Raw genomic sequence first — 57671 nt, 5'->3', positions numbered from 1 at the left:
AGATTTTAAACGAAGGGGAAAGATATGGAATCTTCCCGATGGAATGGTATTATGATAGTTTTAGAGGCGAGGTTTCACAGGATCGTTTAGAGATTTTATTATCACTCACAGATGGTAAAATAGCAGAACTAGGACTTGAGAAAAACGAGGATTTTACGCCTGAATCCTATAATAGTGACGGCACGAGAGGCGATATCATAACAAGATTGTATAATATTGTTGCTCAATATGACCTTCCTGTAGGTGAATCTGCTGTAGATTACATGCAGGAACAAGGAATACTGAAAGGAACAACGAGAGGACTAGAATTAGATTCAGTCGCTACTACGGAGCAAGCTGTAATTTTTGCAGTAAGACTAGTACAAGATACATACTACCAAGTGCAAGCGGGCGCTAAAGGTGTAGCTTGGAAGGTAGAGAATGATGGGAATCTAGTGTATTTACTAGGATCAATCCATCTAGGAACAACAGACTTATATCCATTTAACGAAAAACTAGTGAATGCATTTCATGAATCAGATGCTTTAGTAGTGGAAGCTAACCTTTTTGACTTGGAAGGCTTACAATATTTTATGCAAAAATCTATGTTTGATGACGAAACTACCATTGAAGACGTACTTAGTGAAGAGACATATAATAAATTGGTGAAAGTATTAGAAGGGTACGGAATTCCAGTAGAATACGTTGCTTTTTATAAGCCATGGTCAATCGCAAGTGATTTATCGAACATATCCTTAAGTGAATCTTTAGGTACGCCAGCTGAGGAATTAGCATCGTTAGGTATTGATATGTACTTCCTTACAAATGCGATGTTAGGACAAAAACCGATACTAGAGCTAGAAGGTATTGCTGCGCAAGCTGATATGTTTGATGGTTTATCTGCGGAAGCACAGGAAGACTACCTTGCTGATGTACTTGATAGTATTTTAGAAGAACAGACATATGACGAATCAGAAGCTGAGCTTTTAAAAGAATGGTTTAAGTATTGGAGCGCTGGTGATATCGATGGCTTTACAGAGAGCTTACTACTTCTAGATGGTGAGCCTACTGAGTTCGATGAAATGTTATTAGGTGAAAGAGATAAGAATATGGCAGAAGGAATTAGTCAACTTCTAGAATCAGAAGAAAAAGGAACATACTTTGTCGTAGTTGGAGCAGCTCACTTCTTAACAGAGGGAACTATCCTTTACTACCTAGAAGAAAAAGGGTACACGATAGAAGCGTTTTACGAATAAAAAAGTAGCACCAAGCAAATCAGACCACCTCTGGCATCAGTAACGGGTTTACTTCAGAGGTGCAAAACGTCAAATCACAGACGAATTCACACGATAAATCACATATCTTTCTCTACTAGATTCACAGTATATTTCGCATATTACAATGGCACGAAGGTTCTTAGTGCCATTGTTTTATATTTGCTTATTTCATTAACCGTTTGTTGAAGTAAACGAGGTTTTCTTGGAAATTTATTAGATAAACTTAGCTTATCGCCAAGTCCATGTATTTCTATCCTTACCAGTGAAATAAAATAAGCGGAGAATTTCCGTTTATAATCAAAATTCACCTAATTTCGTGGCAAATAAGTGGAGTTTTTCCGACTATGCAAAGAAAATACCCCCTTTTTTAAATTGATTTGAGTCAATAAGCGGAATTTCTCCTTTTATTCAGACTATTTTTCATGCTATTTTTTAAATAAGGGAAAATTCTCCGTTTATTTAAAAGGTAGCACCTACCAAATCACTAAAAAGTAGCACCTACCAAAACGAGTTTTGGTAGGTGCTACTTTTGGGTGTGGTGTTTAGCATCAGCATATTTTGGATATAGGTGAAAGACACACTTTGTCGGACGAGGTACTCTTTGTAATAACAATATTTAACAAAAGATGATATGGAGGATTGATGATGAGGAAGGTATCTTTAGTATTCCTAACTCTTTTCATTTTTGCCGTTGTAGGGAATGTTTCAGCAGAATCAATTTATGACTCCACGGAGCTCAAAGATTTATTACCTAAGGATGAAAACTATAAGTGGAATTACTGGGGGTTTGTAGAATACGGACATGAAATGCAGGTTACGTCCATCTTGAAGGAAGAGAACGAAACCTACTACTCTATTAGTGGTGAAGTGTACGATGCATCTGGAGGAGAATCCGGTGGAGATTATTCTCTGTCGCTATCTTATATAGTAAACTCCGATGTATTGATTCAAGCTAAGAGGGAAGATATGATGCTAGATTCTAACTTTGACCGAATTGAATTAATTCGGACACCTTTAGAGCAAGGTACAGCTTGGACGCAAGAAGTGTTAGATGAGAACGAAAATGAAGTAACACTAGAAACTGAAATTACGAATGTTCACATGGATGATGGTCATAAGGTATTTACGGTGAGATACGAAGATCCAAACACGCCCTACTTTGAAGAACGTCAAATAAAAGAAAACGTTGGAGTTATCCATTTTGAAAAGCTAATGATGGATGAGGAAATAGGGAGTTATGAAGTAACGTATAGCCTAAATGAAGAGACTTCAGGCGTACAATTGGAAAAAAGTTATGAGGATGTTTCTTATGACGAATGGTACATGGAATATGTTCCATCACTTACTTCCATGAATATTATTCATGGGTATCCAGACGGAAGTTTTCGCCCGAATGATGAAGTGACAGTAGCGGAGTTTTTAAAACTAATTCTTCATTCAATTAGTTATAAATATGAAAATGCCTCTGATTTTTGGTATTCCTCCTATGTAAATGCGGCTAAAGCATTGGGGATTATAGACGAGAATGAATTTGAAGATTATAATCGACCAATTTCTAGAGAAGAAATGGTAAAAATATTGATCCTGGCTATTGGAGAAGAGCCTTCACATTCAGGTGAAGTTGCTTTTGAAGATGCAGCCTCCATTAGTGCTGAGTACCGTAACTATATTGAGTCTGCTGTGGAACTGGGGATTATAGCTGGATATGCAGATAACACTTTCCGTCCAGATACGCCTTCTACTAGGGGGGAAGTAGCAAAATTATCTTATTATACTCTCATGCTTTTAGATCTTAAAGACTTTACTCCTGCTGATGCCCTAAAGAGGGAAGACGATTTTAGGGCTCACCTATTCCCTGAGACAGATGGAAATAAAGTGGTAGAATACGATACGAAGACAGAGTTTATTGAGCATGCTATGAAAGTAATGAGCAGGGATTTAGCAGTAAGTTTTGTAGATAGATATTATAAAGAACAAGGTGATGGTCTCTATGTTATTCCAAAGGATGGACCGATAAGGATCTTAGAGGATCATACTTTTCAATTATATAGGAAAAATGAACACGAGTTTTATATGACTCAAGTGTTGAATCAAGATTTATTTGGACCCACTCACTTAATGGTTTCTTATGAGTTTGTTGAGGGTGATTGGATCATAAAGGCTAGAGAGGTAGATAGCTATACTGGAGATGATATATCAGGGTTAGACGCGATTCACTATGAAACAGTTGATAATAGCGAACTTTCAGAGGAACAACGGAGTACCATTGAAAATGAGAAAGACCAGCGAGGATATATCATATTGGAGGGTGAAAATGACAATGAAGCTATTGTATACGTGGGATCTGGTGAAAAACCAACTGGCGGGTACGACTTGGCTATTAAAGGAGTTGTAAACCAAGGGAATACATTCAAGATTTATGTGGAAGAAACAGATCCTAATCCTGGCGAATCGCATACGCAAGTTATCACCTATCCGAGTGTAACTATAAAGATTACAAATATCGAAGAAACGATCGAAGTTGTCACAACAAACACTGAACAAATGAAAGAAAGATAAAAAAGTAGCACCTACCAAAACGGGTTTTGGTAGGTGCTACCTTCTTTTCCAACGAAAATGCAAGGTCTTAATAATTTGACTTTGATATAATATCTCTGATTATGTAGGTGCTACTTTTTTGCATTTTGGTAGGTGCTACTTTTTGGGAAAAGGAGATGAGTTCCACGAATGATAGGAAACAGATTCAGCATTCAACTTAGAAAATTCACAGCAGCGTTCCTTATATTCCTTCTTGTATTTGCCGATGCAACATTGATGATTGCAGCGGCAAATACAGGAGATGGACAACCACCAACGGTTGATAGTGTAGAAGTTAGCCCAAAGGAAGTTCGTGTGGGTGATGTCATTACGATCGATGCAAAGGTATTCGATGATTTATCGGGAGTAAAAGAAGTTTTCATCAATTTTACTAGTCCATCTGGACAGCAATCATTCGGAGTTTATTTACATTATAATTCCGAAAAGGAAACTTGGAGCAATACGTACCGGACGAAGGAATATGAAGAAGAAGGACAGTGGAAATTTAGATCGATTAAAGCTACGGATCATGCGGGAAATTCGAAAATATATGAAGCACGTGATTATGCCGAAGTTGGGTTTTACCTAGAAAATCCTAACTATGATGCTACTCCTCCAAACGTGGAATGGATGAATGTGACTCCTGCCAATGCGAAGCCTGGTGAGGAAGTTATGATTGAAATGAAGGTAACAGATGATAGATCGGGTGTGGATACAGTAACAGCCTATTTTTACACACCATCTCGTAATCGCTCCGTTAGTTCTCATTTGAAGCTTGAAGAAGACGGAATTTGGAGGGGAGTTTATCATGTAAAGCAATTTGATGGAGAAGGGGAATGGCAATTAAATTTTGTTCACGCAGTGGATAAAGCACGGAATCAAAAATACTTTTACAAGGATCATTTTGCTACAGGAAACTCTACTACAAGCTTCTTTGTTACCAACGAATATGCAGATATCTCTCATCCTATAGTGGAAGCAATAACAATTGCTCCACAAGAAGTTCCAGTTGGACAGCGTGTTTCTGTTATGGCGCACGTTACCGATGATGTTTCTGGAGTGAAAACAGCTCAAGCTGTGTTTGAATCCCCTTCCAAAAATAGAACACAACACTTCCATTTAGAATGGAACGAAGCAACGAATTTATGGGAAGGTAACTATACAGCCAAGGAATTAGATGAGCATGGAGAATGGAATTTATGGTACATCCATGTGAATGATTATGCAGGTAATTCAAGAAATATAATATACCGTGGCCAGGAAGGGTATAGCTACACCATTGTACCGAAAGATACCAACAGTATTGAACCACTTCCACATGCGTTTACAACAGTTAATGAAACATGGAGTCAAAGATATATTGACGGAGATCTTTATATAGGCCCTAATTCAGTTTTAACAATCAATGGAGATGTAAGGATAAACGGAAATGTGTACGTTTATGGAGCGATCCAAAATTACGGAAACCTTACGATTACAGGCACGTTACATGCTAGAAATATTCATTACGGTACTCAGTCTACCTTGTACAACGGAACCGTTCTGATATTAGGTGGAACGAATAATATTGGTTCTATGAGAGTAACAAACACCATGTGGGATGTACCAGTTACTTTCACAGAAGAACTAGTTTTAAAAAATGGAAATTTGACAATAAAAGGAGCAACAATTCCAGGTATTGATTTATATATTGAAGGACGCAAAGTAGACATACAAGAAAACGGTACATTTCAGCTGGAACTAACTAATTTTTCAAGAGAACAAATAGCATACCGAGTAGTGGATGTGTTCGGTCATCAAAAGATAAGGCACGAATCAATCAGGCATTATGGTGCACCCGTGTGGCCAGAAGGAAGTGAGATTACTCTTGATTATTTAGACGAAACGAGTATTACTTTCCGTTGGCCAGAGGCACATGAAGAGAATGGGGTTGTTTCCTACTATATCTATAGAAATGATGGATTCTTTGAATATTTGGATAGTAACCAAACAACTCACCATTCAACTGAGCTTGATTCTGATATGCTTTATCAATATTCTGTCTATGCTATAGGGTACAATCATCAGCAATCAGAAGAATTATTTTTCGAGGCTAGGACCGAGCGATCTTTGGAGCAAAAATATAGAGATATTGCTATAAGAGATGCCATAACCTCTATTAGCGAACTTCCTCCTGTTCATCAAATAACGTTAAATGATAAAGAAGCGGTTGAGTCAGCACGACAATTAGTAACAGAGGCAATGGAATATGGAATAGACCGATGGGCAATTCATAACATCAACGTTTTAATTACTATTGAAACAAAAATAGAGGATCTCGAACGAATAGAATATTGGAAGCAAACCGCAATTCATTCTGCTATTCAATCGATTTATGACTTACCTTCTATAGAGGAAGTAACGTTTGCTGATAAGCAACAAATTGTTAGCTCGCGTTTCATTGTGTATGATGCGCTAGATGCGGGTGCGAAACAATCCGACATAACGAACCTAGGCAATTTAGAATTATTAGAAGCGAAAATAATAGAGCTTGAAAAAGCAATGGAAGCCATGATAGCTATCGATGCTTTGCCTTACAAGGAAGATGTAGCACTAGGAGATAAAGTAGCTGTAGAAGCAACAAGGGTGCTAGTTTGGGAAGCACTCGAACTAGGTGCTACAGAAGAGGACATTTCTAACTTAGGAAAACTGATGGATGTAGAGGTAAGGATTACAGAATTGGAAGAAGCAAGAACAGCAAAGCTTCTTGCTATAGAACAAGCAAACAACGCAATCAATAACCTGTTTATGATACAGGTTTTAGCCTTAACTGATAAGGAATTGTTAGAAACAGCCAGAGCCTTCGTAACGGAAGCATTCTATTTAGGCGCAACCGACGACGAGATACCTTATCTAGAAGTGTTAGAAGACTATGAGTTGATAATGAGAGAATTGGAAGAAGCGGAAATTGCAAAACTTGCAGCGATCGAGTCTGCAATTATGGCAATAGATAACTTACCTGCTCTTGACGAACTTATCATGGGAGATCACGTAGATATAGAAGCTACTAGAGGTTTGGTTTTGCAAGCCATTGAGTTAGGAGCATCAGAGGAGCAAATTACCAATCTAGGCAAGTTAGAAGATGTAGAGTGGAGAATGGAAGAACTAAAAAGAATTGCGACTGTTACTCAATTGGCAACGGAGGAAATCGCTAACTTACCAGAAATTGAAGATATTACTCTAAATGATAAGGCAAAAATAGAAGCGGCAAGGAAATTAGTAGTTCAAGCGTTTGCTATAGGTGCTACCGAAATTTTGAATCTACCCTATCTAGTTGCTGCTGAGCAAAGAATTTTGGACCTTGAAGAAAAACGCACAGCAGTAGAACGAGCAATAGTAGCTATCGATAGTCTGCCACAATTACAACATATCAGTTTAGAGCATCGGACAGTTTTAGAGGACGCTAGAAAGTTAGTAACGAGAGCACTGCAAGTAGGAGCTTCCAAGGATGCAATTATTAACCTGGGAAAATTAGAGTTGGCTGAGTTGAAATTGGCTGATCTTGAATTAGCAGAAGCAGCAAAGCATGCAGCAATAAATGAAATCAGTTCTTTACCACTATTAGAAGATCTAACGTTGGAAGATATAGAAAAAGTAGTAGCGGTAAGGCACTTAGTAGAAGAAGCGTATTATCTCGGAGTAGTAGAAGAAGAGATCAGTAATTTAACTGTTTTAGATGTTCTGGAGAAAAAAATAGTGGAACTAGAAAGAGCAGAAAAAGAAAGATTAGCAAAACAAGTAGCAATGGAGGAAGCAATAGCAGCCATTGATATCTTGACGCCGTTTTTAGAGGAAACTATAACTCCTAGTTACGTTGAAGCAGCTAGAGAGTTAGTGACGAAAGCATACGATTTAGGTGTAACAAAAGAGGAGATTACTAACTTAGTATTATTAGAAGCTGTTGAACAAAGAATCATTGAACTGCGAGAAAGAGAAATAGCTAAATTTGAGGCAATTCAAAAAGCAATAGATGCAATATCATCTTTGCCTATTGCAGATGAGTTAACGTTGGAATACAGAGATTTACTAGAAGTTGCGAAAAAATTAGTCCAACAAGCATTTGATTTAGGAGCAACCTATGTAGATATAATGAATGCCGACCATTTAGAGAAAGTAGAGTTAAGAATGGCGGAGTTGGAAGAAGAAGAGTTAAAAAGACTTGAAAAAGCAAAAACTGCTGAAGCTGCTATTGCCAATTTGCCTTCTATCGAAGTGATAACCGTAGAGGATAAAGAATTGGTGGAGGCTGTGAGAAATGTTGTAAAGGAAGCTTTACAGGTAGGTGCTACCATCACCAACCTCTTCGAACTGGAAGCACTCGAGTCACGGATCAAAGAACTTGAAGAAGCAAAACAAGCAAGAGAAAATGCGGTAAGAAATGCAATGACAATGATTGATGGGATAGCGACAATAGAGAAGGTAACCTTACAAGATAAAGCTACTGTTGTAGTTGCACGTGAGGCGGTTAGCCGAGCACTTGAGGTAGGTGCTACCGAAATGGAAATTTTAAATCTCGACAAGTTACTCACGTGGGAAGCTCAAATAAAAGCTATGGAGGATTCGATAGTTACACTAGTAACTCTTAAGGACTTACCAATTATCAATACGACTGTATTAACTGATATAAATACTCATTGGGCGAAAACAAATGTGGAAGGTCTTGCACGAAAAGGGATTCTCCGTGGATATCCTGATGCTACGTTTAAACCTGATCAAAATATTAGCAGAGCAGAAGTAATGACGGTAATTTCTCGTATATTAACCAACTTCCCGAAAACGGATGATGTAGAATGGACATTTCATGATGACGCACAAGTTTGGGCAAAAGATGTCATTCTAGGCGGTGTATCTCTCGGACTTATCCAAGGAAATACAAGGAATGAATTCCGAGCAAATGATCCAATTACAAGAACGGAGTTAGCGATAATCTTAAATAGATTAGATAAAATAGTGAACTTTAGAGAAAATAGAGACAGAGTTAATGACGTAGGATTTAACGACACAATTCCAGTCTGGGCAAGAGAATCAATCGTTAATATGTCCGAAAGCGGAATTATTAATGGCTATAAAGACGGTACGTTTAGACCAAACGCCAATGCAACACGAGCAGAGGTAGTAACTGTGATAAGTAGAATACTAGAGTAGCAAAATAACAAAAAAGTAGCACCTACCAAATTGCGAAAAGGTAGGTGCTACTTTTTCTATTCGATCTCTAAGTGACTACGCAGGATATTCGAAACGCGAAGGCGTTCCTCTTCAGGAACGAATAAATACCAAACGCCGCCTTGCATTCCTCCACTACCAGATATTTCAATTGTTTCCGAGTTGCGTCTTGCTGGGTGGTAATTTTGTGATATTTTCATCATATCGGAAAAGAGGATGTCTGTTGCCATGTTGTTTCCTAATGAGTCAAGAATGTCTCCTGCCTTCGTTACATTTGATATGTCTGCACCTTCTTGTATAATTGCGGTCATTATCTGCCGCTGGCGATCATTTCTCCCTAGATCTCCACGAGGATCTTCATATCTCATTCTAGAGTATGCTAATGCTGCAGAACCATCTAAGAAGAGTTCTCCCTTATTGAAATCATAACCACCATATTCAAAAGCCATATCGTTGTTTACTGTCACACCACCAATGGCGTCGACGATTTCAGTAAAGCCTTCCATATTTACAGTGATAAAGTGGTCGATAGGTATATCAAGGAAGTTTTCAACTGTACTTATTGCCATTTCAGGCCCACCAAAAGCATAAGCGTGGTTTATTTTGTCGTTTGTTCCTCGACCAACAATTTCAGTATACGTATCACGAGGAATGCTAAGCATTTTCATAGATTCATCTTTTGGATTTACCGTTACTACCATTAAGGTATCCGATCGGCCGCGATCCGCACCACGAGCATCCACACCTAACAATAAGAAAGAAAGCGGTTCTTTCTTGCTAATATCCACTTGTTCTAGACGCTTTTCCGATTTTTCACGATCAATAGTTTGATGCATCGCATCTACCGTCGTTTGAACACTTTTATACATATAAAAACCATATCCGCCAATAGCCAATACGAGTATGAATAGACTAATTCCAGTAATAATAAAAACTTTTTTCATAAGCATTTCCCCTAAAAATATAATAAAAATCATAACTATAGTATAGAGAGAACCCAGCGAACTAGCAATTGTATTTTTTGTAAAAAATTTAGAACGCCTAGCACCTACCAGTACAGAGACTAGGTCTTTTATACTGACTTACAAGGTAGCATCTTGCTTTAAGAAGTATTATCTATAATATATAAAGATATAAATCAAGTAATGAAAGAGAAGTTACTGTTCTACCATTTTTAGACAAATCATATTCTATTATTGCTAATCTCGTAGATTTTGATTATTATTATTATCATAGTATCTATGACCAATTACGCACATCCTTGGAAAATACATACATTTTTCATTGTAATTTATACAATAAAGGAGAGTAAAACATGAAAAAGTACCCATTTAGTAAAAAGGCAATAGCTCTTATGCTAGCAACAGCTATTGTAGCAACACCATTTGCACCATTAACTGGTTCTGTCTCTTCACAGGTGGTATCGGCACAGGAGTCAGAATATGTAGACGTAAGTAGTGTCGTTAATCGTTTGATTGAAATCTATGACTATATGAATAATCCTGATATGGAACCTCTTGTAAGTGAAATTATTGCAGATATTCGAGCGAGCCTTGAGGATGGTACAATTAATTGGAATCTAGTAATTGATAATAGTGCTTCCAACTTTAAAGCTAGCGCAGATGTCCTGGCTTATGAGGGCTTCACAGCAGAGTTGTTCGAAGCATTACTTGAATTATTCTTAGAAGCTAATTCATTAACATTAGAATCAAAAGTAAATACATTATTAGATAATGAAGAACTTAAAGATGGTTTTAAGAATCTTTTCCCAGATCAAGATATCAATCTTCAAGATGTTTTTTACTTCTTTACTAAAATGGAAGAATATCTAATAACTGAAAATATTGTTGTACCTAATACAAATCGAACTGAATTCATCCAAACAACAATTAACAATTTCGTAGATCGAGATGAAAAATTGTCTGCTATGAAAGCTCAATTAAAAGAACTAGGGTTAGACTGGGATGTTATAGCTAACCTTCGTGCAGAGTTAGAGCGCGAGTTAGATTTAACGGAAACGGACTTAAACCATCTTTTAACTGGATTTATAAATGGAACAAAATATAACCAGGTAGTAGCACCACCACCTGTGACTGGAACTCCAGTAGTACCAACACCTCCAAATACTGGTGATGAAGGAAATATATCAGTTGGTAACGACGGTGTAACTGTAGAAAGAGAAACTAGTCCAACGGGTCAGACGACTGTAAAAGTTAAATTGGATACAGCGAAGCTTCAAGAATCATTAGCTGCAGCTGAAAAAGTAGATCGTGTTGCTATTACAGTTGAAAAAACTGCTGGAGAGCGTGCAGAAGTATCTGTATCCACTCAAGCATTTGATGCAATCAAAGCGAAAAACCCAAGAGCCATTGTAGCAATCGAGTCAAGCGAAGGAACAATCAACGTTCCAGTTAGTCAAATTGACACAGCGAAGATCAAAGCAGATTTAGGTCTTGGAGCGAATGACGAGATTTCTATTAATATTAGTGTGAACGAAAGCACAGACACAGATAATGTTGTAACTTCAAACAACTTAACAACAGCTTCTCCTGTCGTAGAGTTCCACATTTCTGCACAAGCTGGAACTGCAACAGTAGGACTAAATCGTTTTACTAGACCAGTAGAGCGTTCTATCCAAGGAGCAAGCAACTTTAATGCAAATACTTCTGTTGTTGTTCGTCTTAATGCAGATGGTTCTTATACAGCGGTACCAACAAAAGTTGTTGGAAATAAAGCAAGCTTCAAGAGCTTCTCAAACAGTAAGTATGTTGTAATCACGAATGAAGTATCCTTCGGAGATGCAAAAACAAGCTGGGCAAATGATCACATTACAAAGCTTGGTTCGAAACTTATTTTCAAAGGTTACGATAATGGAACATTCCGTCCACAGCGTGAAACAACTCGTGCGGAATTAGCAGTACTTATTACAAGAAGTCTTGGTTTAACAGTGAATGTTCAATATAATGAACAATTTAAAGACGTACGTGGTTCAGAGTGGTTTGTAAATGAAGTTATGGCTGCTGTTGAGTACGGTATTGTGGAAGGACATAGTAATGGTAACTTTGCTCCAGACGAAGCTGTTACTCGTGAGCAAGCTGCAGCGATGATCAGACGTGCGATGACACTAATTGATAAAGATTATGATCTAAACAATACTGTAACTTATGCGAATTATGCAGATAGTAGCAATGTATCATCTTGGGCTAGAGAAGATGTAACATTCTTAACTCAAGCTGGATTAATGGAAGGACGCACAGGCAACAGATTTGTTCCTAAGGCTGGCGCTAATCGTGCAGAAATTTCTGCGTTACTTGATCGTTTCCTTGTGAAATCCGATTTTCTTAATTAAATGATGAATAAAAAGCCTGACGAACGTTAGGCTTTTTATTTTGGAACATCTATGAAATGAAAAGTAATTAATAATGAGGAGTCTACAACTATGAAAAAACTATTCTATCCTCCCTTGTCACTACTTGTCGTTTTTGTCATGTTGTTAGGAGGACTAACATCAACTATAGCTTTTGCTTCAAAAACATTTACAGACTATAAGCCTGGAGATATGGGTTATGAAGAGGTTCAATATCTGGTAGGGAAAGACATTGTTCGTGGACTACCTAATAATCGTTTTGCTCCCAATGTACCAGTTAGCCGAGAAGATTCTGCGGTTATGTTCCAACGCGCTTTAGATTTACAACCAACAACAAGAGTTTCTCCGTTTAAAGATATCACTAATAGAAGAGATTATTTTTACGATGCAGTCATAGCAACCTATGAAGCGGGTATTTTTGGTGGAGATACAAAGGGAAACTTCGGTGTAAAGGGAAATTTAACTCGTGAACAGATGGCATCTGTTATTGTACGCGCCTTTGATTTAAAACCCAATTCTGGAAAAATAACTCTTACTGACTTAGATATGTCACATTCTGTACATCGTAAGGACATTGAAATTCTAAATCAGCTTGGCATTGCAAAAGGAAGAACAGGTGGAATCTTTGATCCTAAAAGCCACGTGACTAGAGCTGAGTTTTCTTTATTTCTTCATCGTGCAATACATTTAGATCCTGACACGAATCCTGATCCTTCCAATGGTGGAGGTGCTGGTGGAATTGGCAGTGGTGGAGGAGAAGCAGACACAACTGCGCCATTAGCAACTGCAGCTACACTAACTCTATCGAATGGGAAAACAATCGTGGCAGATATTATTCCAGGAAGAATAAATCGATTAGAATTTGATCTTCGTGGTGAAGCCAACAACGTTAAATTTCAATCGGGTACTATTAATGTTACAGAAGATAGTGTGATTCAAATTACCAACATCCCAGCTTCTAACGTTCCGAATACAGATACACTTACAGAAGGGCCAAACTCATTATCGGTAGCGGAAGCACTTGCAGGCCAAGACGTATTAATAGGTTCTATTAGAACAGCGTATGGTAATTATATACTAGCTGGAACATTGAAAGATGAATCAGGGAATTCGACGGTAATCCATATTCTATTACGTACAGTAAACTAGAGCGAGATTGCCAATAATCTACCTATTGTGTCATCATACGACATAGGTTAGGATAAGTTTAGATGATATAAGAAGTGAGGTTGGCAATCAAATGAAAAAAAGATCTAAACCCTTTCTAAAAAAGTTAAAGGTATTAAAAAGAGGTTCTGTTCTCATTGTATTAGTAGCGATGATTTCCACTGGAGTCATTGTATACGGATCCTCTCACTGGAACGAGCAAGTAACTAAAGCAAATGCGGAAGCAGTTGAATACGCGTTACGTGATCATAACGGTAATCGCGCCATTGGCTCAAGTCAGGAACGTCCATTCTCCATGGAAGAAGCAGAGGAAAACGATTCTGTGGAAAACGTGGAGGGGGAAGAGGGGCAGCCAGGTAGCAACAACAGCAACTCAAATTCCAATTCTGGGGCATCAACAAATACGTCAGGAAATGGCACAAGCTCTAATACATCAACGAGTAACGGCAACAACGCTAACAACGATTCTAGTTCGTCCGTGCTCTCGATAGCAGAAATAAAAAATGTCTATCTACGTCAATTTGAATCTTTGCAGTCGGAAGAGCATACTCGTATAGAAAAATTAGCTGCGGAAGCAAGGGTAGATTACGAGCTTATGAGAGCAGGGCAAAGTGAATGGAGTTCTAGTGAGCTTCAGCTTCACTATATTGAACGAATTGAAGTGATGGAAGCAGAGGCAGATGCACGTTTTAACGAGATCTACCGAGAATTAACTTCTGCGTTAGAAGAAAACGGACACAACAAACAAGAAGCAGAAGAATTCCGAATCATATATGACACATTAAAAGAAGAACGAAGATTAGATGCAGTAGATGCAATGTTAGGTAACTAGAAATCGCATCTGCCATATACACCAAAAACTTACAAACTTAGATAGACACACTCAAAACAAAGCTCGAGAGCCCCTCGAGCTACTTTTTTGAAAAAATTTGAAGTTATCACCGACAAATTTCCTAGATTCGTGATATAATTTGACTAGTTTTGTAGGACATTAGAATATAACTATTACAGAAAAGAACGATTATATAGAAAAATAAGATAGTCAAGTAGCTATAACAACTATTCTTTGGAGGGAATTATGGAAGAAACGATTAGTTTACAGGAAATCTTTGAAACGTTGAAAAAACGAATTGTGATGATAATTAGTATAACTCTCTTAGCTGTATGTGCTAGTGCAGCAGTGAGCTACTTTTACTTAACTCCTAAATATGAAACATCTGCTCAAGTGTTGATTAGTAGAGCAGCAACAGGATCGTCGATTCTATCTGCAGCAAATCCATTTGATTCAGATCAACGATATATTAGTACGTACAATGTTATTTTAAAAAGCCCATATATTTTAGATCAAGTATCAGAAAGAATGAATGGAACTGTTACACGAGGACAATTGAACAACCAAGTAAGTGTTTCTCAAGAAGGGAATTCTCAAGTTGTAACGATTCGAGTAAATAGCTCCAATCCAGCAGAAGCTGTAGAAATTGCCAATGTTACAGCAGAAGTATTCCGCCAAGGAGTAATGGATCTCTTACGAATCGATAACATTCATATTTTAGCACCAGCAGAATTGTACAATTCATCAAGCCCTGTAAGTCCTAACCCAACTCTAAACATGGCGATTGCCTTTGTTGTTGGTCTCATGGCAGCTGTAGGGATAGCGTTTTTACTAGAGTTTTTAGACAATACCATTCGCACAGAAGAAGATGTAGAAAAACAATTAGGGTTACCTGTATTAGGAGCAATTACCGTCATGGATCAGGAACAAAAATTAGTAAATGATAGACAACTATACTCCTCAAGATTGGAACGATTTACGAAAGGAAGTGAACGAGTTGGTTCTTAAGCGTAAAAACAAGGAGCATTTGACAGAAAAACAACGAAGTCTTATTACTCACTTTGAGCCAAAGTCACCAATCTCTGAGCAATATCGTACACTTCGTTCCAACATTCAATTTGCTGGATTGGAAAACGAAATGAGACTTATCACTGTGACTTCTACATTGCCTGGAGAAGGGAAGTCCACAACAGCGGCAAATTTAGCGATTGTTCTAGCTCAACAGGAACACAACGTATTGCTTATTGATGCGGATATGAGAAAACCAACGAATCATTATACGTTCCAATTAGATAACCATACTGGGCTAACGAAAATCTTAACACAAAATGTTCCTTTAGGAGACGTTACGCAAGAAAGTGCCATTCTAGGGTTAGACGTGTTAACATGTGGACCAATTCCACCAAACCCTGCGGAGCTGTTAAGTATGAAACGGATGGATTGGTTACTTCAGGAAGCTAAGAAGCAATATGACTATGTCATTTTAGATACACCTCCAATTTTACCAGTAACAGACGGACAGATATTAGCGAACAAAAGTGATGGAGTATTGCTAGTAGTAAGTAGTGGGAAAACAGGAATAGAAGGAGCAAAGAAGGCGAAAGAGCTTTTAGAGCAAGCAAAAGGAAAGCTCCTTGGAGTCGTATTAAATGGGAAAGATAAAAAGAATAGCAATTATTACTACTACTATGGAGAAAATAGTGATAAATAAATAGTACTATTTACCCGGGTGTCGTGGTATAATTCTATTTGTATTTTATTGTAAGTTTTTACAGCTGTTAACTATTTTAGATTATGAGGGATGTTTATGATCGATATACATTGTCATATAGTACCAGAAGTAGATGATGGTCCGAAATCAATAGAAGAATCAATGGCGTTAGCAAGATTAGCAGTTTCAGAGAGTATTCATACGATCATTGCTACTCCACATCATAACAGCACGTATACAAATGAACGATCCACGATAATTCCAGCGGTGGAATCATTAAATGAAGCACTACGGAAAGAAGGAATTGATCTTACCATAGTTCCAGGACAAGAGCCTAGAATATTTGGAGAAATAATAGAGGCAATTCAACATGGTGAAATACTTACGTTGAATGATAAAAACAAGTATTTCTTTATAGAATTACCTTTTGATCAAGTGCCAAGATATACAGAGAAGCTCATTTATAATGCACAGCTCCAAGGGGTTGCACCAATCATCGTTCACCCAGAGCGAAATGCAGAATTACTAGAAAGACCAGAATTACTGTATCGCTTAGTGAAAAATGGTGCGATTACCCAAGTTACTACTTCAAGCATTACTGGACATTTCGGGAAAAAAATAAAGAAATTCACAGAAGAAATGATAGAAGCAGATCTAGCACACCTTGTTGCCTCTGATGCACATAATACGAGTTCACGAGCATTTCGAATGGAGGAGTCGTTTTCCATAATTGAAAAGAAGTACGGCCTATCACTTATCACTCAGTGGAGAGAAAATGCTGCCTTAGTACTAGAAGGAAAGCATGTATATATGGAACCTCCAAAAAGGATAAAGCAAAAGAAATGGCTAGGTTTATTTTAAAATAAAAGAAGAACGAGTCGAATAACGAAGTAAATAGTTGCCACTTGTAAATATATTATAGGTGGTTTTACTAAGAATTTAACTCCGTTTAATCTTATCTCTTTACTATGTATTAAAGACTTGTTACATATAGGTAATGTCTCCTCACCTTTATCAATGGAGGCACTCGACTACACTGTGGGAGTGAAGGCTCCTTAGGTACTGAGTTACCAGTGGTGTGGTGTGAGGATGGGTTAGATGCCTTATTTTAGTTGGTTAGCGGTTAGTGGTTAGTTGGTTAGGAAAGACCTTTCTTGACTACTAGTTACTAACTGCTGGCTACTAAATAGTATTAGTTTGTTAGTTGGTTAGGTTGTTAGTTTGGTTAGGAAAAAACCTTTCGTGAGTACTAGTTATTAATTTGTTCAACTAAGCTTTATGGTCAGGGTTTCGGTTTGAAAACATTTTCAGAATTATGTATGTATGTCGAATAAGTAACACCTTTCGACAATATTCTACCATTACTATTAACTATGTGCAATAGATTCGTAAATTATTCCAGTTTATTAACGTGTATTTTTGAAAATTTTGTAGAAATGTGTTTGTGCGAACCTTGTAAGTGTATTCACTTATGTGTTTTCCTTTTTCCTCAGAATGTAAACATATAACTGAGTATATTTTTTAATACTAATTGATGGTAGGTGCATTACTTGGGAATAGAAGATTTGAAGAAACTAATGACAGAAGTACAACAATATAGTGAGAATAATATTCAAGTGGAAGCGAAAGAAGTAGTAACTCTTATAAGAGACAGACTTGCAATTCATTTTGAAAAGGACGAAGAAATCTCCAAAAGGTAGATGTCATTTTTTCTTGAAAGAGAGGTTCTTACTTTGAACGTATTTGAAAAGTTACCAAAATCATTGAAGAAAACGATTCGATATATATATCAAGATATTACGACACTAGAGAAATTAGATGAAATAGAGAAAGAGTTAAGATTTCATTTACAAAAACGAAAGAATCAACTAGAGATGGAAAAATAAAGAGTATTACTAATTGCTTTGATAGGTAGGTTTATTAGACCGCCTTATCTATATCATTGTCTCTATCATGAGGGGGAAACGGTAAAATGAAAAAGGTAAGAAAAGCGATTATTCCTGCTGCTGGTCTTGGAACGAGATTTTTACCAGCAACTAAAGCAATGCCTAAAGAAATGCTTCCAATTGTGGACAAGCCTACGATTCAGTACATCGTAGAGGAAGCAGTGGCGTCAGGGATTGAAGATATTATTATTGTAACAGGGAAAGGGAAGCGTGCCATCGAGGATCATTTCGATCATGCGTTTGAATTAGAGCAAAGCTTGTTCCAAAATGGAAAAACAGAATTATTGGAAAAAGTTCAATATGCTTCCAATATGGTTGATATTCACTATATTCGTCAAAAGGAACCAAAAGGGCTTGGACATGCAGTATGGTGTGCCCGTAAGTTTATCGGTGACGAGCCATTTGCGGTTCTTTTAGGTGATGATATTGTGGAATCAGAAACACCTTGTTTAAGACAGTTGATTCATCAGTATGAACAAACACGTTCTTCTGTTATTGGTGTTCAAACAGTTCCAGATGACGAAACGCATCGTTATGGAATCGTTGATCCCTTCGATCAAGTAGACAGAAGATATAAGGTTAATAACTTTGTAGAGAAACCACTACAAGGAACAGCTCCTTTGAATCTAGCAATTATGGGGCGTTACGTATTAACTCCTGAAATCTTTATGTTTTTAGATAAGCAAGAAAAAGGGTCTGGTGGAGAGGTGCAGTTAACTGATGCCATTCAAAAGCTGAATGAAATTCAACGAGTATTTGCCTATAACTTTGAAGGTACGAGATATGACGTTGGTGAAAAGATGGGGTTTGTGAAGACAACGGTAGAGTTTGCGTTGAAAAACAGTGAATTACGACATGAGCTGTTAGAATACCTTGCAGCAAAGGTAGAGGCGGAGAAAGTTAGGTAGTTGGTTAGTTGGTTAGATGGACAGTTGGTTAGATTGATTAGTTGGTTAGTTGGACAGTTGGTTAGGTAAATGCAAAAACCTAACCCCTAGAATCCTAACCAACTAGCCCCTAACCATGCCTTATTTGTTCTATTTAGTGAAAGGAGGAGGAAGATTGGGTTATCGATTGCGTTTGTCATTATTAGTGTTAGTAGATTCGGTTATCGTGCTTTTCTCTATTTTTATAGGATATTGGTTATTGGCTTTTTCCAGTTCCATGATTACTACTGCATTGATTGTGAGTTCCATCGCGTTATTTATTAGTCATCATGTGTTTGCGCATCTATTTAAGCTATATAAACGAGTATGGCAATATGCGAGTATCCATGAACTGATGGCAATTTTTAAAGGTGTGACGTTATCTATTTTAGTTGTTGCTCTTATTCAATTTTCTATGTTCCAAACGGTATACACTCGAACGCTTGTGATTACATGGATGATTCATATGATATTCATAGGTGCATCTCGTTTTATATGGAGAGTATATCGAGATACGGTAATATCGCCTAACAAAAACAAAAAGCGCACATTAATTATCGGTGCTGGAGCTGCGGGTACGATGGTAGCAAGGCAGCTACTAAATAGTGAAAAATCAGAGTTGTATCCTGTGGCGTTTATTGATGATGACTTTACGAAGCAACATTTAGAAATTCTTGGATGTCCTGTAGTTGGGTTAACAAAGGATATTAAAAATGTAGTGGAAGAAAAGGATATTGAACATATCATCATTGCCATCCCTTCTGCAAAGAAGTCGGATGTGAACCATATTATTAAAGAAACAACAAATACAAAAGTTAAGACGCAAATTATGCCTTCTGTGGAAGATATTATGTCTGGGAAAGTTTCTGTAAATGAAATGCGGGATGTGCAAGTAGAGGACTTACTTGGTAGAGATCCAGTGACACTAGATTCAGAATCTATTTCTGGTAAGTTAACGGGGAAAACAGTGTTAGTTACTGGCGCAGGGGGATCCATTGGGTCGGAAGTATGTCGCCAGGTTTGCGGATTTAACCCATCTAAGCTTATTCTTTTAGGACATGGAGAAAATAGTATTTATGAGATTGAGATAGAGCTTCGAAATAAGTTTAAACAGATTGAAATACTTACAGAAATAGCGGATGTGCAAGATGCGGCAAGAATGAAAGCTGTTATGATGTTGCATTTACCTGATGTTGTATATCATGCAGCAGCTCACAAGCATGTGCCGTTGATGGAGCGGAATCCACATGAAGCGGTGAAAAACAATGTGATCGGAACAAAGAATACCGCAGAAGCTGCAGATGAAGCAGGAGTAAAAGTGTTTGTGATGGTTTCCACAGATAAAGCAGTAAACCCAACAAGTGTGATGGGTTCAACGAAGCGAATTGCCGAGATGATCATTCAGCATATGGATATGGTGAGTAACACAAAGTTCGTAGCGGTTCGATTTGGGAATGTACTAGGAAGTCGCGGAAGTGTTATTCCACTATTTAAAAAGCAAATCGCAGCAGGTGGACCTGTTACTGTTACGCACCCTGATATGGAGAGGTATTTTATGACGATACCAGAAGCCTCACGGCTTGTGATTCAAGCGGGAGCTCTTGCAAAAGGTGGAGAGATCTTTGTGCTGGACATGGGAGAGCCGGTGAAGATCGTGGATTTGGCTAAGAACTTGATTCGATTGTCTGGTTTTACGGAGGACGAGATAAAGATTAAGTTCAGTGGGATGAGACCCGGGGAGAAGATGTTTGAAGAGCTTCTTGGGAAAGACGAGGTACATGATGAGCAGATTTATCCGATGATCTATAGAGGAAAAACACCTCCTGTTAACGTTGAGGTAATTTTCGAGCTTATAAGGGAGTTTGATAGTTTACCTGTTGATCACTTGCGTGATCAGGTGTTGGATATAGCGCATTTTAGGGTGGAGAAACTATTGGATGTGGTTGGATAGGTTTTAGTTTGATAGTTGGTTAGGAGAAAGATTGGTTGGTTATTGATGCGGGATTAAAGGTTTCTATTTGATTTGATGTTAGCTCTTCGAGCTTGATGTCAGAGGTTGATAGATTAAGTGATAATAGCTCTTCGAGCTTAAAACCTAACCAACTAACCCCTAATTACTAACCAACAAAAAAGAGAGTGAGGCTTTCGTTCATGTACAGCGATACTAGTAAGCTAATTGTTTGGCAGAAGTCACATGCTTTAGTATTGGAGATATATGAAATAACGAAAGGTTTTCCTAAAGAAGAACTCTTTGGATTAACTTCTCAGATTAGGAGAGCGGCGGTTTCGATTCCTAGTAATATTGTGGAAGGTAAAGCTAGAGGTTCTAATAAAGAATATAGAAGGTTCTTGTTAATGGCACGGGGGTCATTGGAAGAAGTGAAGTATCAGTTGTTGTTGGCGAAAGACTTACATTATATAGAAGTAAACCGGTACAATGGCATTCTATATATAGCGGATGAAGTTGGAAAAATGATTAATGGGATATTGAGGAAGTTGGGTAGTGACTAGTTAGCAAGTGACTAGTTGGATAGCTGTTAGTTGGTTAGGAAGAGATTTTTTAATGGTCGGAAGACTATGGTTCTTAACCTAACCAACTAACCCCTAACTTCTAACCAACTAAAAGATGATGAGGTACATGACGAGCAAATTTATCCAATGATTTATCAGGGGAAGACGGCGCCGGTGAATGTGGAGGTTATTTTTGAGCTTATAGGTGAGTTTGATAGTTTACCTGTTGATCACTTGCGTGATCAGGTGTTGGATATTGCGCATTTTAGGGTGGAGAGGCTTTATGATGTGGTTGGGTAGGGATTAGTTTTGCTAGTTGGTTAGAGGTTAGTTGGATAGGAAAAGACTTAGAGTGGGTGTTAAATAAAGGGTTGAATTTTTGGGAGATTGATTTTAAATAGATCTCTGGAGTGATTGCAGCTCTTCGAGCTATTTATAATACTCTTTGGTAGGATACTTTTGAGAAGGAGTACTGCTATGAATACTTTGAGTAAAGATAAGGGCTATTCTATAAATGAAAAAGGTCTTACTTTGGTTGAAGTTTTAGTAGTGCTCATTATTCTCTCTATTCTTGTTGCAATCGCAGTACCAACTGTTAATGGACTCATAGCAAAAACGAAAAAAGATGTATGTGAAGCTAACTTGTTACAATTAGAAAGAATGTATAAAACGGAGCTGAGTATAAGAGAAATAGATCATTCTCATAGCTTCTTCATTCAATATATAGGTAATTATGACGAAAATATTTGTCAATTAGATTGTGATATCACTTTTGTTGATGGTGAAGTTAAGTGTAGTAATCATGGAGAATCTAATGAAAACGAGGGAGATTCGAATGATAATGAGAGTGGTGGAGGAGTGCCGTTTTTCTAGTAAGTTTAGGGTTGCTACTAGCTCTTCGAGCTCAAATTTGCATATATTATCCTAGATTGAATGTTTGTAGGGAACTGACTATCGTAATCAGATAAGGCGATGGAAGCCTTGTGGCATAAGGGTTTTGAGTGTTTTTAGTTGTTTTTAAGGTTTGATTGAATGGTAGTTTGATAGGAAGAAACACGGTAGAGATTAATGAGAAAATGAAAAAAACTTCGTGATTGAATGTTGTTGATTGAATAGGTATTACGAGTTGAGTATTGGAATTTGATAAGAAAACACAATATGTAGTATTTAAATTTAGTTTAATTCAGTAAAATGTACTATATATAGTTTTTTCATCTATTTCGCATATTGGATATTAAATGCGAGGTGGCTATCAGTAGTAGATAATAATTTTTAGTGGTTTAGTAGTTGGTTAGAGGAAAAACTTCTAATTAAGTCCTAATCTACAAAATTTTAACTTAAAAAGGGAAGGAAGTCTAGAAGATGGAGTCGACAAAAGTGAAAGAAAGAATATTCCTCTCTTCACCACATATGAGTGATGAAGGTTATGAAATGCAATACGTACAGGAAGCTTTTGATACAAACTGGATTGCGCCCCTTGGTGAAAACGTAAATGAGTTTGAAAGAGAACTTGCTGCCAAGGTTGGTTCAAAAGCTGCTGCTGCACTATCTTCTGGGACAGCTGCTATTCATCTAGCTCTTAAAGCGGCAGGTGTTGGAGAAGAGGATATTGTTTTCTGTCCAACGCTTACGTTCTCAGCTACGGCAAATCCAATTATTTATCAAAATGCGATTCCTGTTTTTATTGACAGTGATTACGAAACTTGGAATATGAGCCCTAAAGCATTGGAAGAAGCTTTTGAGAAGTATCCAGAAGTTAAGGCAGTAATTGTTGTTCATCTATATGGTTTATCCGCTGATATGGATAAGATCATGGAGATTTGTAAGAAACATAATGTAGCGGTTATAGAAGATGCTGCTGAGTCACTGGGTACTTACTATAAAGGTAAGCATACTGGATCTTTCGGTGACTATGGCATCTTCTCTTTTAATGGAAACAAGATTATCACAACTTCTGGTGGTGGGATGCTTGTTTCTAACAATGAAGAACGAATTGCCAAGTCTAGATTCTGGGCAACTCAATCAAGAGACCAGGCAAGGCATTATCAACATAGTGAATTAGGATTTAATTACCGTATGAGTAATGTTGTTGCTGGGATTGGTAGAGGACAGCTCAAGGTTTTAGATCAGAGAGTTGCAAAGAAGAATTATATCTTAGAGTTTTATAAGAGAGAGCTTGTTGGACTAGAAGGCGTTGAGTTTATGCCTAGTAATGAATGGGATGAACCGAATTACTGGTTAAGTTCGATTACGTTGACTGGTAAAGTTAGACCTCTTGATATTTTTGATGCATTGGAAGCTGAGAATATCGAGTCAAGACCAGTTTGGAAACCGATGCATTTGCAGCCTTACTTTGAGAAGTATGATTTTGTGGGTGAAGGTATATCTGAAAAGTTGTTTGAGAATGGGGTTTGTTTGCCATCTGATACGAAGATGACAGATGAGGACTTAGAAAGAGTTGTGAAGACTATTAAGGGGTTGTGGAGTTAAACAATGCGAGTATTAAATTTATTTATCAAACGTATGCTAGATTTCTTTGGAAGTTTAATAGGTGTAATCATTATTTCCCCAATTCTTATTTTTATTGCACTATCCATTAAGCTGACTTCAAAAGGTCCAGTGTTTTTTAAACAAGAACGACTTGGCAAGGATGGTAGAGTTTTTAAGATTTTAAAGTTCAGAACGATGGTTGTTAATGCTGAAAAAATCGGCTCAGGTTTATTTGTGAAAACTGAAAGTGATAACCGAATTACAAAAATAGGAAAAATACTTCGTGCCACAAGCTTGGACGAACTTCCTCAACTTTGGAATGTTGTTACTGGTGATATGAGTTTGGTTGGCCCGAGACCTCCCGTACCTCATCATCCATATAAATTTGAAGAATATAGTGATTTTCAACGAAAACGATTCGAAATGAAGCCAGGTATGACTGGTTTAACACAGGTCACCGTTAGAAATTCTGTATCTTGGGATGAACGAATTCCAATTGATGTTAAGTATATTGAAATGTTTAATATTTGGTTAGACATTAAGATTCTCTTTATGACACTGCAGAAGCTATTCAAACGTGAAAGTATCTATACTCATAACAATGTAAAAGGGTCAGAGAAATCATCTAACATTAATTAAATTGCGAGGGGTTATTAATATGGAAATCGCCATTCGGAAATTTCAAGAAGAGGATATACCATATAAGGTAAAATGGATAAATGATGATAGAAATAATAAGTACCTGCATTATGATTTGCCTCTAAGAGAAGATAAGACCCTTCAATGGTTCAAATCACTTGAAGGTAGAAACGATAGGATCGACTATACCATTACTTACGCTGGCGAACCTGCTGGATTAATTGGACTACTGAATATTGATTTAAATAGTAAGGAAGCGGAATATTATATTTGTCTTGGTGGAGACAAGTTTAAAGGTAAGGGCATAGCTAACGTTGCAACGGACCTTTTAATCAAAAGGGCTTTTAAGGAATTTTGCCTTAAAAAGATATATCTTTATACAGAAATAGATAATGTTCCAGCTCAAAAACTCTTCGAAAAGAGTGGCTTTGTAAAAGAGGGACTACTAAAAAATGATCTATTTTATAACGGGAAATATGTAGATAGATATATATATAACTTAAATGTAGAAAACTATATTCATAATGTAGGTGTAACGAAAATTGGAATTAAATAAATATCAAGCAACTCCAATTCAAAGGTTAAGTGAAAATCTAAATAACAACTCATATTATATAAAGCGAGATGACCTTATTCCCATATCATTTGGAGGAAATAAAGCGAGAAAAGCAGTTCTTTTTTTCGAAGATTTAATCTTAACAAAATCAGATTGTGTAGTTACGTATGGTAGCAGTAGCTCTAATCATTGTAGAGTTATAGCTAATATCTCAGCTGCAAAGGGTATACCATGCCATATTATTTCACCAACTGTTTCAAGTTATCCAACCACTAATAGTGAAATGATTAAATTGTTTGGTGCGTTTGTTACGAAGTGTCCTGTATCCCAAGTAAGTACTACGATTGAAAGAAAAATGGATGAATTAAGAGCAAAAGGTTACAATCCTTATTTTATCCAAGGGGGAGGCCATGGTGATATTGGGACACAATCTTATATTAATGCATATGAAGAAATTGTAGATTACGAAAAATCTTCAGGCATGTATTTTGATTATATTTTTCATACATCTGGAACAGGGACAACTCAAGCCGGACTTGTATGTGGGAAAATACTACATGGCGATGAGAGAGAAATTATTGGAATAAGCAATGCACGAAAAAATCCTAATGGTAGTCAAGTTGTTCTTGAAAGTGTTAATAGTTATTTGTTGAGTCAGAATAAAGAACCAATCGTATCTGAAGCCATAGTATTTATAGACGACTATGTACTTGATGGATATGGTTCCCATAACGACAAAATATTACAAACTATCAGGGATGTTCTAATTAAAGATGGTATCCCAATGGATACAACTTATACTGGTAAAGCTTTTTGGGGCATGCAAGAGTATATCAAAAAGAATCATATTACGGATAAGAAGATACTATTTATTCACACGGGTGGGACACCATTGTTTTTTGATAAATTGGAGGATCTAAATGATGAGCGATGATTTAAACATACTTATATTGAGCTGTGGTACTAGAAATAAAATTGTGCAGTATTTTAAAAAAGAGTTAGATGGTAGAGGACTTGTAATTGCAACAGACTGCAGTGATTTGGCTCCAGCCCTATATGAGGCAGATAAACACTTTATTGTCCCTCGAATGAATGATGAAGGATATCTAGCAACGATTCTCTCTATTTGCAAAGAGAATAAGATTAAAGCAGTCGTGTCATTAATCGACCCTGAACTATGTCTTCTTGCAGAACATAAACAGGCCTTTCTGGATATTGGTACGACGCCTATTGTATCAGATTTAGATGTTGTGGAACTATGTTTTGATAAATATAAGATGTTTGAGTTTTTAGTTCATAATGGGTTCAATACTGTTAAGAGTTATATAGATAAAGAGATCTTTTACAGTGACATAGAAGCTGGAGTAATAAACTATCCAGTGTTTGTTAAGCCTGTGAGAGGTAGTGCAAGTATTAATATAAGTAAAGTAACATCGAAAGAAGAAATTGAGTTGTTATTCAGTAGATTTGACAATCTAATGATTCAAGAGTTCATGGATGGATTGGAATACGGCGCTGATGTTTATATTGATTTGATTTCTGGTGAACCAGTTGCGGTATTTATAAAAGAGAAGATTAAGATGAGGGCTGGTGAAACTGACAAATCCGTTTCAATTAAGGATGAGCAGCTACTTGATTTAATCTCAAAATTTGTAAAAGAGACTGGGTTTAAAGGTATTATTGATATTGATATTTTTAAAGTCAATGGTGAATATTATATCTCTGAAGTAAATCCTCGTTTTGGTGGAGGTTATCCTCATGCATATGAGAGTGGTGTAAACGTGCCAGAGATGATTATTAACAATATCTATGGAAATATAAATGTAGATACTATTGGTAATTATGATGAAGGTATTTATATGATGAAGTTTAATGAGGTAAAGATTATAAGAGATATAGTGGAAATCAGTTATAAGAGAGAGGTTTAGAACATGAAATTCGTGATACTTCTTATTTTTTATTTGAATGCTTTTATAATCTTCTGGGCTATGATTGGCTATCCACTCTCATTAAAAATTCTAAACCGAATATACAAACATAGAACCCTAAAAAAGGACTATACGTATGAGCCAACGGTGACAGTAATGATAGTTGCCCATAATGAAGAGAAAGTTATACAGGATAAGTTAGAAAATGTATTAAAGCTGGATTACCCAATCGATAAGATCGAGTTTTTAGTGGCTTCGGATAATAGTACAGATAAGACCAATGAATTAGTTAGAAGTTTTATAATTAATAATCCTGATTATAGAATTCGGTTATTTGAAGTAAAACAGCGTAAGGGAAAAACAAATGCTCAGAATGAGGCGCAGAAAACTGTTGAAAGTGAAATCCTTGTTATGACTGATGCTAATTCTATGTTGGAAGTTAATTCAGTTAGAGAATTAGTTTCCGCATTTACTAGCGATGATATTAGTTATGTTAGTGGTAGATTGGTAATCATAAATAAAAATTATAGTGATGTTACAAATTCAGAAAACACATATTGGGATAGCGACACAAAATTAAGAAAAATTGAGAGTAATATTCAAACAATTACTGCAGGAAATGGTGCTCTTTATGCTTGCAGAAACGCTGAATATTATGACTTTGAACCAATAAAAAGTCATGATGGAAATATGCCAAGATACTATGCGTTGAATGGTAAAAAGGCTCTATATAATTCTGATGCCATAGCGTATGAAAAAGCTGGAGAAATTATAGAAGATGAGTTTAAACGTAAAGTACGAATGAATCGAGGGATTTTGAGAAACATATTACCAGACCTTCGTATCTTAAATATATTTAAGTATCGATGGTTTTCTTATTTTTACTTAGGGCATAGAACTTGTAGATATTTGTTATGGTTTGCTCATTTACTAGTTTTTATTACTAATACTTTATTAATCCAAGAGCACTGGTTTTATTTATTAACATTTATAGGGCAAGTATTGTTTTACCTATTAGCGTTAGTTAAGGTGACTACAAAGTCAAACAATAAATATATAACTTTAATATATTACTACTGTGTGACTCTATTTGCTCAATGGGTTGGTGTTTATAATATATTAACTGGAAAAGCAAAGCCGTTTTGGGAGAAGGCAGAGAGTACAAGATAAAAGCCTTGAAAGAAAATTACAGAAGCTTGCAGTAGAGCTTTGAAGCTTTGAAAGGATTGAAATTATGAAAATTTTAGTATTAGCAACTAGTTATCCTCGGCCAGATGGCTTTGTGTCGTTACAGTATATTCATAGTAGAAACAAATGGTATGTCCAAAAAGGAATTGATGTGTCAGTTATATCTTTTGACGCAAAAAATGATTATGAATTGGATAATGTTAAGGTTTATACATTAAGTACTTATGAAAAAAAAATAAAAAGTGAAAAGTTTGACTTGCTTGTTTCGCATGCACCTAACCTTAGAAACCATTATAGATTCTTAAAGAAATATAGTGATCTCTATGATAATATTGTGTTTTTCTTTCATGGGCACGAGGTATTAAAAACGTCAAAAGTATATCCACCCCCATACAGTTATACAAAAAAAGTTAAAATTCGAACAAAAATAAGAAGAGGAATTTACGATAATTTCAAACTGAAAGTTTGGAAAAAATACTTTGAAAAAATTGCATATAAGACCCAATTTATATTTGTTAGTAAGTGGATGTACGATATGTTTATAGATTCCACAGAGATAGAGCCAGAAGTAATAGAAGGGAATAAGAGAATTATTTATAATTGTATAGGAGAGAATTTCGAGAAAAATAGTTATGATCTTAAATCAGAAAAAAATTATGATTTTATTACTATAAGGAATAACCTAGATGGTTCTAAATATGCAATTGATGTTGTTACTAGGATAGCACAAGATAACCCAAAGTATAATTTTTGTGTAATTGGAAAAGGAGAATTTTATGAATATAATGATAAACCAAGAAACTTAGAATGGATAGAGAAAAATTTATCACATAATGAAATTATACATTTTCTAAATAAATCAAAGTGTGCCCTGATACCTACAAGGGCTGATGCACAAGGTGTAATGGCTTGTGAAATTGCCACTTTTGGTATACCCTTAATTACTTCAAATATTGATGTTTGTAAAGAGATCTTTGGTGGTTTTGATAATGTTGGATACATTAACAATGATGATCTGAATATAAATATTGAACCAATAATTAAAAAAATATCTATTAGTTTACCAACAAAAAAAAATACCAAGTATTTTGAAGAAAATACAATTGGTAAGGAAATTGAACTTTATGAAAATATTATTAAATAAAATTATAATCTCATTATAGAAAATAAGAGTAAACATTAAATCGTTAGGAAATGTATATCATGGAAACTAACAAGAATTACTATATTAATAATATATTTTCACTATTAATTTTAGGTAGCATAGTTTTATCTCTATTTGATGCATTTATTATTGGAGATACTTCTACTGTCAAGTTAATATCTATAGGATTTGCATTAATCTGTATAATAATATTTATCCTGAGATCAAGCGTGTTTTATTTCAATCAATTACTAATAATCATTTTTGTTTGGGTTTTTTATAATTTAATATGGTTGCTATTAACGTATAATCAATATTATTTTTCAGTTATTTTTCAACAATTAGTACTATTACTTTTTGTTTGGAGTGCTAGTAATGGTGACAGCCCGCTAAAAAGCATAAAACAACTCAAAATTGTAATTGTGGTGTACCAAATTTTCGCTATATATTTTATGATATTTACTGAACGAACTGGCTTTTCTACTCCATTATTTGCATTTACTTTTTTTTCGTTAGCAATGGTATCCGGGACGTGGAAAAAGGTCGCTCTTTGTTTTTTATACATGGTCGTTTTTTGGGATTCTGGAGATCGAAGTCGTGTACTAGCTTTATTAGTTATTGCTTTATGTATCATTATTTTGCCTAAATTAGGAAAAAGGCTGTATAAAGTAACTTTTTGGACTGTAACTTCAATTATTATATTAATTCCCAAAATATACTTGTGGATGTATAACATGTCTGAAAGTAGTCAATGGAATGTCTGGGTTCGAGAATTTAGTGGAAAGAATCTATTTTCAGGCAGACAACATCTATGGGGTTACCTAGAAAATTACTTGTCTAATCATCAATTATTTGGTCACGGAGGTAATTTAGTTGGTGGGGAATTTAGCGTAAATTATATGTTTGGGATGTCTTCTCATAATTTATTTTTATTTTTGCGTGGTCAAGGTGGTTATTTACTTCTGTTTCTATTTGTGCTGTTTTTGTATTATATTTGGTTACGTTTTTATAACCACCTTTCAAACCCTTACGTATTAGTTGGCGCAGCGTATCTTATTGGTTTGTTGGTGAGAACGAGCTTTGATTTAGTATTGATGGCAAATAACTTTGTAGATTCATTATACCTATGGTTACCTCTCGTAATTTCATTGAGTTTAGCTCAAAATATGAGTCGAAATAAGCAGACAATGCAGGAGCCAGGATAAAAAAGTTTTTTTAAGAGTAATTATATCCAATAGGACATTCGGTCCCAAGTAGTTTGAGGGAAATGTAGTTATTATGACGAAGGCCAAAACAGTTTTAAACAATTAAGCAAACTATGCTTAATTGTTTGGTTTGTTTTATTTATTACTATAACAGTACTAATCTAAAAATAAAGGGAAATTAATAGTGCTTTACCAAATTTTAATTTTATCAACAATTTTCCTTCTGGAGTATTAGAAAGAAAAGTACGGAGTTCTAAAAAAGGGAGTGACCTAACTTATGAAGAAGCCGACAATAGTGATTGTTCACCCTCACTTGAATGTAGGCGGTGCAGAAAAAATGATAGCCTTTGTTGCAAATAATTTGAGTTCGCAATATAAGGTTCATTTAGCTTTGATAAAGAATACTAAAATATCTTTGGAACTTTCTCCTGATATTACAATTCACACTTTTGGACTGAATGAGGGACAAGCAATTCGAAAAATGAGTATAGTAAAAGCATGGATATACACCCGGAGTATTAAACGCCAAATAGCTTCGCTTTGCAAAGGTGTTAATGCCGACATAGCATTGGCATTTGATGATCGTATTTCATTATTGACGTGGTGGGCTCTACGTAAGATGCCTTGTATTACTTTATTCTCACAACGGGCTGATCCATACAATAAGACTAAATTATGGAAAATAGTGACTTCATTTTTATATAGGCATTGCGATGGAATTGTTTTTCAAACAGAAATGGCAAAAAGATTTTATGATCTGCCAGAAAAAAAACATACTTCTATTATTCCTAATCCAGCTATTGAACGCAGTTCTTTCAATAGAGATAAGCAAAAAATGTTCCTTCCATCTCATTATATTGTGTCAGCAGGACGTTTTCAATTTAGAAAAGGATTTGATGTTTTAATTAAGGCATTTAAGATTGTAAGTAACAAATATCCTGAATATAGATTGTTAATCTATGGAGAAGGTGATGAACGTGAAAACTTGTTAAACTTGATTAATGAATATGAGTTAGAACATGTGGTAGATTTACCAGGTTCTGTATTAAATGTTATGGATAGGTGTAGGGGGGCAGAGATGTTTGTTCTACCTTCTCGTTCTGAAGGAATACCAAATGTATTAATAGAAGCTATGGTAAATGGTCTACCTTGTATAGCTACGGATTGCACACCTGGTGGGGCTAGGCTAATGTTAAATGACGGTGAATGTGGTTTACTAGTACCTATTGATGATGAGCAAGAGCTGGCTGAAGCCATTATTAATTATATAAAAAAACCAGAACTTAGAACTTCAAAAATTAACAATGCGTTTGTTTGGTTGGAACAATTTAATGAAGATGATATTAAGCATAAATGGTTAAGTTTTGTAAATGGATTGCTTCCCCTTAAGGAGGAAGTAGTTGAGAGTCGTAAAGGAAAATAAAGGTATAGTAAGTGCTTTTCTTAAAACTAAACTAATTAAGGTTTTATAGCGAATGCCCCCGCGCTACCAAATGTTTAAGTAGCAATCTAAAAACTGACTCTTGACTGGTGGAAGATATCAATTATTAAAACAATTTTTCACTAGCATTGCATTAAATTAATAACCAATCGTCAAAAAACAGCCTCGGATTTCAAGAACAATGAATCGTACACGAGGTTGTTTAAATGGCTTACCTCACCTTCGTTACACTGTTTCTCACTGATTTGAAAATCTTATTCCCAGTAATGCCTTTTGTGTCCTGTTCAAGTACAAGTTGGTTTCCTAGACAGTTCCGAGTAAAAGCTTTTAACCCTTTAAACGACAGGTTTTTCAAGGTACGTCTCATTCCAGTAGGGAGCCGTCAAATTTACGTCTTGTTTTTATTAAGACTCCCATTGATAAACATTTTTACTTTATCCCAGCGGTGACGAAAGAGGTCTCCAATCTCTTTGGCTGAGAGGTCGTTAATTGGTTTGGAAGTAGTTTGTTCATTAATTATAGATTTATGGTATTATCTCCATGGGAAAGCTCCTTTTAATTAGGATTTGGACAGAACTACTAAACCTAAAAATAAGGAGTTTTTTGCTTGAAACAAGTTTTTCATAAAATCGCTTAACAAGTTAGAAAACATTTTTATGCAAAGTTAATGACATCTCTAAAATTAATTGAATTAAAACTACTCAGCTATTTGTATATGTGTCCAATATAAGCATTTAAGAGGAGATAATAATATTGGAAGAACAGCAATTGCGTAAGAAAATTTTAGTTGCAACCAAATGGTCTTCAATTACTGAAATAATTGCAAAAATTATCGTACCGTTAACAACAATAATACTGGCAAGAGTTTTGGCACCAGAAGCCTTTGGAGTTATTGCAACAATAACTATGATAATTAGTTTTGTTGAAATGTTTACCGATGCTGGATTCCAAAAGTATTTGGTACAGCATGAATTTAAAGATGAAAAAGAGAAGCATCGAAATGCGAATGTGGCTTTTTGGACAAATTTTGTGCTTGCACTTTTTTTATGGGGATTAATAATAACTTTTAATGAACAGATAGCTATTTTGGTGGGGAATCCTGGACTAGGGATAGTTGTCATTGTAGCTTGTGTCCAATTACCTTTAACATCTTTTTCTAGCATTCAAATGGCACTTTTTAGACGTGATTTTAACTATAAAACTCTATTTATTGTCCGAGTCATATCTATACTTATTCCTTTTATAGTGACTATTCCTTTAGCAGTTTCTGGTTTTAATTATTGGTCTTTAATTATTGGTACCATTGTTATGCATGTTTTTAATGCGGTATTTTTGACTATCAAATCAAATTGGAAGCCAACCTTTTTCTACAACCTAAAAATATTAAAAGAAATGCTTTCGTTTAGCATGTGGTCGTTAATAGTTGCTATATTCATATGGATTAGTGCATGGGTTGATGCATTTATTATCGGATATTATTTCAGTGAGTACTATTTAGGTATATATAAAACATCAACCATAATGGTTAATTCAATATTAGGCATTATAACTGGTGCAACTGTACCAATATTGTTTTCTGCATTATCGCGTTTGCAAAATGATAATATAAAATTTAATGATTTGTTTTTTAAGTTTCAGAGGCTCGTTTCAGCTTTATTATTACCAATAGGTATCGGTGTATTTTTATTCAGAGATTTAGTAACGCAACTAATGTTAGGTGACCAATGGAAAGAAGCTAGTGTTATTATTGGAATTGCAGCATTGAGCAATTCCATTACGATTGTATTAGGGCATTTTAGCAGTATAGTATATCAAGCTAAGGGAAAACCAAAACTTTCATTACTAGCAGAAATATTACACCTTGTTGTTCTAGTACCGACAATTATCATAAGTGCAAAATATGGTTTTTGGGTACTTGTTTATGCAAGATCTTTGATTAGAATACAAATTATAATAGTTCATTTAATAATAATGAAGTTAGCAATAAATATACAGATACTTAAAACTCTTAAAAATGTATTGCCTTCTTTAATTTCAGCAGGTGTAATGTGGATATTGGGATATTTTATTCTCCGGTTATCTGAAAGTCTACAATGGAATATTTTTTCAATTGTCATTTGTGTTATATTTTATTTTGGAATTTTACTCTTGTTTCCTAGCATGCGTAAAGAAATAAGCTTACTAATAACTAAATTATTACCGGATAAGATGTTAAAAAAGGTATATTTACCATTTATAAAAAGGTCATCATGAGAATTGATAAAAAGAAGTTAGATGATGGGAAATTACAATAATATATCTGTTATTGCTTCATTCTTACTGCAATACAATACAATGCAACGGGTGTAGGAGAAATAACCTAGTCCAAAGGAAAACAATGTGTTGTTTTAGTAAAGCTTAATTCATAATCTTTTATAAGCTGAAACTATAAGAAGAAAATTAGAGAGGAGAAGCTGAGTGTATAAACGATTGGAAAAAAGAATAAAGAAAAAGTTCAAATATATAATGGTGAATGTTTTAGCTTCATCTATTATCACGCCTCACCATGTTAGGACAGGTATTTATAAATTGATGGGTATGGATATAAAAACAAATAGTATATCACCAAGGTGTTTTTTTAGTGAAACAAAAGTGAGTATAGGTAAAGGGACTTTCATCAATTACAACTGTTTCTTTGAAAACTCAGGGCGAATAGAGATAGGACGTCATGTTTCTATTGGACCAGAAGTTATGGTATGTACAGCTACCCATGAAATCGGTGAGGAAAATAAGCGTGCATTAACAGCTATGGGGTACGATATCCATATCAAGGATGGCTGTTGGATTGGTGCTAGAGCAACAATTTTGCCAGGTGTAACTATTAATAAAGGTTGTATAATTGCTGCTGGGTCGGTTGTTACCAAAGATTGCGAACCAAATGGATTATATGCAGGTGTTCCGGTAAAAAGGATTAAAGATTTACCACAATCAGAATTAGGGTCGGTGCCTGTGGTCAGATCCTAAAAAGTAGACGATGGAAAAACTGTAAAATAAAAAATTCTAGTACAGAAACTTTGGCTTACCAATTTTATTCTTACTAAAAAATAGTATTAGCGGAACTCAAACAGCTATATGGCAAACGGGGACGGTTCTCGTTTGCCGAAATTGATATTGAATAGTTCCATATAAAAAGGACAGGGTAACAGGTTCCTTGTCCTTCTTTTTTATGGGATTCTAGTGATGAGTAGAAAGTTATTGCAACTCATTGAGATCAAAATACAAGTTCTGGTGCCATAGGAAGTTTAAGAAGGTACGAATGTTTGTTTAGTGTACTATGGAAGATATATCTATAGTGTTTTAGAAATGGAAGCAGCTGGAGTGGTGTATCATTCCGTGGGAAGAAAATCGGGATAGGGATAACGGGGACGGTTCTCATTTGCTAGTTTTGTAATATTTATGGAACAACTTGTTGTTAAAACAGAGTATATTGGAATCGTGTTGCCTGGACCCAGGACTTTAAATGAGTAATATATTGTATGGATAGTATCATGAATAAGAGCTATAAATTTAGCTCTTATTCTATTTTTATATAAAACGAATAGAAAGGATTTGGGATTATGTACAAAATAGCAGTAGCTGGAACAGGTTACGTTGGTCTAGTAGCAGGTGTTTGTTTTGCCGAAGTTGGTCATCAAGTGACTTGTGTTGATATAGATGAAAATAAAGTGAATGTAATGAAATCTGGAGTTTCTCCAATTTATGAAGCTGGTTTAGAAGAGCTAATGCAGAAGAATTATGCTGCTGGGAGAATTGATTATACGACGGATTATGCATCGGCATATAAAGACGCTGATGCTATTTTTATTGGAGTTGGTACTCCTGAGCAACCTGATGGTTCTGCGAATCTATCCTATATTGCAACTGTTGCAAGGCAAATTGCGGAATCAGTAGAAAAGGATTGCTTAGTCGTTGTTAAATCAACAGTCCCAGTGGGAACAAATGATAAAGTTGAGCAGTTTATTCAGGACTTTCTAGTAAATGATGTGAGAGTAGAGGTTGCATCAAACCCTGAATTTTTAGCACAGGGTTCTGCTGTACATGATACTCTATATGCGGAAAGAGTTATCATTGGAACGGAGAGTAAGTGGGCGGAAGATGTATTAATGAAAATTTATGACCCATTTCACTTACCAATTGTTTCTGTAAATAGAAGATCGGCAGAAATGATTAAGTATGCTTCTAACGATTTTTTAGCGTTAAAGATTTCTTATATGAACGATATTGCAAATCTTTGTGAACTTGTTGGTGCCGATGTGCAAGATGTTGCTAAAGGAATGAGCTTTGACGAGCGCATCGGTAGTAAGTTCTTAAATGCTGGTATTGGGTACGGTGGATCGTGTTTTCCAAAAGATACAAAGGCATTAGAGAATATCGCAAAAGAACATGGCTATCAGTTACGAACGGTGAAGGCTGCTATTGATGTGAATAGTGATCAAAAGACGATGCTATATAAGAAAGCTAGTAAACGTCTGATTACATTTAATGGTTTGAAAGTAGCTGTTCTAGGTTTAACATTTAAGCCAGGTACAGATGATTTACGAGAAGCAGCTTCTCTTGAAAATGTTCCTTTATTGTTAGAACAAGGGGCAGATATATATGCGTATGATCCAGTTGGTGCAGAGAACTTTGCAAAAGTGTATCCACAAGGTCAGAATGGAAAAGGTAGTATGACGTATGTTAACAATGTAAAGGAAGCATTAGAAGGTGCAAATGTTTGTTTTGTTTTCACAGAATGGGGAGAAGTAAAAGATGTTTCTCCTGAATCATACAAAAAGTTAATGAGAACTCCTTTAGTATATGATGGAAGAAATATCTATGAAGTATCTGCAATGGAAGAAGCTGGTGTGGAATATCATTCGATTGGACGAAAACCCGCAGTGAAACAAGGCATTAAGGAGTCGAAGAAGATTGAATTACAAACAAATTGATCCGAGTAAAGTCTATCTAATTACTGGAGCAGCAGGTTTTGTAGGATTTTTCTTATCAAAGAAATTACTAGAACAAGGCTGTAGGGTAATTGGTATTGATAATATAAACGATTATTATGATGTAAACCTTAAACATGTTCGATTAAATCAGTTAACGACTTTTGATAACTTTACTTTTATTGAAGGAGATATCTCTGACAAAGTAGCTGTTACAGATATCTTTGAAACGTACAAGCCAAATGTAGTAGTAAACTTAGCAGCACAGGCAGGGGTACGATATTCTATTGAGAATCCAGATGTCTATATCCAAAGTAACATCATTGGATTTTATAACATTCTGGAGGCTTGTCGATATTATCCAGTAGACCACCTTGTCTATGCTTCTTCAAGCTCTGTTTATGGTGCAAACAAGAAGGTTCCTTTTGAAGAAACAGACTTTGTAGATAATCCTGTATCTCTTTATGCTTCTACGAAAAAATCAAATGAATTGATGGCTCATACGTATAGCCATTTGTATAAAATACCGGCTACTGGACTTCGTTTCTTTACTGTTTATGGTCCTATGGGTAGACCAGATATGGCATACTTCGGGTTTACAGATAAATATTTTGCAGGGGAACCAATAAAGATTTTTAACAATGGTGATTTTGAGAATGATCTGTATCGTGACTTTACGTATATAGATGATATTGTCGTTGGAATAGAACGATTAATCGGGAAGCCACCAACAGAATCTGTTCCTCACAAAGTATTTAATATCGGGAACAATAACCCAGAGAAATTGATGACATTTATTACTACTCTTGAAAAATGTTTGAGTAATGCTACAGGTAGAGAAGTAGTGTTTGATAAAGTGTTTGAACCGATTAAACCAGGAGATGTACCAGCTACGTATGCATCCACTGATTTATTACAAAAAGCGGTAGACTTTAAACCCGAAACATCGATTGAAAAAGGCTTACAAGAATTTGCAAATTGGTATGTAGACTATTATAAAGTGAAATAACAGGGTATCTATCCTATGATAAAATATCTATCTTGGGTGGCAGTATTTTTATGGATGTTACTTATCTTTCATTTTTCACACCAACCAGCAAATGTTTCTAGTGAGTTAAGTGGTGGAGTAACGGATGTGATTGTGAATGCAGTTGAAAAAGTGATACCTATTCAGGAAGTAGACGTTAGCAACCTCAATCATATGGTAAGAAAAAATGCTCACTTCTTTATCTATTTCGTACTCGGTTTTCTCGTTATTCATGCATTGCGTCAGGGGAAAGTGCGTGGCAAATGGGGCATTGTTTTCGCAATGGTCATTTGTATTCTCTACGCAATATCAGATGAAGTTCATCAGATATTTATTCCAGGAAGATCTGGTGAAATAAGAGATGTACTTATTGATACTGTTGGATCAACTTTTGGGATTGGACTATATCTATTGTTGAATTTAATAAATACTAAGAGAAGCAGACAAAAAGATAAACTAGCAGCTTGATATTTTATTTTTCCAAGCATATGAGCCTCCGTCAGTAGCCACTGTCGGAGGCTTCTTTTTCTATTTAACTAGAGGGTTTCTTCCATTTTTACGAGAATAAAGGGAGGGTGTGAAGGAAGATGAAAACTACGATAGAATTATTTCAAGAATTATACGGAATGGATGATTATCATATCGTACGATCACCATTACGTATTTGTCCTCTTGGAGCACATGTGGATCACCAAGGTGGAATTGTGACTGGCATGGCTCTCGATTCCAATGTAGAAATGGTCTATGCACCAACGGAGGACGGATACATAAGAATTCAAAGCTTAGATTTTCCTGACGAGGAATATTTCCATATTAGTCAAGTACCTGACATGTTACCTGGTTTTTGGGGCAATTACCCGAGAGGTGCTGTAAAAGCAATAAAAGAAAACCACATCGTAAAACGAGGCTTCAATGCAGTGGTAAGCGGTAAGCTACCAATAGGTGGGTTAAGCTCATCAGCTGCAGTGACTACAGCATATCTGATGGCATTATGTGATGTGAATGATATCCATGTTTCTAAGATAGAACTAGTAAAATATAGTCATTGGGTAGAGACCAATTTTATTGGCTTAAAAAATGGGATCCTCGACCAATCTGCTAACATCCTTAGTGAAAATAATCATTTATTGTCCATGGATTGTAAAACTGGAGAACATCACCTTATCAAAAAATCAGTTAACATGCCAGAATTTGAGGTTGTGGTTGTTTACTCTGGAGTAAGCAAAGCCCTTATTGGAACAGATTATAATAATCGAGTAGATGAATGTAAGGTTGGTGGTTGGATTCTTCAGGAACTAGCTTCTCTTGATCTACCATCGTTAGAAGAGGTTCAACTACGAGACATTCCTGAAGAAGTATATCTAGAGTACCGAGACCAAGTGCCAGGACGTTTTAGAAAACGTTTAGATCATTATTTCAGTGAACAGAATCGGGTAAGAAAGGGTATTGATGCATGGGAAACGGGTGATATAGCTACCTTTGGTCAACTAATGCTTGAATCTGGAGAAAGCTCCATCTATCAATACGAATCTGGTTGCCCAGAACTCATTACTATTTTCGAGACACTTCAGCAATGTGAAGGGGTGTATGGGGCTAGATTTAGTGGAGCAGGCTACAGAGGCTGTTGTATTGGACTCATCGATCCACAATTTAAAGATCAAATCAAAAAGAAGATTGATAGTATTTATCCAGTGAAGCATCCTAAATACAAAGATGACTATAGAGTCCATTTCTGTAAAACAAATGAAGGAGCTAGAATTATTGAATCGGCAAAGGAGAGTTTGGTCTAATGAAATGTATTATTCTCGCAGCAGGATATGCAACGCGTCTATATCCATTAACGAAAAATACTGCCAAGCCATTATTAAAGGTAGCAGGTAAGTCCATATTAGAGCACATCCTAGAAAAAGTAGAACGAGTTACCGCGGTTGACGAAGTATATATCGTTACCAATGAAAAATTCTTTAACAGCTTTGTTGATTGGGTAAATGAGTACGAATATAGTAAAAACATCACAGTTATTAACGACGAAACAACAACGAATGATAACAGACTAGGTGCCATAGCGGACATTCAGTATGTGATAGACAAAGCAGGGATTGACGATGAGCTTATGGTCTTAGCAGGAGATAATCTCTTTGACTTTGAGCTAACAGACTTCGTTTCGTTTTACATGGAAATGGGAGCGGATTCTATCACGACACATGAAATAAACGAAATAGAAGAGATAAAAAGAACAGGGGTAATTGAAGTGGACGAGGACGGCAAAGTTGTGTCCTTCGAAGAAAAACCACAACACCCAAAATCAAACCTAGCAGTACCACCGTTCTATATTTACCAGAAAGAAACACTGCCATTAATAAAGCAATACATACAAGAAGGCAACAACCCAGACGCACCAGGAAACTTCGTACCATGGCTGATCCAACACAAAAACGTCTACGCCTACAAGTTTGAAGGCCAAAGATATGACATCGGTACGGTAGAAAGTTATGAGAGGGTGCAGACGTTGTTTTTTTGAAGCAGTGGGTGAAGCAGTGGGGAAGCAGTGGGGACGGTTCTCGGTGCTTCATTTTTCTGATACGGCTTTATAGTATAGCTAAAAGGAACTAAGGCTCCGTTTGTTGGCTGACCATGAGAACCTTTGTGGAGTGTTATAGGTGTTAGAACTAATAGGGAACAATCGGAAGTTTTGTGCTTTTTTCTGTTTATGTCTATACTTCTTGCTTTCTATCACAAAATATCGAGCCACTCCATTTCCAGGTTGATCACGGTACCGTGGAGTGAGTGATATATGACAGGCTTGTTGCTACTCGAAACAGCCTGCAGTTCCGCCTTTCGAGTTAAATCATGCCTCTGGAGTCTCCATGTTAAGACATTCCAAAATTATCAGTTACAATGTTAAAAGTAAACTTATGAAGATGTAATCGGAGTGGCTGGATCATATCTAATTTATCAAATACACCTGTTTCCCTAAGTACTGGAACATTAAGTATAATTATTTTGCATAGAAAAGAGTGATTTTTTTGGGAATATCTTTACACCCTATAGAAAAGGAAGTATTACAAACAAGGTGTAGTTCAGTTTATCATTACTCAAAACGACTTAAAGATGTTTATGAAATGAAATGAAATTGAAAGAAAGCAATGGAAAAGAAGAATATAAAAATCTGCAAAAAAATAAGTTTTTATTTATACGTGAGTATTGTAGTTTTATTATTGAAAGTCACTCTGAACTCGAAATACAAATGATGGAAAGATCTTGTAAATTACAAGCGAGCGCAAGTAACTTATTGTCTTCAATGATTATTTCAATTCTCTTAAGTATTATGTCTATTACTGTGGCAATATTTGTTCCGGTTTACTTTGCGATCATAACTCCTTTAACTACTGATGTTCAATATTTAGGTGAGTATTTAATTTCTATACATGAAGGTGTAAACATCATAATGATATGTATATTATTAATATTGGTATTTACTATTGTGGTTGTAATCTACCTATTTCTTTCATTTGTTCATGCAAGAGGGAATCATCATATCTACGAACATTCATTAAGAGTTAAGAGAGAATCAAGAGAATAGTTGTACGCTACCACAACTCAGAGTAAAAGGTCGCATATCAAACGTTAGATATGTACGACATACTGTTGATTGTATTATGAAAAAAAAATAAAAAATAAATTAATAGGATAGGAGTAGAATTGGATGGATATTGGTTTTTTTGAAAGCTTAAAAATGGGATTAGACTTATTTTGGTCAATATTTACTGCAGAACCATTGTTAACAATCGCCATTATAGTACTTGCTGGTGGCAGCCTAATATATGTATTTGTTGTTAATCTCTTGAGGGAACAAAAATTGAGAAAGTCGGGGATTCTAGAAGTTGATAATATGTCAGGGAGGAAGTTTGAGGAATATCTCCAGACTTTATTAAAAAGCAGAGGATACTATGTAGAATTAACGCCAGCTAGTGGAGACTACGGAGCAGACCTAATTTTATCAATAAAAGATAAGAAAATTATAGTTCAAGCAAAAAGATATAAGAAGAATGTAGGTGTAAAAGCTGTACAAGAAATAGCTTCGGCGAGAAGTCATTACAAAGCGGATGAATGTTGGGTAATCACTAATAGTTTCTTTACGGAACAAGCGAGAAAACTAGCTAGTTCAAATCAGGTTCAGTTGATTGATAGGAAACAGTTAATGCAGTGGATGCTAAATAAAAGCAAAAGTGCATAGATTTTTCTTTGTGGCTTTTTTGAAAGTACGTAAAAGTGTGTGTACTGAATTTTGTTTCCTAGAACCCCAGGACTTAGAGGTTAACTTTGCCATTGGGGAACTAAGTAATGCTCATAGCAGAGGATATAACCAAGTTATTGATTAGAAAATTTGGATTTAAGAAAAAATACAATTCTTTAAGTGAAACTTTTGAAAATGCAAACATCCTGGTCGAGTTCTATCTAAGGTATTTTTATGTTGGGTAGAACCAATTTTTAGTTAAAGTCACCGTTCAGAGGAACAAAAAAAGGGAAATTTGATGATCTTACTGCTTCTAAAAACTGTATACTATATAGGGGAAGTCTAAGTACGTTGTCTGTTTCTTCATTGTTCTTGTGTCTGTATTAATTTTTTCGGTACGACATTATTTTTGGACTTCTGATGCATACCTCTATTAAACAAAACTGTGGTTTGTTTTAATAGAAAACGAAGGTGATTTTGATGAACGATAGGAATGAATAAATATATATTGTAGATAATTACATTGCCAATGCGATATACATTTTACATGTGATGTCAGTTTCTTTAAAGCATCGGCAATTTTTTCTGGAATCTATTAAAATCAGCTTCAGGATAATCAATCTAGATAGGGAGTTGGTGGACAATGTTAAATAAAGAAGAATTAATAAATGGTGCATTGGAATATATCAGAGACGTACTTAATATAAAAAACATAGAACATACAAAAATCATAAAGGATTATTACAATCAAGATTGGAGAAGGTTGAGAGGTTATTCTGGATATCCAATAAAAGGTGATAGTGATAAGAATTACATTGTTATTAAGTCTGATAATACACATTATAGTAGAGATTATTTTCGTTTAAGACACGACTTTATTAAATCAGTTTGTGCAGGTTTAAGTAAGATGTTTGAAATAATCAATCGCTCGCAAGTATATGATAATGAAAAGATAGAGATGATTGATTTAGTAAAGCGCCTTAGTATACCAGTTTATATTGATGGCTTTTGTTCACATAGAATAAGACCACTAACTAACACTTTAAATGGAACTAAGGTTGATTATGGTAGACTCATTAGAGAAGTTTTAAGATGGAGTAATTTAAAAATTGAAGGTAAACAAATTCATACTGGATTTATAATAACCGACTCTTTAGATTTATTGGACAAATCCTTAAATTTTCAAGAAAAATTGACAATAACATTTTCTGAACCACAAACAATTTATGACTTCTCTAAAATTAAAAGTTATCTAGAAATTGCTGATGGTAGTAATTCTTTTTTGGTTTTGGAACCAAAAAAGGATGACATTAAATGTGTTGGGCTTATTGTTTCAGATACTTCTATATTTCCATACCCGTCTTTTGAGTCTACAAAAGGGATTATTGCCCCGGTTTTTATTATCGATAAACTTGGAGTAAAAGTTGGTGTTGGTAAACAATTAATATTGGAGTTCATTAATGGTTCACCGAAAGTTAGAAATTACGGTAGTCTATTCAATTGTCTAAAAACTAATTTAAATGAACGAAAAGAAAATAATAGGTTAAGGATGAACTCGAATATAACAGAGAGTAATGCTAAAAACCTTGTTAAATTACTAATTAAAATTAGTAGTTATGGTAAAGGGTCTAGTGTTATATTTGGTTTCGAGAAAGAAAAACACAAAAGTACTGTTGAAAATGTAAAATGGATTACCCCCATTGAACTTCCTTTAAGGTGGGGAAGCACAGAAAATGATACTAAAATGCATTTATTAGGTAATATGTCCAGAACTGATGGGGCAGTCATTGTAGATAGGGATTATAATATAATTGGTTTTGGAGCCGTACTAAAAGCCACTAATAGACCTGGTAATTTACCAGGGGGATCACGACATAAGTCAATGGGTTCCTATACAGACAATAAAAAAGAACTTTTGGGAATTGTAATTTCAGAGGATGGTCCCATTAGTATAGTTGTAAAAAATAAATTACTATTTAAACTGTAAGGGAAATTGCGGTACCCCAGGGACGGGAAACTGCATAAGAAATTGATGTTAATGTAAAAGGTTTAATAATTAAAGGGAATTTAATCCTGAATATGGAAACGGATTATACACATAGAACGTAACATATCGGGGCACAACTTTTTTCTTGGCTATTGGTGCCCCACTCTGAGAGATGGCTCGCAAAAGAGGTTTGCATTGCTCCTGGAACGTTAGCAAAAAGTTTGAACGTATAAAAGTACTTCATTCTTACCTGTTGCTGCAATTAAAATTTCTGATAAGCTAAATTCAACTGTAATAGATCTTCGAGGAAAAGTGAATTTGTGCAATTAAAAATAACTGATAATGTAGAAGCAAAGAGAAAAATTACTAACTTCACAAGAAGAGACCAAAAACTACCGTGTCCTAATGTTTAGGTAAGGTTTTTGCTTTCAAACAAAACCATATACCTATTGATTTGCCTATAATGTAAAGATTTGTTGGAAAATAAATTCTTATGTAGTAAAATTTAACTAGTGATTGTGAATAATTTTACATTATAGGAGATGAAGTTAAATGAATGAAGCCTTAACAAATGAGAAAGAGGAATTACTGAACGATATATTAAAGCATAAATCTTTAGTTAATGAATTTATGAAGTATCATCAGGAGCTTAATGCTTATTATACAAATCCATTAGCCGGTTTTTCAATAGGTCCTAGGTTAATTACTTGGTTTGTGTGTCATATACTGTTGATTGTTAATATTAGTTTTATGCCATTATCAATTTTTTCATCTATTATTGTTTTTTGTTTACTACTTTTCCTACCTAGAATTATAGAAAAAATAATAATCTCTACTAACCAACCAAGAATTATTGAATTAAGGGAGCAGATGAAAAATATAGAAGATAGCGTTAATCCTGTTTTTATACCAAAAGTTTATATGAATCAATATGCTTTAAATAAATTAGAAGAATACCTTGTTAACAAGAGAGCAGACAATCTAAAAGAAGCATTAAATTTATTCGAACAAGAAAAATTACATAATGAACAAATGAAACAACTCAATATTATTCAACATATTCAGGAAGATACATATAGAAAAGCAAACGAAGCCACATTATTAGGTTGGGTTAATATTTTTAAAAAATAGGCTCTGTTAGTGTTTATTTTTCCAAGTTGTTCTGCAAGTGGGCTATTGGTGCCAACCCCCATTTTACTAAAGTGTGAAGCGTTAAAGTAATAATATGAAAAGCTACAAAAAACAGGAAGGACAAGGGGCAGGTTCCTTGTCCTTCTTTTATTGATTTTTTCTATAGTGGCAAACGGTGACGGTTCTAATCTGCTAGTTTTGGAAGCAGTGGGGACGGTTCTTGGTGCTTCATTTGAGACTGTGAATCGATATAGTTTGTATCTTTATGGAAATAGAGAATTATCAGAATGTGATGGTGGCAAAATTATCAAAAAGTTTGTTATTAGGGGGAGAGCTAATTGGCTAAGCCGAGTAGAAAGAAAAGGAAAGAAGCAATTTATACACTTGTTTCTGGGCCTATATTGATTATAGGACTATGGGTAATGATTCATTTTAACTTTGCTAATATTTATTTCTTAATAGGACTAATACTTTTTGCAGTATTTATGGGAGAACTCGTATCTTCTTTTGTGCCTGATATGAGGAGAAAAGAAAACAAGAATAAAAATCGGTATACAGGTTTACCTGAAGAATCGAAAAAGAAGAGGACTTTAACAAAATCTAATCAAAAGAAGTCGGTTGGGTTAAGTAGTAACTCGAACATTTTAAGGTCGGAAAAAGAAATTTTGACTTTACCATTAGAAGAAATTTCTTGGAAAGAGTTTGAAGAGTTGTGCTTTCTTTACTACAAAGCAAAAGGGTATAGACCACGAAGAACTTCAGAAGGTGCGGATGGTGGAGTAGATTTAATTATTTTCAACCGTCATCATAATGCGGAGATAGCTATTCAAATTAAACATTATAAAAAAGGGAAACAAATTGATGTGAAATTGATAAGGGAGCTTGACTCAGCAAAGAAAAATCATGGTTGCGCATTAGCTGAAATGATAACTAGTTCAAGGTATACTAATCCAGCACTTGTTGAAGCTGACAAGAGAAAAATCATATGTCACGGTGAAGGATGGGTTAATCGTAAACTGTTACCTTGGAGGGAACAGCAAGTAAATAAAAAGGGATTGGCTTAAGAAGTGGTATTACGGCAAACAGAGACGGTTTTCGTCTATTAGTTTTGGAATGTTTCTGTAATAAAAGGGAAGCGTAAAATAGTCCACACTTAGTTCTGGTTCCCCCGGGCGGTAAATTACGAAAGTCTAAATATAAAAATGTAGTAAAGATGTTGAAAAAGTGGCTGTTGTATTTGATAAATTAGATTTGAGCCACTTTTCACGAGTTTGATCACATAAAAAATGAGCCACACAATTTCCAATTTCACTAACCTCTCTTATGATAGAAAGTGACCAAACTATCTACATCAAGAGAGGAAGAAAAAGAATGATTGAAATGGCTCAATACCATCGTATCAAATATTTAAAAGAGGTTGAAGGACTTTCTCAAAGGAAAATAGCTAAAAAACTTGATATTTCTAGTAATACAGTAAGTAAATACCTGGAGAAAATGGTGCCAGACCCCCTGTGTTGGGTCCAATTTAAATTAATATATTTATAGAAACTTGTTTTTGCATAATAATCCCTTTTGTATATGAAGGCGAGTGAGGATATGGAAGATAAAATAAATAAAATTTCGAAAAATGAAAATGAGATAAAAGAGATAGAGGAGAAAATAAATGAAATTTTCCATAACTATTATGGTATTGAAGATGAAGAGTGGGACCTAGAAAGGGAATTCCATAACTTAAACAATGATCCTGAGTTTATAGCAAACAACTTAGAAAATGAAAAAAAGAAACTACTAATTGAAAATAGAAGATTGCGTTCTGAAATTGAACAAGAACAATTTGATAAACAATTTGAAATTCTTAGTAAGTCATTTAAAAGTGGATTGATGGCTTCGGACAATGAAAGTTATAAAGATACATTATCAAGAGAGTTATATGCCAAGGTGATTATAAGGCATATTGTTAGAAAAGATGTGGAGACACCAATAAATATAGGCGTATTTGGTGACTGGGGTGAAGGGAAGTCTAGTTTTTTAAATCTAATGATTAAAGAGATAGGATACTTAAACTCTAAGAGATTTGAACATATTTCTTTTACGCATGTTGTGAGGTATGATGCTTCTGAATATGATGAAATAAATAAAATATGGGCATCAATATTGAGTGCATTATTTAAAGAGTTTGAAAGTAAGAGAAGCTTTTGGGGGAAAATACAGTATGCATACTATAATTTTATTCAGTCGTTTAAGCAAAATATTTTAAAATACCTTATTAATGGAACTATCTTAGTGTTATCTATTTTATGGCTTTGGTTTATTAGTAAACCAGAAAATACATTCATAGATATAAGAGAAAATATAATAACGATGGTAGGGATAATTCCATTAATTCTTTTTATTACAAATATTTTTATTCCTTTTATAAAACAACAACTAGAATTTCTTAAACCACTATCGAGTAGAGTATTCTCATTAATGAAAACACCTGATTATAAGAAAGAGTTAGGAGCTAGAGAGAATATAAAAAGTAATTTAAATGACTTACTTAATGTTTGGACTAGAGGGAAAAATGAGAGAATAGTAATTTTTATTGACGAATTAGATAGGTGTTCTGAAAAAACTATATCTGAGTTCTTTAATGCACTTCAACTACTTTTATCTGTAAAAGGCATAACTGTGGTCTTATCTGTAAACTACAAAACAGTTTGTTATGCATTAGCAAATAATAATAAACATTATTTTGAGCGTGAGATTACACGCGATGAAAAAATTCAATTTGGTGTGGATTATCTTAAAAAATATATAAATATTCCGATCCATTTGCCTCAAACACGTAACTATGAAGAGTACATTATGGATATAATTGATAAAGTAAATAATGATAAAGATGAACCTATGAGAGAAAAGAAAAGTAAGGGAGGACAGGATACTCTTACAAAAAAAGGAACTAAAGTATTTGAACAAAAAGAAGTGTATGTAATTAAATATATATTAGACTGGATTAATAAACAAGAGTACTTAACTCCAAGAGAAGTGAAGAACATAATAAATATTTTGGTTATATTAAAAGAAATAATTATAATTAAGAATAATAAAACAAATAATAAAAAAGAAAAAATAGAGAACTTAAAATTCATTAAGTGGTTCTTTTATCAATATTTTAATAGGCTAACAGCATCTAAACTCGCTATTGAATTAATAAACAGTAAGGAAGAATATAATACAATAAAAGAAACTCTAGATGAACAAAAGCTTGATCATGTTTATAACGAAAATGAGAAAATGGCAAAGAGCATGATAGACTTTATAAAAGATATACGTGTTCAAGAATTAGTTTTATTTAAAGAAGTATCAGATTGGTTTATAAAAATTGATAATTATTAAGGACGCTTGTCGGCTATTGTTCCTGACCCCTGGTGCGTGACAATCAGGCTAATAAGGTTAGGACATTAAAAGTCTCTACCTTTATGATTTAATAGGAGGATATTTATGTTTTCTATTTCCTTTCAATTAGCAGGTTCAATCTTATTGACTTGGACCTTTTTAACTATATCACCAAGAGAAATTATTAAGTCGTCACATATAGTTATTGGATTAGGATATAAGGGGATTCCAGAAAATAAAAAAAGAGAAATAAAAAAGAAGTTGTTTGAAAAATATTTATCAGTAGTTGGTATTACATATATTTCCTTGGGTTACTTAATTCAATTACTTAAGGGAGATAATTTTATTAATAATTGGATTTATGAATTAAATCCTATCAATAAAACAGTAAACTTTAATGAAGTGACCGCAGCATCATTAAATACGTTATGTTTAATTATTATTGCGCTAATTATTGCTGTCATTATTAGGGATCTGATCTTTAAAAAAGAAGAGAAAAAAGAAGAGCATCAACCTGAACATGGTGAAATGCGCTTAGATCTCGATGAATAAAGAGGACAAGGGGACAGGTTCTGTCCTTTTTTTTTGTTTAGGAAATTATAAAATAATCGACCTGTGGATAACTCATAGTTTAATATAGAGTAAGAGGGGAGGTAATCGTGATGAAGCAGAGTAGTGGTGTTATTAAAAAGATTCTTAAAGATCACTTTGATGGTTTCTGGAAGCTTCATCATAATCGCTTCCCTAATCAATATCAAAATGATATACAAGAAGCAGTATTACTATGTTGAAACAGAAAATGGGCTGTTGAAAGTGGACAGTTCCCTCATGTCTTTCCATCACCATTTACGATATTGTCTCTTTGATCGATCATCGTTTGGAAAAATTTCAACGTGGCTTGCAGCTCCACTTCAGAAAATGAGCCCAACGCCTTGATGAACCTACGTTCGATTATTTCGTGCATCCTAGCGTGTATTTCAAAAATTCCCCTGCCTTTGGACGAAAGGGTGAAATACACTTCTTTCCTGTTGTGGTTCATCTGACTCCGTTTAATATAACCTTCTTTAAGCAGTTTTTGAGGCAAACGGGGAGAGGCAAACGGGGACGGTTCTCGTTTGCCTTACTCCCCATATCCTAGAAATGTACAAACGATTTAAGGAATACGGAGTCAACATAGTAACTACTCCGGTAAATCAGCCTTTTGGAACAAACTTTAGGTTTTGTGATCCAGACGGTAATCTCTTAGAAATATGGCAACCCTAAAAATAAAATATATGGAAAGTAACAAGACGTTCAGGTAAAGAAATAGAGGAATAGAATATTGTTATACAAACAAGTGATGCGCCTAGCTATGTCGCCCGCTTGTTTCAATCACTTCAAAATACCACCCGTTCTTATCTGCAAAAAATCCGGTTATCCACCCATTGTCTAAGAGGTGAGGGCCTTCACACAACGAAACCCCAACCCCTTTGTAAAATTCAATAGCAGCATCCATATTTTTTGTTTCCAGTGCAAGATGAAAAGGCTGGCCTTCCTCAGTAGATGAAGTTTCGAGTAATTCCAAAAAAATATCGCCGTTAGTAAGAAATACGATCTTTTCCCTAAAAAATTCCAAGCTCAGCTTCTCATGAAAACCCAATTCCTCTACATAATACTTCACAGCAACACTCAGGTTTTCCACTTCTATACCAATATGGTGAAGCTTGAATATCATCCTGTGATCCTCCAGCTATAAAATGAGATTAATATCGCCAAATTCATGCCATAAATATCCTGAATCAATTGCTTGATGGTAGGCGGTAATTAACTGTTCTCGGTCAATGAAAGCCGACAACATATCAAGATGGCTCGCTTCAGGTTCATGAAATCCGGTGATCAATCCATCTACAGTACGAAGGGCAGTGTTGTCATTAATGTACAGGTCAGTCCAGCCAGAATGGTTCTTAGAATCAGGCAAAGCCGCTACTGACTCTAATGCTCGAACAACAGTTGTTCCAACTGCGATGACACGACCACCGTTCTCTTTTGTCTGTTTGGTTGCCGCAAGTGTTGTAGCAGGAATTTCATATCTCTCCTTATTGCTAGAAGGATGCTGATGCCAGCGATCATCAAGCAAATAGCTTAATCCTGTATGCAGCTGTAAATATGCCGTTTTGATCCCTCGTTTTCGCAATGTCTGTAGTAACTCCCAACTAAAGGCCCTGCCTGCTGAAGGCATCTCAACCGAACCTGGTACTGTAGCGTACACCGTTTGGTAGTAATCAAGTTCCCAAGGTTCATGAATATATTCATAACGAACAGGCTCAACCATAGTATACAGCTCATTAAAAAGCTGGGTACCGCAAAGTGAAAATTCTACAACAGTAAAAGGCTCCTCTACAGCATTTACTCGTGCTCGTAAGCCTTCTGAAAAAAGTAGTACATCCTCTTTCCTCAGCTGCAAATCTGGAATTAGTACTTGCCATACATTTTTTGCGATACATCTCGCAAGCCGGACCTCTTTATTTTTCTTCCAAACAAGTCCATTTCTCAAGACATTTACATGAAAAACAGCTGGGATCGTTCTACTGTTATTGAGTACTAACAAATCTCCTTCTTGTAAGAAGTCAGGAAGTTTATCAAATCGAGTATTAATAAAATTGCCAGTTACTCGATCCAGCATCATCATTTTTACATAATCCCGACGACCGAGTCGTATTTCAGGTGGGGAGGAGGCGTTCAAGCTTTCAGGTACGACAAAGGAGGTCGCTCGTAATGTGTTCATTGGATTGCCCCCTTAGAAGCAGAGACGGGAGTGAACTCCCGTGCTTCAAAACGTTGTCCATTGATCATCTTACTGTCATCTGAGGCGAGGTATAAAAATACGTCAACGACCTCCTCAGGCAATGCAAGCTCATAATCACACTCTGGTACGGCAAGGGCATGCATTTCTGTATCCATTTCTCCAGGGTCAACCATATTGATTCTAATGCCTGTATCGTTAACCTCATCCGCCCACGTTTCCGTCATTCCTTCGAGGGCAAACTTCGAGATTCCGTAAACTCCCCAACCTGCATATCCAGTTTTTCCAGCTTCGGAGGTGACATTGATGATAGAACCAATCCCTTTTTGTAGCATGCCAGGTAGGACACGTTTGGTCATTAAGAATGGTCCGGTGGTATTTATGTTGATAATATCTTGAAAATCCTTTTCTGTTGTATCCAATAGATAGGGTATGGGACTAGTTCCAACTGTGGATGCATTGTTGATAAGTACATCAATATGGCCAAAGGATAGTTCAATTAAGGAAATAAACCGGTCGATATCTCGTGCATTCGATGCATCTGCGTTTACAGCTAGAACATCAGCGGCGCCAATTTTTAATGCCTCTTTTCTCACAGCCACGAGATCCTTCTGTCCTCTACTACAAATGGCTAGCTTAGCTCCTTGTTTTGCGAATGCGAGAGTGAGTGCTTTACCAAGTCCTCTCGATGCCCCTGTTATAATAACAACTTGTTCTTTTTTCATCAATAACAACCTTTTTTCTATGTTTAGTAAGTTTGATTTCTTACTCCTATTGTAAATAGAAGGGCCTTATCCAACCTCGGCAATGAGAATGAAAATGACATACAGAAAAGGCCCTACAACAATTGCAGGACCGTCTCTACGACTTTAGACTGAGGTACATGTATCACTTCAGAGCTTATCATATCCATGCTTCATGGCATAAATGGCAGCCTGGGTACGGTCGCTCACCTGAAGCTTGGACAAGATATTACTGACGTGCGTTTTCACTGTTTTTTCCGTAATAAAAAGATTAGTTGCTATTTCCTTGTTACTTCTACCTCTGGCAATGAGGCGAAGAACTTCTTCCTCTCGGTTCGTCAATTTATCAATGAGGTTATCGTCGTCTTTACCGACTGAAGCGATATGGGACATGAGTTGATTTGCGACCTGTGGATGCATTTGAGTTGTTCCATGATACGCGCCCCTGATTGTGTCAGCAAGTTGATCGGGGTCAATATCTTTTAACTGATAACCACTAGCACCAGCGCGAATAGCAGGAACGACATGGTCTTGATCGGAAAAACTTGTAAGGATGATGATCTTCACATCAGGGTGTGTGGACTTAATCTCACTTGTTGCCTCTACACCATTTAATACAGGCATATCAAGATCCATCAACACAACGTCAGGCTTTAATTCCGTCGTTTTTTCAACAGCCCCCCGTCCATTCGACGCTTCACCAACAACTAGGATGTCCTTTTGAGTAGATAGAAAAAAACGTAGGCCCTGTAAAACCATAAGGTGGTCATCCACCAACAATACTTTAATCTCCATAACTATGACGATCCCCCTTAGATTGGTAACACAACGGTCACTTTTGTTCCTTTACCAATCTCACTTTCTAGTTTAAATTCACCGCCCAATGCGATCGTTCTCTCTCGCATTCCAGTTAGACCAATCGAGGTGGTGACATTATCAGAATCAAATCCGACACCAAGATCCTCTACTGTCATTCGAACCTTATGTTTTGTTATCATCGATTGAAGTTCGACACGCTCTGTTTTTGCATGCTTACATATATTATTTAAGCACTCTTGGCCAATCCGCCAAATTGCTTCCTCAATCGTTTTAGGTAAGGTAGCTACACCTTCGTTTTGGACATTTACCAGGAGGCCTAGGTTATTTCCATACTTTTTTAGAGCTGTAATAACGCCATCTTCTAGTCCTGGTGGCCGCAATTGCCAGATCAAAGTTCTCATTTCGCTCAAGGCTGTATGGGATAACAGTTGAATACTCTCAAACATATCCTTTAACACTGGATCATTGCTGTATAAATGCTTTGCACCTTTTGTTGTTAGGGATAAGGAGAATAACGCCTGAGAGACAGAGTCATGAAGGTCACGAGCAAGTCGATTCCGCTCTTCCAAGACAGTTAGCTCTTGTTGCTTTTTATGTAGTTTAACATTTTCGATTGCAAGAGAAAGATGTTCTGCAAGGGCAGTTAGTATATCATCACTAGTAATCTGATTATCTATCATTTCAATAGCTAGAACCCCACTAACTTCCTCTCCATTTATAATTGGGATAGCAATATGGTACATATCTTGACGCTGTAGTGAGATGATTTTCCTTTTTGTTCGCGCTTCAAAAACAAGGGAGTTATCCGAGTCTATCTCGTTTAACGTACTGCCAGCTATAAATAATTGAACATCATGGAATTTGAAGGCAACTTTTATGTTTTTAGCGGCGTCTTCTGAGAATGTATCTAGGTCACTAAGTTTCTTTAGTTCTCTTGTAGCAACATCTAGCTTTGAGAAATCCTTTACTCTATTTTGTTGTGCTTCATATAGCTTTGTTCGTTTAATGGCAGTTCCAATTTGATAAGCAACTGATTCCAATAGTGCAAGTTCATCCTCGAGAAAATGTACCTTGTTAGGGGAAGCCACATTAAGGAGACCGAACATTTCTGTTCCGGCCTTTAAAGGTACAGTAGCGTGATGGGTAATGCCTCTAGTATCCCCAGATGATAGCTTAACTGCATCTTCTAGCCGCTTACACTCAATTATATTGACTGCATTAGTTAACTCTCCGGACCAATATCGATCTAGACACCAGCAGCCACCTTGTCGCATTGGCTTTTTGTCCTCTAAGGTGAGAGCAGGGGGGAGGTTGCAGTCAGCAGCACACTCATAGTTGCGCTGTGCTTCACTGAGAAAAATCCAGCCAGCCGCAAGCCCTGTCACTTCGAGTAGCTCATCAAGGACAGAGGACAACATCTCTGTTACATCGTTACATTTGTTTAGTGTTTCAGCGATTATTTTTAACGTAAGTAACTCTTTTTCTCGTGCTTCTGAAGCCACAGCCAACCCACCTTTCCGTTTTTCTTCTTAAATTATACCATTTATTTTCACGAGATTGGGCAAACGGGGACGGTTCTCGTTCGTGACAAACGGGGACGGTTCTCGTTTGCCGAAATTGATATTGAATAGTTCCATATAATAATTAGTGAAATGTTGAACATTTTAGTGTATGATTGTAACATAGAAAAAATCCCCAGTCACAACTTCGATAATACTCTTTACAACTATTTCCTAGAACTTCCAGTTATCCAAAGAAACTCTCTTCTGAAGATCTTTTTTCCCATGAGCCCGAAGTTATATCAATAAATAAGAAAAGCGCAAGGCGCCCCAATTCGGCCTAAGAACAGCCCACGTCCTGTGGGCACGGCGTCATGTCTACATCCTGCCTATCGGCGAAATGCAAATGTTCTGCACGATAAAAAGTGCTTTTTACTTTTAATCGTGCAGGTTATTTGACACGAGCCGATGGCGCCTGGAGCTGGACAACTTTCTAAATACAAAAAAATTATACTTTATCTTTAATAATTTTAATACTAGTTTTCCAATATTGGAGGAATGATTATGTCAGCTAAGGTTACGAGTATTGGTTTAAAAGGCTTGGAAGGTTATCGTGTTCAAGTGGAAGTCCAGGTCATAGAAGGTGTGGAGTCTATTGTCGTAGTTGGGCTTCCTGATGCATCTGTGAAAGAGTCCAAGGAACGTGTATCATCAGCATTGTATAGCTTAGGGTTCCCTTTAGTTGAACTCAAAATTGTGATTAATCTCTCTCCTTCCGAAGTAAAGAAAAATGGTCCATTATTTGATCTTGCTATTGCAATTGGGATATTGAAGAGTGGTCATTTTATGAAAGAGAAGATACCTGATGATGCTGGATTCATTGGTGCACTGTCTCTTGATGGATCGGTTCTACCAGTGGAAGGGATAATTGCAGCCATTTTAGCAGCAAAGAAATTAAAACTTAGAAAACTATATCTCCCCTTTGATCCTTCTATCCCCAGTGTAGAAATCTCTAATCTAGAACTTATATACATATCTAGTATACAAGATGCCATCGATCATATAGCTGGAAGGCAACCACTCCCATTTATCCAAGAAAAAACGATAGTGGAGGAAAAGCAGGTAGTGCAACGTGACTTTAATCAAATCATTGGTCATAAATTGGCCAAGCGAGCGCTTGAGATTGCGGCTGCTGGTAATCATTTTGTATTAATGGATGGTCCACCTGGATGTGGGAAAAGTCTTCTGTCGGAAACATTCGTATCGATCCTACCACCACTATCAAAAGAAGCACAACTCGAGAAGATCAGCCTCTACCAATTAGCAGGGGCATCCTATCATTCACTCACTTCACCACCATATCGACATCCTCATCATTCAGCATCAGCCGTATCACTTATCGGAGGAGGCACTAACCCAAAACCAGGAGAAGTTTCTTTAGCTCATCATGGGGTTCTGTTCATGGACGAGCTTGGTGAATTTTCAAAGAAAACATTAGATATGCTAAGACAACCACTTGAGAATGAAAAGGTTACGATCAGCCGCGTTCACTCCACAGTCACCTATCCCGCAAAATTTATCTTTATCGCTGCGATGAACCCATGCCCATGTGGGTATCTAGGCTCCACTACCCAATATTGTACATGCTCTGAAAAACAAATAAATAGTTATAAAAATAGAGTTTCCGGCCCAATATTAGAACGAATTGATATTTTGTTAACATTAAAATCTGTAAATCTCAAAGGGCATATCTTCCGAGGAATTGAATCATCAGATGATATAAAAAAGCGTGTTCAATCTGCTAGGGATATACAATACAATCGGTATGGGATGGAAGCATGTAATGGCAGTGTTCCCTTTGAAAAACTAATAAATCATTCTCCATTAACGAGTGAACAGCACCACCTATTACAAAGAGTCTGTATTCAAAAAGGATTAAGTAATCGGGTCCAAATAAAGATTATTAGATTAGCAAGAACAATTGCGGACTTAAATGGTAGTGAGATGATCAACAATGAGGCATTAATGGAGGCATTTTCTTTGAGGAAGATAGTTGTTAATACGAGTAATAGTTTAACAGGAGAACACAATGCTTTATATTAAATAAAAAATACGTGCAAATATTGAGGTGATTTCTATGCCCCGTGAAGCGAGGAAGAAGAGTAAGACAAAAATCTATCACATCATGTGGAGAGGAGCAAATGGGCAGGAAATATTTCATGATGATGAGGATCGATTAGCTTTTTTAGATACTATCATGAAATATAAAAAGCGCATGGGTCTTAAAGTATTTGCTTGGTGTTTAATGAGTAACCATGTCCATTTATTAATTAAAGAAGGGGATGAAAGTATATCCACTACAATGAAAAGGATTGGAGTATGCTTCGTTTCGCATTATAACTGGAAGTATCGAACAAGGGGTCACTTATTTCAAGATAGATTTAGAAGTGAGAATGTAGAAACAGACCAATATTTACGGACAGTTGTGCGGTACATTCATCAAAATCCAGTGAAAGCAAAGATGGTAGACGAGGTACAGCAATGGAAGTGGAGTAGCTGTAATGGTTATTACGGAGTTAAGGTATACCCTCAAAAGCTGTTGGATCCTGATTTTATATTAGGACTGTTTTCTAAGGATCGAACTCAAGCGATGGAATTATTCAAGGAGTTTAATGAACGAAGGAATGATGATCAATGCCTGGATGACCATCACTATGTTAGAAGATTATCAGATGAAGAAGTAAGAACGGAAATAAAAAGGGTACTTGGAAGGATGGAAATAGCACATGTAAAGACCTTATCCAGAATTCATAGAACAGCGATATTAAGGGAAATTAAAAAGGTAGAAGGAGTCTCCCAGAAACAGGTAGCAAGAATATTAGGTATATCTGTGAATCTAGTGTATAAAGCATGAGGCAAACAGGAACAGTCCACGTTTGCCTCAGAAGATTAATGAAATTTGAAGAACAAGATGAAAGCGAATGGGAACCGTCCGAGACCAGTGAAAAAGTCGATTTA

Annotated in this window: 49 protein-coding genes (1 of these 49 running past the window's edge); 43 read left to right on the top strand and 6 right to left on the bottom strand. The window is 35.8% G+C overall.

Features of this window, described 5'->3' with window-relative positions:
* The 3 genes from ACERII_RS18620 to ACERII_RS18610 form a co-directional block, all read left to right on the top strand.
* Window positions 1-1235: the 3' portion of a TraB/GumN family protein gene (locus tag ACERII_RS18620; protein WP_373644295.1), read on the top strand. Its footprint begins 121 nt before the window's first position; the window shows 1235 of its 1356 coding nt (coding positions 122-1356); its start codon lies beyond the left edge, outside the window; the stop codon is at window positions 1233-1235.
* 666 nt (window positions 1236-1901) lie between these two features.
* Window positions 1902-3815, top strand: a complete 1914-nt coding sequence (locus ACERII_RS18615) for an S-layer homology domain-containing protein (protein WP_373644293.1) — start codon at window positions 1902-1904, stop codon at window positions 3813-3815.
* 168 nt (window positions 3816-3983) lie between these two features.
* On the top strand, window positions 3984-9017 hold the full coding sequence (locus tag ACERII_RS18610) for an S-layer homology domain-containing protein (protein ID WP_373644291.1): 5034 nt from the start codon (window positions 3984-3986) through the stop codon (window positions 9015-9017).
* Window positions 9018-9073: 56 nt separating this feature from the next.
* Here the strand turns inward: ACERII_RS18610 and ACERII_RS18605 are convergent, their stop codons facing one another.
* On the bottom strand, window positions 9074-9979 hold the full coding sequence (locus ACERII_RS18605; protein ID WP_373644290.1) for an LCP family glycopolymer transferase: 906 nt from the start codon (window positions 9977-9979) through the stop codon (window positions 9074-9076).
* A 371-nt stretch (window positions 9980-10350) separates the two neighbouring features.
* On the opposite strand from ACERII_RS18605, the gene ACERII_RS18600 reads away from it, so the two are divergent.
* The 38 genes from ACERII_RS18600 to ACERII_RS18415 all read left to right on the top strand — a co-directional run bounded on the left by ACERII_RS18600 (window position 10351) and on the right by ACERII_RS18415 (window position 50073).
* Window positions 10351-12384 (top strand): S-layer homology domain-containing protein, encoded by a 2034-nt coding sequence (locus ACERII_RS18600; RefSeq protein ID WP_373644289.1) that lies wholly within the window; start codon window positions 10351-10353, stop codon window positions 12382-12384.
* A 90-nt stretch (window positions 12385-12474) separates the two neighbouring features.
* A complete protein-coding gene (locus ACERII_RS18595; RefSeq protein ID WP_373644288.1) occupies window positions 12475-13551 on the top strand; it encodes an S-layer homology domain-containing protein in 1077 nt (358 codons plus the stop codon).
* A gap of 91 nt (window positions 13552-13642) precedes the next feature.
* The gene (locus ACERII_RS18590; RefSeq protein WP_373644287.1) at window positions 13643-14401 is read left to right on the top strand and encodes a hypothetical protein; all 759 of its coding nucleotides are present in this window, start codon (window positions 13643-13645) and stop codon (window positions 14399-14401) included.
* Window positions 14402-14647: 246 nt separating this feature from the next.
* Window positions 14648-15409, top strand: coding sequence for a YveK family protein (locus tag ACERII_RS18585; protein WP_373644286.1), 762 nt, complete (start codon window positions 14648-14650; stop codon window positions 15407-15409).
* Window positions 15399-16112: a CpsD/CapB family tyrosine-protein kinase gene (locus ACERII_RS18580; protein WP_373644285.1), complete on the top strand. Its 714-nt coding sequence runs from the start codon at window positions 15399-15401 to the stop codon at window positions 16110-16112. Before ACERII_RS18585 ends, ACERII_RS18580 begins: the two co-directional genes overlap by 11 nt.
* Window positions 16113-16208: 96 nt before the next feature.
* On the top strand, window positions 16209-16973 hold the full coding sequence (locus ACERII_RS18575; RefSeq protein WP_373644284.1) for a tyrosine-protein phosphatase: 765 nt from the start codon (window positions 16209-16211) through the stop codon (window positions 16971-16973).
* 689 nt (window positions 16974-17662) lie between these two features.
* Window positions 17663-17812, top strand: a complete 150-nt coding sequence (locus ACERII_RS18570) for a hypothetical protein (RefSeq protein ID WP_373644282.1) — start codon at window positions 17663-17665, stop codon at window positions 17810-17812.
* A 33-nt stretch (window positions 17813-17845) separates the two neighbouring features.
* Entirely contained in the window at window positions 17846-17998 is a 153-nt protein-coding gene (locus ACERII_RS18565; RefSeq protein WP_373644281.1) for a LytR family transcriptional regulator, read from the top strand.
* A gap of 86 nt (window positions 17999-18084) precedes the next feature.
* Entirely contained in the window at window positions 18085-18966 is an 882-nt protein-coding gene (gene galU / locus ACERII_RS18560) for a UTP--glucose-1-phosphate uridylyltransferase GalU (RefSeq protein WP_373644280.1), read from the top strand.
* A gap of 154 nt (window positions 18967-19120) precedes the next feature.
* Complete coding sequence (locus tag ACERII_RS18555) at window positions 19121-20935, top strand: polysaccharide biosynthesis protein (protein ID WP_373644279.1); 1815 nt, start codon at window positions 19121-19123, stop codon at window positions 20933-20935.
* A 200-nt stretch (window positions 20936-21135) separates the two neighbouring features.
* On the top strand, window positions 21136-21495 hold the full coding sequence (locus ACERII_RS18550; protein WP_373644278.1) for a four helix bundle protein: 360 nt from the start codon (window positions 21136-21138) through the stop codon (window positions 21493-21495).
* Window positions 21496-21972: 477 nt separating this feature from the next.
* Window positions 21973-22368, top strand: a complete 396-nt coding sequence (locus ACERII_RS18545; RefSeq protein ID WP_373644277.1) for a prepilin-type N-terminal cleavage/methylation domain-containing protein — start codon at window positions 21973-21975, stop codon at window positions 22366-22368.
* Window positions 22369-22872: 504 nt separating this feature from the next.
* The gene (locus tag ACERII_RS18540; protein WP_373644316.1) at window positions 22873-23985 is read left to right on the top strand and encodes a DegT/DnrJ/EryC1/StrS family aminotransferase; all 1113 of its coding nucleotides are present in this window, start codon (window positions 22873-22875) and stop codon (window positions 23983-23985) included.
* Between the two features lie 3 nt (window positions 23986-23988).
* Complete coding sequence (locus ACERII_RS18535; protein WP_373644275.1) at window positions 23989-24624, top strand: sugar transferase; 636 nt, start codon at window positions 23989-23991, stop codon at window positions 24622-24624.
* A gap of 19 nt (window positions 24625-24643) precedes the next feature.
* Window positions 24644-25180, top strand: coding sequence for a GNAT family N-acetyltransferase (locus ACERII_RS18530; protein ID WP_373644274.1), 537 nt, complete (start codon window positions 24644-24646; stop codon window positions 25178-25180).
* Window positions 25167-26114 (top strand): 1-aminocyclopropane-1-carboxylate deaminase/D-cysteine desulfhydrase, encoded by a 948-nt coding sequence (locus ACERII_RS18525; protein ID WP_373644273.1) that lies wholly within the window; start codon window positions 25167-25169, stop codon window positions 26112-26114. Before ACERII_RS18530 ends, ACERII_RS18525 begins: the two co-directional genes overlap by 14 nt.
* On the top strand, window positions 26104-27108 hold the full coding sequence (locus ACERII_RS18520) for an ATP-grasp domain-containing protein (protein WP_373644272.1): 1005 nt from the start codon (window positions 26104-26106) through the stop codon (window positions 27106-27108). Before ACERII_RS18525 ends, ACERII_RS18520 begins: the two co-directional genes overlap by 11 nt.
* Before the next feature lie 3 nt (window positions 27109-27111).
* Complete coding sequence (locus tag ACERII_RS18515; RefSeq protein ID WP_373644271.1) at window positions 27112-28278, top strand: glycosyltransferase family 2 protein; 1167 nt, start codon at window positions 27112-27114, stop codon at window positions 28276-28278.
* A 64-nt stretch (window positions 28279-28342) separates the two neighbouring features.
* Window positions 28343-29440: a glycosyltransferase gene (locus tag ACERII_RS18510; RefSeq protein WP_373644269.1), complete on the top strand. Its 1098-nt coding sequence runs from the start codon at window positions 28343-28345 to the stop codon at window positions 29438-29440.
* Between the two features lie 59 nt (window positions 29441-29499).
* The gene (locus tag ACERII_RS18505) at window positions 29500-30645 is read left to right on the top strand and encodes a hypothetical protein (protein ID WP_373644268.1); all 1146 of its coding nucleotides are present in this window, start codon (window positions 29500-29502) and stop codon (window positions 30643-30645) included.
* A gap of 277 nt (window positions 30646-30922) precedes the next feature.
* The gene (locus tag ACERII_RS18500; RefSeq protein WP_373644267.1) at window positions 30923-32068 is read left to right on the top strand and encodes a glycosyltransferase; all 1146 of its coding nucleotides are present in this window, start codon (window positions 30923-30925) and stop codon (window positions 32066-32068) included.
* A gap of 771 nt (window positions 32069-32839) precedes the next feature.
* A complete protein-coding gene (locus ACERII_RS18495; protein ID WP_373644266.1) occupies window positions 32840-34339 on the top strand; it encodes a lipopolysaccharide biosynthesis protein in 1500 nt (499 codons plus the stop codon).
* Window positions 34340-34543: 204 nt separating this feature from the next.
* Window positions 34544-35089 carry an acyltransferase gene (locus tag ACERII_RS18490; RefSeq protein ID WP_373644265.1) on the top strand — a complete coding sequence of 182 codons (546 nt, stop codon included), beginning with the start codon at window positions 34544-34546 and terminating at the stop codon, window positions 35087-35089.
* 593 nt (window positions 35090-35682) lie between these two features.
* Complete coding sequence (locus ACERII_RS18485) at window positions 35683-37053, top strand: UDP-glucose dehydrogenase family protein (protein WP_373644264.1); 1371 nt, start codon at window positions 35683-35685, stop codon at window positions 37051-37053.
* Entirely contained in the window at window positions 37034-38059 is a 1026-nt protein-coding gene (locus ACERII_RS18480) for a GDP-mannose 4,6-dehydratase (RefSeq protein WP_373644263.1), read from the top strand. Before ACERII_RS18485 ends, ACERII_RS18480 begins: the two co-directional genes overlap by 20 nt.
* Before the next feature lie 15 nt (window positions 38060-38074).
* Complete coding sequence (locus ACERII_RS18475; RefSeq protein WP_373644262.1) at window positions 38075-38545, top strand: VanZ family protein; 471 nt, start codon at window positions 38075-38077, stop codon at window positions 38543-38545.
* Between the two features lie 119 nt (window positions 38546-38664).
* On the top strand, window positions 38665-39867 hold the full coding sequence (locus ACERII_RS18470) for a galactokinase (RefSeq protein ID WP_373644261.1): 1203 nt from the start codon (window positions 38665-38667) through the stop codon (window positions 39865-39867).
* Window positions 39867-40598: a nucleotidyltransferase family protein gene (locus ACERII_RS18465; protein ID WP_373644260.1), complete on the top strand. Its 732-nt coding sequence runs from the start codon at window positions 39867-39869 to the stop codon at window positions 40596-40598. Before ACERII_RS18470 ends, ACERII_RS18465 begins: the two co-directional genes overlap by 1 nt.
* A 606-nt stretch (window positions 40599-41204) precedes the next feature.
* Complete coding sequence (locus ACERII_RS18460) at window positions 41205-41660, top strand: hypothetical protein (protein WP_373644258.1); 456 nt, start codon at window positions 41205-41207, stop codon at window positions 41658-41660.
* A 123-nt stretch (window positions 41661-41783) separates the two neighbouring features.
* The gene (locus ACERII_RS18455; protein WP_373644257.1) at window positions 41784-42314 is read left to right on the top strand and encodes a restriction endonuclease; all 531 of its coding nucleotides are present in this window, start codon (window positions 41784-41786) and stop codon (window positions 42312-42314) included.
* A 643-nt stretch (window positions 42315-42957) separates the two neighbouring features.
* Window positions 42958-44301 carry a diadenylate cyclase gene (locus ACERII_RS18450; RefSeq protein WP_373644256.1) on the top strand — a complete coding sequence of 448 codons (1344 nt, stop codon included), beginning with the start codon at window positions 42958-42960 and terminating at the stop codon, window positions 44299-44301.
* Between the two features lie 552 nt (window positions 44302-44853).
* Window positions 44854-45432 carry a hypothetical protein gene (locus tag ACERII_RS18445; protein WP_373644254.1) on the top strand — a complete coding sequence of 193 codons (579 nt, stop codon included), beginning with the start codon at window positions 44854-44856 and terminating at the stop codon, window positions 45430-45432.
* A gap of 338 nt (window positions 45433-45770) precedes the next feature.
* Window positions 45771-46496, top strand: coding sequence for a restriction endonuclease (locus tag ACERII_RS18440; protein ID WP_373644253.1), 726 nt, complete (start codon window positions 45771-45773; stop codon window positions 46494-46496).
* A 307-nt stretch (window positions 46497-46803) separates the two neighbouring features.
* Entirely contained in the window at window positions 46804-46977 is a 174-nt protein-coding gene (locus ACERII_RS18435; RefSeq protein ID WP_373644252.1) for a sigma factor-like helix-turn-helix DNA-binding protein, read from the top strand.
* A 51-nt stretch (window positions 46978-47028) separates the two neighbouring features.
* Window positions 47029-48810 (top strand): KAP family P-loop NTPase fold protein, encoded by a 1782-nt coding sequence (locus ACERII_RS18430; RefSeq protein WP_373644251.1) that lies wholly within the window; start codon window positions 47029-47031, stop codon window positions 48808-48810.
* A gap of 105 nt (window positions 48811-48915) precedes the next feature.
* Entirely contained in the window at window positions 48916-49362 is a 447-nt protein-coding gene (locus tag ACERII_RS18425; RefSeq protein WP_373644250.1) for a hypothetical protein, read from the top strand.
* Window positions 49363-49472: 110 nt separating this feature from the next.
* Window positions 49473-49601: a hypothetical protein gene (locus tag ACERII_RS18420; protein ID WP_373644249.1), complete on the top strand. Its 129-nt coding sequence runs from the start codon at window positions 49473-49475 to the stop codon at window positions 49599-49601.
* A 349-nt stretch (window positions 49602-49950) separates the two neighbouring features.
* Window positions 49951-50073 carry a VOC family protein gene (locus tag ACERII_RS18415; protein ID WP_373644248.1) on the top strand — a complete coding sequence of 41 codons (123 nt, stop codon included), beginning with the start codon at window positions 49951-49953 and terminating at the stop codon, window positions 50071-50073.
* An 82-nt stretch (window positions 50074-50155) separates the two neighbouring features.
* On the opposite strand, the gene ACERII_RS18410 is transcribed toward ACERII_RS18415, so the two are convergent.
* From ACERII_RS18410 to ACERII_RS18390, 5 genes are all read right to left on the bottom strand, one after another.
* Window positions 50156-50524: a VOC family protein gene (locus ACERII_RS18410; protein ID WP_373644247.1), complete on the bottom strand. Its 369-nt coding sequence runs from the start codon at window positions 50522-50524 to the stop codon at window positions 50156-50158.
* Between the two features lie 15 nt (window positions 50525-50539).
* A complete protein-coding gene (locus ACERII_RS18405) occupies window positions 50540-51574 on the bottom strand; it encodes an S-adenosylmethionine:tRNA ribosyltransferase-isomerase (RefSeq protein ID WP_373644246.1) in 1035 nt (344 codons plus the stop codon).
* Entirely contained in the window at window positions 51571-52317 is a 747-nt protein-coding gene (locus ACERII_RS18400; protein ID WP_373644245.1) for an SDR family NAD(P)-dependent oxidoreductase, read from the bottom strand. Before ACERII_RS18400 ends, ACERII_RS18405 begins: the two co-directional genes overlap by 4 nt.
* 168 nt (window positions 52318-52485) lie before the next feature.
* Entirely contained in the window at window positions 52486-53130 is a 645-nt protein-coding gene (locus tag ACERII_RS18395; RefSeq protein WP_373644244.1) for a response regulator, read from the bottom strand.
* Window positions 53131-53147: 17 nt separating this feature from the next.
* Window positions 53148-54656 carry a GAF domain-containing sensor histidine kinase gene (locus tag ACERII_RS18390; protein WP_373644243.1) on the bottom strand — a complete coding sequence of 503 codons (1509 nt, stop codon included), beginning with the start codon at window positions 54654-54656 and terminating at the stop codon, window positions 53148-53150.
* 561 nt (window positions 54657-55217) lie between these two features.
* Between ACERII_RS18390 and ACERII_RS18385 the strand changes: the two genes are divergently transcribed.
* Both ACERII_RS18385 and ACERII_RS18380 read left to right on the top strand, forming a co-directional pair.
* Window positions 55218-56756, top strand: coding sequence for a YifB family Mg chelatase-like AAA ATPase (locus ACERII_RS18385; protein ID WP_373644242.1), 1539 nt, complete (start codon window positions 55218-55220; stop codon window positions 56754-56756).
* A 34-nt stretch (window positions 56757-56790) separates the two neighbouring features.
* On the top strand, window positions 56791-57567 hold the full coding sequence (locus ACERII_RS18380) for an REP-associated tyrosine transposase (RefSeq protein ID WP_373644241.1): 777 nt from the start codon (window positions 56791-56793) through the stop codon (window positions 57565-57567).
* Window positions 57568-57671: the final 104 nt, after the last annotated feature.

The organism is Evansella sp. AB-rgal1 (assembly GCF_041820985.1).
Lineage (GTDB): Bacteria > Bacillota > Bacilli > Bacillales > Salisediminibacteriaceae > Evansella.
Note: the sequence above shows the minus strand (reverse complement) of the source record. Positions and strands in the feature narration are given on the sequence as shown.

What these genes read in the sequence shown, in the direction of transcription:
- ACERII_RS18615 (WP_373644293.1), top strand. Translation starts at nt 1,902, where the DNA reads ATGAGGAAGGTATCTTTAGTATTCCTAACTCTTTTCATTTTTGCCGTT.
- ACERII_RS18610 (WP_373644291.1), top strand. Translation starts at nt 3,984, where the DNA reads ATGATAGGAAACAGATTCAGCATTCAACTTAGAAAATTCACAGCAGCG.
- ACERII_RS18605 (WP_373644290.1), bottom strand. Translation starts at nt 9,979, where the DNA reads ATGAAAAAAGTTTTTATTATTACTGGAATTAGTCTATTCATACTCGTA.
- ACERII_RS18600 (WP_373644289.1), top strand. Translation starts at nt 10,351, where the DNA reads ATGAAAAAGTACCCATTTAGTAAAAAGGCAATAGCTCTTATGCTAGCA.
- ACERII_RS18595 (WP_373644288.1), top strand. Translation starts at nt 12,475, where the DNA reads ATGAAAAAACTATTCTATCCTCCCTTGTCACTACTTGTCGTTTTTGTC.
- ACERII_RS18590 (WP_373644287.1), top strand. Translation starts at nt 13,643, where the DNA reads ATGAAAAAAAGATCTAAACCCTTTCTAAAAAAGTTAAAGGTATTAAAA.
- ACERII_RS18585 (WP_373644286.1), top strand. Translation starts at nt 14,648, where the DNA reads ATGGAAGAAACGATTAGTTTACAGGAAATCTTTGAAACGTTGAAAAAA.
- ACERII_RS18575 (WP_373644284.1), top strand. Translation starts at nt 16,209, where the DNA reads ATGATCGATATACATTGTCATATAGTACCAGAAGTAGATGATGGTCCG.
- galU (WP_373644280.1), top strand. Translation starts at nt 18,085, where the DNA reads ATGAAAAAGGTAAGAAAAGCGATTATTCCTGCTGCTGGTCTTGGAACG.
- ACERII_RS18550 (WP_373644278.1), top strand. Translation starts at nt 21,136, where the DNA reads ATGTACAGCGATACTAGTAAGCTAATTGTTTGGCAGAAGTCACATGCT.
- ACERII_RS18545 (WP_373644277.1), top strand. Translation starts at nt 21,973, where the DNA reads ATGAATACTTTGAGTAAAGATAAGGGCTATTCTATAAATGAAAAAGGT.
- ACERII_RS18535 (WP_373644275.1), top strand. Translation starts at nt 23,989, where the DNA reads ATGCGAGTATTAAATTTATTTATCAAACGTATGCTAGATTTCTTTGGA.
- ACERII_RS18530 (WP_373644274.1), top strand. Translation starts at nt 24,644, where the DNA reads ATGGAAATCGCCATTCGGAAATTTCAAGAAGAGGATATACCATATAAG.
- ACERII_RS18520 (WP_373644272.1), top strand. Translation starts at nt 26,104, where the DNA reads ATGAGCGATGATTTAAACATACTTATATTGAGCTGTGGTACTAGAAAT.
- ACERII_RS18515 (WP_373644271.1), top strand. Translation starts at nt 27,112, where the DNA reads ATGAAATTCGTGATACTTCTTATTTTTTATTTGAATGCTTTTATAATC.
- ACERII_RS18510 (WP_373644269.1), top strand. Translation starts at nt 28,343, where the DNA reads ATGAAAATTTTAGTATTAGCAACTAGTTATCCTCGGCCAGATGGCTTT.
- ACERII_RS18505 (WP_373644268.1), top strand. Translation starts at nt 29,500, where the DNA reads ATGGAAACTAACAAGAATTACTATATTAATAATATATTTTCACTATTA.
- ACERII_RS18500 (WP_373644267.1), top strand. Translation starts at nt 30,923, where the DNA reads ATGAAGAAGCCGACAATAGTGATTGTTCACCCTCACTTGAATGTAGGC.
- ACERII_RS18485 (WP_373644264.1), top strand. Translation starts at nt 35,683, where the DNA reads ATGTACAAAATAGCAGTAGCTGGAACAGGTTACGTTGGTCTAGTAGCA.
- ACERII_RS18475 (WP_373644262.1), top strand. Translation starts at nt 38,075, where the DNA reads ATGATAAAATATCTATCTTGGGTGGCAGTATTTTTATGGATGTTACTT.
- ACERII_RS18470 (WP_373644261.1), top strand. Translation starts at nt 38,665, where the DNA reads ATGAAAACTACGATAGAATTATTTCAAGAATTATACGGAATGGATGAT.
- ACERII_RS18465 (WP_373644260.1), top strand. Translation starts at nt 39,867, where the DNA reads ATGAAATGTATTATTCTCGCAGCAGGATATGCAACGCGTCTATATCCA.
- ACERII_RS18460 (WP_373644258.1), top strand. Translation starts at nt 41,205, where the DNA reads ATGAAATTGAAAGAAAGCAATGGAAAAGAAGAATATAAAAATCTGCAA.
- ACERII_RS18455 (WP_373644257.1), top strand. Translation starts at nt 41,784, where the DNA reads ATGGATATTGGTTTTTTTGAAAGCTTAAAAATGGGATTAGACTTATTT.
- ACERII_RS18450 (WP_373644256.1), top strand. Translation starts at nt 42,958, where the DNA reads ATGTTAAATAAAGAAGAATTAATAAATGGTGCATTGGAATATATCAGA.
- ACERII_RS18445 (WP_373644254.1), top strand. Translation starts at nt 44,854, where the DNA reads ATGAATGAAGCCTTAACAAATGAGAAAGAGGAATTACTGAACGATATA.
- ACERII_RS18435 (WP_373644252.1), top strand. Translation starts at nt 46,804, where the DNA reads ATGATTGAAATGGCTCAATACCATCGTATCAAATATTTAAAAGAGGTT.
- ACERII_RS18430 (WP_373644251.1), top strand. Translation starts at nt 47,029, where the DNA reads ATGGAAGATAAAATAAATAAAATTTCGAAAAATGAAAATGAGATAAAA.
- ACERII_RS18425 (WP_373644250.1), top strand. Translation starts at nt 48,916, where the DNA reads ATGTTTTCTATTTCCTTTCAATTAGCAGGTTCAATCTTATTGACTTGG.
- ACERII_RS18420 (WP_373644249.1), top strand. Translation starts at nt 49,473, where the DNA reads ATGAAGCAGAGTAGTGGTGTTATTAAAAAGATTCTTAAAGATCACTTT.
- ACERII_RS18415 (WP_373644248.1), top strand. Translation starts at nt 49,951, where the DNA reads ATGTACAAACGATTTAAGGAATACGGAGTCAACATAGTAACTACTCCG.
- ACERII_RS18410 (WP_373644247.1), bottom strand. Translation starts at nt 50,524, where the DNA reads ATGATATTCAAGCTTCACCATATTGGTATAGAAGTGGAAAACCTGAGT.
- ACERII_RS18405 (WP_373644246.1), bottom strand. Translation starts at nt 51,574, where the DNA reads ATGAACACATTACGAGCGACCTCCTTTGTCGTACCTGAAAGCTTGAAC.
- ACERII_RS18400 (WP_373644245.1), bottom strand. Translation starts at nt 52,317, where the DNA reads ATGAAAAAAGAACAAGTTGTTATTATAACAGGGGCATCGAGAGGACTT.
- ACERII_RS18395 (WP_373644244.1), bottom strand. Translation starts at nt 53,130, where the DNA reads ATGGAGATTAAAGTATTGTTGGTGGATGACCACCTTATGGTTTTACAG.
- ACERII_RS18385 (WP_373644242.1), top strand. Translation starts at nt 55,218, where the DNA reads ATGTCAGCTAAGGTTACGAGTATTGGTTTAAAAGGCTTGGAAGGTTAT.
- ACERII_RS18380 (WP_373644241.1), top strand. Translation starts at nt 56,791, where the DNA reads ATGCCCCGTGAAGCGAGGAAGAAGAGTAAGACAAAAATCTATCACATC.